This window comes from Bacillus sp. FJAT-27231 (assembly GCF_001183975.1).
In the GTDB taxonomy this organism is placed as follows: domain Bacteria; phylum Bacillota; class Bacilli; order Bacillales; family Domibacillaceae; genus Pseudobacillus; species Pseudobacillus wudalianchiensis.
Map to the genome: position 1 here is coordinate 1,624,385 of NZ_LFZU01000001.1, position 57,671 is coordinate 1,682,055.

Below are 57,671 nucleotides of genomic sequence, written 5' to 3' on the forward strand. Positions count from 1 at the left end.
CTGGTTTGCCGGTAAGGTATAACGGTTCGCACAGCCTGCATAGCAAGATTAGAGAACTGATTGAAAACAACGAAGCGATTGCCGCTTGTCCAGAGCTGCTGGGTGGCTTTGTAACACCGAGAGAACCGGCAGAAATCATCGGCGGCAACGGAGAGGATGTTCTGAACGGCCGGGCTAAGGTTATAGAAAAGTCTGGCCGGGATGTAACTGATCTTTACGTAAAAGGTGCCTATAAAACGCTTGAAAAAGCTCAAAAAATAAAGGCAGACACGGTTATTTTGAAAGAATTTAGCCCTTCCTGTGGAAGTAGAATGATCTATAATGGAGAATTTAAGAATGAAAGGGTAGCGGGTGTCGGAGTAACGGCGGCTTTGCTTCAAAGGAATGGCTTCCAAGTCATTTCAGAGGAAAATGTAGAGCAGTTTTTGCAAGAAGTAGAATAAAATAAAAAAGCACCGCCAGCGGTGGACATATGGTGGGTTACCATAAAGTATTGTCCGCGCAAGCGATGCTTTTTACATCCACTTAATTTTAGGCTCTGTTTTGTTCCTAATACGTGCAATGTTGGCACGATGACGATAGATAACGAAAAAAGCTAGAAGGCCAACGACAATAATAAGTGGAACGTTTTGTAGGATAACCGCATAAGTAAAAGCGACAATCGCCACAATAATCGATGATAGCGAAACGTACTTCGTTAAATAAAGCGAAATAAAGAAGCTAAGCAGAATAACAAGAAACATGACTGGTTGAACGCCGAGCAGGACGCCGCCTGAAGTGGCTACAGCTTTTCCGCCTCTAAAGCCCGCAAATATAGGGAACATATGGCCGATAACGGCTGCAACGCCAGCGATCAGTGGTTCAAGGTCAGAACCGAGCCAAAGCGGGAGCAGTGTCGCTGCTGTTCCTTTTAAAATATCAGCAAGTGTCACAACGACGCCGGCCTTTACACCGAGCGTGCGAAAAGAATTGGTTGCACCGAGATTGCCGCTGCCGTGTTGACGGATATCAATGCCAAAGAAACACTTGCCAACAATTAAGCCGGAAGGAATCGACCCGAGTAAATAAGCTAGTAAAATAATAATTGCAGTAATCATAGACGTACTCCTTTAATCTTGTCCTTTACAATCATATGTATGAAAATGTGACCATACTGATTCTTATTTTAACATGTGAAGAATAAGAAAAGGAGATTTTTCCGTTGCTTGAACGAAAAAATTAGCGTACGCTGAATAAATGGAAGAAGTTAACTTTAGAAAGAAATAGGTGAAAGTATGGGATTATTTTTTAGCGCAGTCCAATGGCTGTTTTTTATTCTGGCGAGCTCTCTTGTAGCCCCAATTGCCATCGCGGGTTTATTTCATCTATCGCTAGCAGATACAGCAGAGTTTGTACAGCGAACGATGTTTGTACTGGGACTTTCAGGGATTATACAAGCCTTGATTGGCCATCGGCTGCCTATTAATGAAGGGCCAGCGGGGCTTTGGTGGGGAGTTTTTGCCATCTATGCAGGCTTTGCCGGCACGATCTATTCTTCAACCGAGCAGGCATTACAAAGCTTAGAAGGTGGGATGATCGTCTCTGGGGTCATTTTCATTTTTCTCGCTGCTTTCGGCTTGCTTGAAAAGATGGCTAAATTATTCACGCCTACTGTGACATTTATTTATTTGTTACTGCTTATTCTGCAGCTGAGCGGCTCTTTTTTGAATGGCATGTTCGGCTTGCCGAATGAAACGGGAACCGTTCGTCCGCTGATTATGGCTGGAAGTGCCATGACATTAATCGCGGCTTTTTACTTTTCAGCACATCGTATTCACTGGATCCGGCAGTATTCGGTGATCATTTCATTAGGATTTGGCTGGCTGCTGTTTCTTCTTATTGGCGAGGCTCCGCTTATGTCGGCTTCAGGTAAGCAACTGTTCAGCTTGCCGGGTTTATTTGTTTTTGGCCCGCCGCTGTTTGATTCAGGTACCATCGTGACAGCCGCTTTTATTACACTTCTTTTAACAGCTAATATGATCGCTTCGGTTAGGGTCATGGAAGAAGTGATGACCCACTTAAACAGTTCTATTCAAAAAGGCAGCTATCGCAGTGCTGGTTTGGCTGCTGGCCTTAATCAAATGTTAGGGGGGAGCTTCTCGGCGATCGGTTCTGTTCCGATTTCTGGAGCAGCCGGGTTCGTAGCTCAAACTGGCAATGCCTCCATTCGCCCCTTTTTTGTAGGCTCACTGTTTGTCGTAGGGATGAGTATTTTTCCTCCAGTCATGAATATACTGGCTTCTTTGCCGGCTCCGGTCGGATATGCGGTCACATTTGTGATCTTTGCGCGTATGGCTGGCTTTGCTTTTGCCGAAATGGATAAAGAAAAAAATAAAGAACGTGTACGTCTCGTTGCCGGCATATCACTGCTAGCAGGAGTAGGAGCCATGTTTGTTCCGGCTGCAGCGTTCACTAATTTTCCAGCCGCTGCCGCTTCGATCCTTAACAATGGACTTATTCTTGGAACCATTATATCTATTTGTGTAGAGCAATTTTTACTAGCAATGACTAAACAGAAAGCGCACAATCAGTAATGGCAACAGGCCAAAAAGAGCCGGTGTATTCCACTGGCTCTTTTGTTGCGTTTTGACTTTTAGGTTATTTTTCATGTGATCTGCTTTAAAGTGGTAAACGATAATTAAAATGTATGATTAGGCAAACTTCGTGTCAAATACCTTAATAGCCGCTTCTGCCACTTGAACATCATGCGGTACTGTACTGCCGCTGACGCCTACAGCTCCTATTACTTTTCCATCGCCGAAAACGACAAGGCGTCCATTGTTCATCGTGTGTAAACCGTATAGTTCAGCAGCCGGAACAGTAGCCGCGGCTAAGTTTGTGGCAGGCATTTTTAAAGCAACAGACTCCCAAGCTTTATTCTGGGCAATGTCGATGCTCTCTAACCAAGCCTCATCCATTCAATGGGCAGCTACCATGTTTCCACCTTCGTTCACTACTGGAATGACCATGGAAACTCCAATTTTTTTCGCTTCTTCTTCAGCACCTGCAATAATTTCTTTTGCTGCGTCTAGTGTAATTTTAATCATATGAATGAACCTCCTTATTTTTGATTATCCTGTAGAAAAATACATAGTTTATGTGAAAAACTTCAAAGATCAGCAGTAAACGGATTAGAAGTTCTCCGATAGCTTCAGCGGTATATTCACAGCTCTCTTTGTGTTTTTCTATCAGAACAGCCCATGATGAAAATTTCTAACCGAAATTTATTCCAAAAGATGCTTTTTTTCTTATGGAAGAACACACTTTTTGTGAGAAAGTTACTAAAAAGAAACTTTTAAGAAAGACAGGAAGAGGAAATTGTTTGTGGATGATTTACGATTAGAAATAAAAAAGAAGATAGAGGCGGGGCAATTTAACTGTGAAAAAGAGTTAACCTTATCACTTATTAGCGGCAATTATAAAATTACAATTGTTTATTATTTAAGGATAGGATGACCAATCGGAGAGTATTTCCCGAAGTTCCTCCAAGAGTAGGGTATTCATTGACTGACATAGGACGAAGCTTAATGCCTATTGTCCCAATGATGTACGAGGGGGGAAAGCAAAATATAAAGTTTTTTGTTAAGAAATTAGGATGGCCGTAAGCCTTCTGTTTCTTTAAACTATTTGTGCTTGAGAAGGTAACAGGTAAAAGTCTTTATTCAGGAGAATTAACACCGTATCCTTGATGTCGAGAAGTGTTTGAGAGCTGCACAAAGGGAAATAAAAGGGGATAGAAGGAAATGGATAGCCTAAGGCCGAATTAATACATTTAAGGAGGAGAGTTACGAATGATTACGAATCCAACAAGAGAAGAAATGGGACAATTATTAAAAAAAGCAAAAACGATTGCCGTGGTAGGGCTAAGTGATAATCCAGAACGGACGAGTTATATGGTATCAGAAGCGATGCAGAAGGCAGGCTATAAAATTATTCCAGTAAATCCTACTGTTGATGAAGTGCTTGGGGAAAAAGCAGTTGCCTCCCTTAAAGATATTGATGGGCCCGTTGACATTGTGAACGTGTTTCGCCGCTCAGAGTTTTTGCCGGAAATCGCGAAGGAATTCGCTGAGATCGATTGCGATATTTTTTGGGCACAGCTTGGAGTAGCAAACGAAGAAGCTTATGAGTTTTTGAAGGAAAAAGGCAAAACTGTTATTATGGATAGATGCATAAAAGTGGAACACGCCCTCACAAAATAGGGAGCCATTAGCGAACAAGCGGGACTGCACCGCTTGTTTTTTGCTGTTACTTATTTGCATAAATGGCCTGTTGACCATACAATAAGGCAGAGGAAATGCAGAACGGCCCAGTACAACTGTAAGCTCCCATAGAATGAGGAGATGAAGCATTGGAATTTTTATGATATAATAAAGTGTACGAACGTTTGTTTGTTTCTCTAGGAAGTCTGAAAGGGGAATTTTTGTGACAAAAAAAGAAGTGACCTTTGACTACAATGATGATGCCATTCAGGTTCTCGAAGGACTAGAAGCAGTTAGAAAGAGACCAGGCATGTATATTGGCTCTACGGACACACGAGGGCTGCATCATTTAGTGTACGAAATCGTAGATAATTCAGTGGATGAAGCGCTTGCCGGCTATGGCAAGGAAATAAAAATTGTGATCCACAAAGACCAGTCAGTCAGCGTTCAGGATTTTGGCCGCGGAATGCCTACTGGTATGCATAAATTAGGGAAGCCGACACCGGAAGTCATTTTAACAATCTTGCACGCCGGAGGAAAATTTGGCCAGGGAGGATACAAAACGAGCGGCGGCTTGCACGGTGTTGGTGCTTCCGTTGTGAATGCTTTATCGGAGTGGCTGACTGTGACGATTCACCGCGATGGTTTTATTTATCAGCAGCGGTTTGAAAACGGAGGCGTACCGGTAACGACTCTTGAGAAGATCGGAACAACTAAAAAGACAGGGACCACCATTCATTTTAAGCCGGACCCCACTATTTTTAGTACGATTCACTACAACTTCGATACATTGAGCGAACGGTTAAGAGAATCGGCCTTTTTATTAAAAGGCATGAAAATTAGTTTGACTGATGAGCGTCAAAAATTAGAAGAAGTTTTTTATTATGAAAAAGGCATCGAGGAATTCGTTAAGTATTTAAACGGAGAAAAAGATACGTTGCATCAGGTCGTTTCTTTTTCAGGAGAGCAGAACAGCATTGAAGTAGATTTCGCTTTCCAGTTTAATGACGGTTATTCTGAAACGATCCTGTCATTCGTAAACAACGTCCGGACGAAGGACGGCGGCACGCATGAAGCAGGAGCCCGCACGGCGATGACAAGAGTATTCAATGAATATGCCCGTAAAGTGAACTTATTGAAAGAAAAAGACAAAAATCTCGAAGGTACCGATATTCGTGAAGGATTAGCGGCTGTTGTGTCTGTACGCATACCAGAAGAATTGCTGCAATTCGAAGGACAGACAAAAGGAAAGCTCGGTACAAGTGAAGCCCGATCAGCAGTAGACAGCGTCGTTTCTTCACAGCTGTCTTATTTCTTGGAAGAAAACCCGGAAACAAGCTCTCTCTTAATTAAAAAGGCGATTAAAGCAGCCCAGGCAAGAGAAGCAGCGAGAAAGGCACGCGAAGATGCCCGCAGTGGAAAGAAGCGGAAGCGGAATGAAGGCGTTCTTTCTGGAAAATTAACTCCTGCACAGTCACGAAACCCTCAAAAAAATGAACTGTATTTAGTAGAGGGGGACTCAGCTGGCGGATCAGCTAAACAAGGGCGCGACCGCCGGTTTCAAGCAGTGCTCCCTTTGCGTGGAAAAGTCATTAATACGGAAAAGGCCAAGCTGGCGGACATTTTTAAGAATGAGGAAATTAACACGATCATCCATGCGATCGGTGCAGGCGTAGGGCCGGATTTTAATGTTGAAGACACGAATTACGACAAAGTGATTATTATGACGGATGCCGACACGGATGGTGCCCATATTCAAGTCTTGCTGCTTACCTTCTTTTATCGTTATATGAAGCCTCTTATCGAAGCGGGTAAAGTGTATATTGCCTTGCCGCCACTCTACAAAGTAAGTAAAGGAAGCGGAAAAAAAGAAAAAGTAGAGTATGCGTGGACAGATGAAGAACTCGCAGAAACGATGAAACGAGTAGGAAAAGGGTGCATGCTGCAGCGCTATAAAGGTCTTGGTGAGATGAACGCCGATCAGCTGTGGGAAACAACGATGAATCCGGATACGAGAACGCTGATCCGTGTGTTAATTGATGACGCTGCTCGTGCCGAGCGCCGCGTGACAACGTTGATGGGTGACAAAGTAGAGCCGCGCCGAAAATGGATTGAATCAAATGTTGCTTTCGGGCTGGAAGATGACAGCAATATTTTAGAGAATGAGAATCTTTCAGTCGGCAAGGAGGAATAAATAGATGCAAAAAGAAGTATTTCAAGACTTACCGCTTGAAGAGGTGCTCGGAGACCGATTTGGGCGTTATAGTAAATATATTATTCAGGAACGGGCGCTTCCTGATGCCCGGGATGGGTTAAAGCCGGTACAGCGCCGGATTCTATACGCTATGCATACAGAGGGGAATACACATGAAAAGGGATTCCGAAAATCAGCTAAAACGGTCGGTAATGTAATCGGGAATTTCCACCCGCATGGTGACTCTTCTGTTTATGATGCAATGGTGCGGATGAGCCAGGAGTGGAAGCTTCGTCAGCTGCTTGTCGAAATGCATGGTAACAACGGTTCTGTTGACGGTGATCCACCGGCTGCGATGCGTTATACAGAAGCAAGACTGTCCGCTATTTCGGGAGAACTGTTAAAAGATATCGATAAACGTACGGTGGACTTTATTCCCAACTTTGATGATACGACAGAGGAACCGACTGTTTTACCAGCGCGGTTTCCTAATTTATTAGTCAATGGTTCAACAGGGATATCAGCAGGGTACGCAACGGAAATCCCTCCGCATCAGCTAGGCGAAGTCATTGATGCAGCAATCATGAGAATGGATCGTCCAGACTGCACAGTAGATGATTTAATGGAAGTGATCAAAGGACCAGACTTTCCAACAGGCGGCATTATTCAAGGGGTCGATGGCATTGAGAAAGCGTACAGAACAGGCAAAGGGAAAATTATTGTACGCGGAAAAGCTGAAATTGAAGAGATCCGGGGCGGAAAAAAGCAAATTGTTATCACTGAAATTCCTTACGACGTCAATAAAGCAACTCTCGTTAAAAAAATGGATGATTTCCGGCTCGATCGTAAAATAGAAGGAATCGCTGAAGTACGGGACGAAACAGATCGCACGGGTCTTCGCATCGTAATTGAATTGAAGAAAGATGGCGATGCCCAAGGAATCTTAAATTACTTATACAAAGCAAGTGACCTGCAAATTAGCTATAACTTCAATATGGTAGCGATCCATAATCAACGTCCAGTACTAATGGGGCTGCCAGAACTGCTTGATGCTTACATAAGCCACCAAAAAGAAGTGGTGACAAAGCGATCTGAATATGAACTAGCTAAAGCGAAAGCCCGCCAGCATATCGTAGAAGGATTAATTAAGGCCTTATCGATTCTTGATGAGGTCATCGCCACTATCCGGGCATCGAAGGATAAGCGTGATGCTAAAGCCAATTTAATGACTGCATTTGACTTTACAGAAGCACAGGCAGAGGCCATTGTGAGCCTCCAGCTATACCGGTTGACCAATACAGATATTACAGCCCTGCAAAAAGAAGCAGAAGAACTTGCAGAAGAAGTAGAACAGCTAACGGCCATCTTAGCGAGTGAGAAAAAACTGACAAGTGTCATTAAAAAAGAATTAAAAGAAGTACGAAAAAAATACAATGACACGAGACGGACGGTTATCGAAAAAGAGATTGAGGAAATTAAAGTAAATCTCGAAGTCCTCATCCCTAACGAAGAAGTAGTCGTGACAGTTACAAAAGACGGCTATATTAAACGGACGAGCCTGCGCTCTTATTCTGCATCCGGCGGAAAAGATCTTGCTATGAAAGAGACCGACCGGCTCCTCTATAAAGAAGAAGTGCATACAACGGATGTATTACTAGTATTCACAAGCAAGGGAAGCTATTTATACTTGCCTGTGCATGAACTTCCTGATATTCGCTGGAAGGACCTTGGGCAGCATTTGGCGAGCCTTGTTACGCTTGAAAAAGATGAATCCATTGTGACGGCTTTTGCGATTAAAGATTTTCAAGAGCCGCTTTATCTGCTGTTTGCTACAAAAAATGGCATGATCAAACGGACTGAATTGGCGTCTTATAAAGTGCAACGCTATTCAAGGGCTCTCACAGCGATTAAATTAAAAGATGACGATGAGGTCATTAGCGTTCATTTAACAGATGGAAACAAACAAATCTTCTTAGCGACTCATTTTGGGTATGGACTATTATTCTCTGAAGAAGAAGTCAGTCTTGTTGGTCCGCGGGCAGCAGGAGTAAAAGGAATTAATTTAAAAGACGGCGACCATTTAGTGAGTATGGAAGTGTGGGAAGCCAACGAAGAAAAAGACTTACTGCTCGTTACCCATCGCGGAGCTGTGAAGAAAATGAAATCAACGGAATTTGAACCGCTTTCACGTGCTGCACGGGGAGTCGTCATGCTGCGGGAATTAAAAGGGAACCCACATCGTGTAGCAGGCTTAGCCGTAATCGATCAAAATGAACAGTTCGTACTGCAAACCGCAAAAGGAAGCACCGAGCAGTTTGATTTTTCGGATTTAAAACGAAGCGACCGTTATTCCAATGGAACGTTCGTTTTAGACGAAAATGAGAGTGGAAAGGTCACCTCTATTTGGAAGCAGATACAATTAGAGGATTCATAAAAGAATAAATAGGCTGATATGATTAAGTTGATTAAAAGTGCTGAAGGAAGCTGGATACAAAACCCAGCTTCTTTTTGTTTGTTTTTATAAAAGAAAGGGAAAGAAAGAAGGGTACCTAGGTCGGTTGATTGCAAGTCAATCTTTTGGTAAATTGTAATAGCTGATTTTTGTCAATCACTATCAAGAAGGGATGCATTTTATGGACTTTATGGAAAGGCTCGATCAGTACATACTCTCAATCAACAATTATTTGTATTCATATGTCATGATCGCTCTATTAATCGGGCTTGGCTTGTTTTTCTCCTTTAAAACAAAGTTTGTCCAGTTTCGTTTATTTAAAGAGATGTTTCGCGTGATCTTTGAAAAATCAACAATTTCCACTGCAGGAAAGAAAGGAATTTCTTCATTCCAGGCTTTTACGGTGAGTGCTGCTTCAAGAATTGGGACAGGCAACCTGGCAGGTGTAGCGACAGCGATTGCGACAGGCGGTCCTGGTGCTGTCTTTTGGATGTGGCTCATTGCGTTTATCGGTGCTGCCTCTAGCTTCGTGGAAAGTACACTTGCGCAAATTTATAAAGTGAAAGATGAAAACGGCTTTCGCGGGGGGCCAGCTTACTATATGGAAAGAGGCTTAAATAAAAGATGGATGGGAATTATATTTGCTGTTACGATTACATTTTGTTTTGGTCTCGTCTTTAATGCCGTTCAATCTAACACCATTTCGATTGCGATGAATGAAAGCTTTCAAGTGTCAAAGCCGGTTGTGGGAATTATTTTATGTATTTTAACAGCTTTCATCATTTTTGGGGGACTTAAACGAATTGCTCATGTTACCCAAGTACTTGTACCGGTTATGGCGATTATTTATATCCTTGTAGCTTTTTTTGTATTGATCATAAATATAACAGAAATTCCAGCCATGTTTATGCTAATCATTAAAAATGCGTTTGGCATAGAAGAAGCGCTAGGAGGGACGCTCGGAGCCGCGATCATGAATGGCATCAAGCGCGGTCTATTCTCCAATGAAGCAGGGATGGGGTCAGCTCCAAACGCGGCAGCAGCCGCTTCTGTCAGCCATCCAGTGAAGCAAGGACTCATCCAGACGCTCGGTGTATTTGTCGACACGATCGTTGTTTGTTCGGCTACCGCTTTCATTATTTTGCTGTCGGGAGAATATTTACGGAAGGACGCTTCTTCGATTAACTTAACGCAATCGGCTCTTTCCGTTCATATAGGAGACTGGGCATCTATCTTTTTGGCTGTAGCTATTTTTCTGTTTGCGTTCAGTTCCGTGATCGGAAACTATTATTATGGAGAGACGAATATTGAGTTTATTAAAAACTCTCGAGGTGCTTTATTCATTTATAGACTAGCGGTTATTGGCATGGTGTACTTTGGTTCTGTTGCAAAGATTAGCCTCGTCTGGGATATGGCAGACTTGTTTATGGCGATTATGGCGCTCATTAACTTAGTTGCTATCGCTGGGCTCTATAGAATCGCTGCAGCGGCATTGAAAGATTATCAACAACAGCGAAGGGCTGGAAAAGAGCCTGTTTTTTACTCGGATTCAATAGAAGGGATCGGTCAAGTAGATTGCTGGGAACGAAAACGGCTAAATGAAGAATAAGTATAGCGCAGCTTAGGCTGCGCTATGTTTATTTCGCACGTGTAAAAGTTAATATTCTATTTCTCCTATAGGGGCAACAACCTATTTTTATTGTAAGAAATTTGATAAAATCTAAAGAACCATATTCGTTTATAGGTTTTTAATAGAGGAATATAAGGATAAATGGTGAAATTAGCCATTAAGCGAATGATAAAGCAGGTGAATGATGTTGAGCAATGCCTTCGTTGTTTTGTTATATATTAATTTAGTTCTTGTCATTATTTTATTCTCCTTGCTTGCTTTTTTACTCATTCAAAAAATAATCATTAATAGAAAAGCAGCTAAGGTAGAAAAAATAAAAGCTTATTTACGCCCCGATTTATTTGCTTATTTACTAGGTAGTGAGGAAGCGTTATATAACAGGTGGATCAACGACACGCCGTTTAGCATACAAGCGCTTGAGGAGCTATTGGAAGAAGCCGCGATGATGTTAAAAGGGGAAGAAATAGGAGCGACTATTACTTCACTCGCCGAAGAGCGCTTAACGGCTGAATATAAACGACGGCTGACAAAAAGACGGTGGAGTACACGAATGAATGTCCTTTACCGGATAGAAGGCTTTCGTATGACCTCTTTTTCACCTCACTTGTGGCTTGCCCTGGCTGAAAATTCACTTCAAACAGAAGCAGAGCGGAAAGAGGCTATTCGGGTTCTTGCTTCTTTGCAATCCCAAGCTTTGGCTAGGGATCTTGTTGATTTAGCCCCGCCGTATTCTAAAGGTTTATATAAGGATGTCTTGAGAAGATTTAATGATACATATCAATTGTTTTTCATAGAGAACTATGAAAAGTTAAACAATGTATTCAAACAAGCTATCATTGAGTGGATGGCAGAAAAACAGGATTACAGCAATATTCCGTTTATTAAAGCCCAATTAAAACAGCCGCATTTAGAGCTTAGAATTGCCGCTCTAAAAGTGCTTTATTTATTTGGATATGCTGAAGAGGAAACGGATATCTATCCATTTAGCAGCTCTGTACATTGGCAGGAACGGATGTTGTTTGCCAAGTTGGCGGGAGCAGCAAAAAAGGATCGTTTTTTGCCTCAGCTGACAAAATTAATTGCCGATGAGAACTGGTTTGTACGCAATGCTGCCGGGGAAGCGATTCAAAAATACGCAGACGGTACGCTCATTTTGCAGCACATAGTAGAAACTCATCGCGACCGCTATGCAAAGGACATGGCTGCCCAGTGGCTCGAGAGTGAAGGAGTGACAGCGTGATGAACCAATTCATTAGCATGCTTGGTACTGTTTTGTCCTGGTTGTTTATTTCCTATACAGCTTTTGTGCTTTTATTTTACTTTATTATTCTGTTTATCTCAGCGAGGCAATTGCGCAGTGAATATGGCTTTAACTCCAGCGAGGCAGAGGAAGATCTGCTTGATTCCTTTGATACAAAGCCCGTTTCTATTCTTGTGCCTGCTTATAACGAAGAAGCGGGTATTTATAATAGTGTGCGCTCTCTTCTTAGCATTTATTATCCGGAATACGAGGTTATCGTCATTAACGATGGCTCAAAGGATAGAACTGCTGAAACGATGATCGAATCATTTCAGATGGTAAAGACAAATAAAGTATTGCGTACGAGAATTCCAACAGCTGAAGTAAAAGGAATTTACCGTTCAACACTTTATAAAAATCTATACATGATTGACAAGAAAAATGGCGGGAAAGCAGATGCTTTAAATGCAGGGATAAACTTATCTCATTATCCATATGTTTGTTCACTGGATGGAGATTCCGTTTTAGAAAGAAATGCGTTTTTAAAAGTGATTAAGCCGATTTTAGATTCAAACGGTGATGTGATTGCTGTTGGGGGAAGTGTAAGAATCGCCAATGGCTGTTATATCGAAGGCGGAGAAGTGATGGAAGTGGGCCTATCCAACAAGCCATTTGTAATTATGCAGGTCATAGAATATTTACGAGCTTTTTTAATCGGCCGCATCGGCTTAAGCCGTCATAATTTGCTGCTTATTATTTCAGGGGCATTTGGTGTATTTGAGAAAGAGTCCGTTATTCACATTGGCGGCTATCGGACCAATACAGTAGGAGAGGATATGGATTTAGTCGTTCGGCTGCACCGGATGATTAAAGAGGAAGGATTGAATAAAAAGATACTATACGTACCTGACCCAGTCTGCTGGACAGAGGCTCCAGAGTCGGCTCTCTATTTACGCAGGCAGCGCCAGCGTTGGCATCGAGGGCTGTGTGAAGTCATTTGGAATAACAAGGATATGCTGTTTAACCCAAAATACGGCCTCGTCGGCATGTTATCCATGGCTTATTTCTTTTTAATTGAGCTGATGGGCGTGTTTGTTGAACTGATGGGTTATTTGCTTATTATATTCGGTTTGCTGTTTTCTTTTATTAATCCCGAAACGGCCCTGCTGATGGCCACTTTATCATTTTTATATGGCTCGATTTTATCCATGAGCGGCGTACTCTTAGAAGAATGGAGTTTAAGGAAGTACCCGGAACCGTCTGATATTGTGAAACTATTTTTCTTTGCCCTTTCTGAAACATTCTGGTATCGGCCTTTAATGATTAAATGGCGGTTAGAAGGATTCTTTCAGTTTTTAGCCGGTAAGAAGGATTGGGGAGAGATGAAGCGGATTGGCGTCGGAGCGAAGACAGAATCAAAATAACGTTTAGTAACGATCATGAAGAAAAGCAGTTGAAAGGAGTTCTATTCATTTGTTTCAGGAATTTAAAAAATTTGCCATGCGCGGCAATGTGATTGATCTAGCTGTCGGTGTTATTATTGGATCGGCGTTTGGCAAAATTGTTTCTTCTCTTGTACAAGATATAATTATGCCCGTCATCGGCTTACTGATAGGAGGCATTAATTTTTCTAAATTGGTGTTCCAATTTGGGAGCGCTCAAGTAAAGTACGGGCTTTTTATACAGTCCATTGTTCACTTTCTCATTATTTCCTTTTCATTATTTCTCTTTGTTCGTTTGTTCAACAAGTTGTATCATGAGAAGAAGGAAGAAGAGGCGGAACCTGTGCTTTCCAAGGAAGAAGAATTGCTTACAGAGATTAGAGATTTATTAAAATCAAAAAAAGTGCTTAACAATTTAGAAGATTCAGAGTATAATAGAGAAAATTAAATAAAAGTTAGCTAGGGGTGCCTTTATGGCTGAGAGGATGCAAGCATCTAACCCTTGAACCTGATTTGGTTAGTACCAACGGAGGGAAGCTGTATTTTATGTATGTATCTTTGTTTGTTGTACATAAAGAAAAGCCTGCCGTTGTGGCAGGCTTTTTTTCATTGTAAAAAGGAGGAAGTAATATGGATGAATTAATCATTGGTCAAACGAAGTTAACGAACCGTCTCTTTACGGGGACAGGAAAGTTTGCCGATCACTCGGTCATGAGGCAAGCCTTTGCCCAGTCCGGTTCAGAAGTAGTCACGGTAGCAGTCAGAAGGGTGGATCTTGAAGCGGGCCATGAAAATATTTTGGAAGACATTCCACCAAACATGATTATTATGCCTAATACATCAGGCGCGAGAAATGCCGAGGAGGCGGTCAGGATCGCTAGACTGGCGAGAGCGGCTGGAATGGGCAATTGGATTAAAATCGAAGTGATTTCTGATCAAAAGTATTTACTGCCAGACAATGAAGAAACAATTCGGGCGACTAATATCCTTGCTAACGAGGGCTTTGTCGTTCTCCCTTATATGAATCCCGATTTAATGGCAGCCAAAAAATTAGCGGATGCCGGCGCAGCCGCTATTATGCCGCTCGGTTCACCTATTGGATCAAATAGGGGCATTCGTATGAAAGAGATGATTCGAATTTTAATCGAAGAAAAAACGCTGCCTATCATTGTAGACGCAGGAATTGGCAGGCCGTCTGAAGCGGCTGAAGCAATGGAAATGGGAGCGGACGCTGTTCTTGTTAACACGGCCATTGCGACAGCGGACGACCCGGTAAGCATGGCAGAAGCTTTTAACTTGGCCGTTATGGCTGGACGAAAAGCATATTTAGCCGGACTAGGACCAGTATCACAAAGGGCAGCTGCTTCATCACCGCTGACTGGATTTTTACGTTAGTGTCTGTTTCAAGGTGAAGGCGTTTTTTCAATAGTGACTGATAGTAAGGAGGAATTTGATGAGTTTCTATGAGGTGTACGATTCAATTAAACATAAACCATATGAAACAATGTTAGAAAGCATGACGATAAAGGATGTAGACAGGGCTTTAAATAAAACAGACCTAGATGAACCCGACTTATTAGCCCTTCTTTCACCGGCTGCTGCTGAGCGCTTAGAAGAGATGGCGCAGAAGGCTCACTGGCTCACTGTTCAGAATTTTGGGAAAATAATTTCTTTGTATGCACCGCTGTACTTAACGGACTACTGTGTAAATAAATGTGCTTATTGCAGCTTTAGCTTTGATAATGATTTTCCAAGACGGAAGTTAACCGCTTTGGAAATTGATCAGGAAGCTAAAGCGTTAAAAGAAATGGGCATCCAGCACGTTATTTTGCTGACAGGTGAATCTCGTATTCACTCGTCGGTTTCTTATTTGGCAGAGAGTGCCCGTATTTTAAGGAAGCATGCTGCTTCCATCGCGATCGAGGTGCAGCCGCTTGATACGAAGGAATATCACCAGCTTTTCCAGGCCGGTGTTGATGGGCTGACTGTTTATCAAGAAGTCTACAATGAAGAAGTGTATAAAGACATTCATATAAAAGGGCCGAAAAGAAATTATCGCTATCGCCTTGATGCACCGGAGCGAGGCTGTCAGGCCGGCATGAGGTCGATTAATATCGGGGCGCTGCTCGGGATGGACAATTGGCAAAAAGAAGTGTTCTTTACGGCTTTGCATGCCCGCTATTTGCAGAAAAAGTACATCGAAACAGACATTGCTGTTTCTTTTCCGCGTATCCGTCCGAACCTCGGCGGATTTGAACCGCGAGTGAACGTAGAGGATAAAGATCTTGTTCAGGCTATGCTTGCTTTCCGCTTATTTATGCCGCGCGCAGGCATTACGCTTTCCACTCGTGAAGAAGCAGAACTTAGAGATCATCTTATTAAGCTTGGCGTAACGAAAATGTCCGCTGCTTCTTCTACAGTTGTTGGCGGCTATGCGAACAAAATAGAGGATAACAGCCAATTTGAAATTTCTGATACCCGCTCGGTAGAAGAAGTAAAGAACCGGCTTAAACAGCTCGGCTACCAGCCGGTTTCTAAAGATTGGGACATTTTGGCAGGTGAGGAGGAGAAAGATGTCTTTCCAGCTTCATGCGATCACAACCGGAAAGCTCGAACTGGTGCAGGCGTCTAACATTGCCTCTGATATACATTCTTTTGTTGATTTCATTCATATTAGAGAAAAACAGCGCAGTGCCAAGGAGTTATTCCATTGGGTTGAAATCTTTATCGCTAACGGGGTTCCTAAAGAAAAAATTATCATCAATGACCGTGTAGATGTGGCGCTTGCAGCTGGAGCCGGCGGTGTGCAATTAACAGAGAACAGTTTGCCGCTACAAAGTGTGAAGGAGTTTAGTCAACAGATGAAGGTGGGCTGTTCGATTCACGAGCCGGCAACTGCTGCAAAGATAGCGGCAGAACAGGTAGATTGGCTGCTGTTTGGACATATCTATGAAACAGCTTCTAAGCAGGGAAAAAAACCTAGAGGGCTAGGTCGACTGAAGAAAACAGTCCGCGCTTCATCTGTCCCTGTTGTGGCAATTGGCGGAGTCATGCCGAAGCATATCCAGGAAATAAAAACGGCGGGAGCGAAAGGCATCGCTGTGATGTCAGGGATTTTTGCAAGCAAAGAGCCAGGAAAAGCAGCTGCTCGTTACCGTCATGAAATAGATAAGGAGGAAAGCCGATTATATGAACATCATTATTAATGGCAAAGAGGAACAAATTGCTTTACAAGAGCCAACGCTTGAGCATTTGCTCGCTGCTTATTCACTGCAGGGCAAATCGGTAATCATTGAAGCAAATGGACAGATCGTTCCAAAAGAGAAGGTTGGCTTGACGGCTGTAAAAGAGGGAGATCGCATTGAAATCGTTCAATTCGTTGGCGGCGGTTAAGAAGGAGGAAGGATGATGGAAAGTCGTTATTCCAGACAAGAATTATTTTTAAAGGAAGCCCATCCTTATCTGGATAAACACGTATTGATTATAGGGGTTGGGGCGCTTGGTTCATCCTTGTCAGAAATGCTCGTTAGGGCGGGAGTCGGAAAGCTTACACTAATTGATCGTGATTACGTTGATTGGACGAATTTGCAACGCCAGCAGCTTTATAAGGAGCAAGATGCCAAAGAGCGTCTGCCGAAAGCAGAAGCAGCTAGAAACAGACTACAGGAAATTAATTCAGGCGTAGAGATATCTGCTATCACTGCGGATGGAGGACCAGAGGAGCTGTCAACTCTAATGGAGAATCAACGTCCAGATCTGCTGCTGGATGGAACGGATAATTTTGAAACACGATTTTTAATCAATGACTTGTCTCAAAAATATAACGTTCCATGGATCTATGGGGCATGCGTCGGCAGCCAAGGAATTAGCTGCGTCATCATTCCCGGGGAAACACCGTGTTTCACCTGCTTGCTTGATGTTCTCCCAGCTGAGGGAATGACTTGCGACACAGCAGGAATTATCGCGCCCGCTGTGCAGATGACGACTGCTTTTCAAGGAGCGGAAGCGTTAAAAATCCTGGCAGGCAGATGGGAAGATGTACGGCGGGAGCTTGTTTCGTTTGATGTATGGACAAACACTTATTCCTCTATTAAGATAGCAGTGTTAAAGAAAACAACTTGTCCATCTTGTGGAGAAGAGGCAAGATATCCGTATTTAACCGAAGACAATCGGACAAAAATAGCTGTTTTGTGTGGAAGAAACACGGTGCAGGTAAGACCGCCAAAAAACAGAACGTTTAATTTAACAGAGCTAGCTTCCATACTTGAGAAGCAAGGGGCAAAGGTAAAAACAAATGGCTTTTTGCTTTCCGCTGTCATTTTAGAAAAAAGAATTGTTCTTTTTCAAGATGGCAGAATGCTTGTACACGGCTCAAAAGATCCAGAAGGGGCTAAAAAGCTTTATCAGCAATTGCTAGGTTAATAACGAAGGAGAAGACTGTCGGCGAGTAGAGGCTGGCAGTCTTTTTCTTATTGTACAAAATGGCCGCTTACTGTTCTATTTCTCCAGCCGCAGCGATATAAAAGAAGGGAGATAGTCTGTTCAGAAAGGGAGAGACATCTTTTTACATAGCGTACAGAGAAAGGGGAAGAGGTTGAATGAAAAGCTGTTTACAGTGTGGAAGGACGAGCAGACAAGAGAGAGAAAAATGTCCTTTCTGCAGCATAAGAACAGCGGCTGGGCAAACGACAGCTACACTCAGAGCGAACAGGCGGAAACAGAGGTACTGGATGGTGTTTTTGCTTATTTTATTGTTGGGTGGAGTCATAACGATGGCTTTTTTGTTCCCTACATCACCGAAAGAGCTTTTTTTATTATCTGAATACGAAAATTACAAACAAATGAAAGCTGAATTTACTGAACAATACGGAAAAGCAGTAGAGTTCTCTAACAAGGTGACAGAGCAGCCCTCAATTTCCCATATCACACTGCAAGCCGGAATGAAAATGAACCCTCTGTCCTCTCATTCCCAAGCAGCGATGTTAAGAGAACGATTCAACAACGCGAAAATGGCCATAAAAGCACAACGAGATCCACAGAACAACGCAGGGCATTATAATGTTGCTCTCAATCTTGAAAATGAAGACATCCTCGACATAGATTTCAACCATACAAGTACACAAACGGGGATCAGAGTACCCTCCCTTTATTCTAAGTTTCTCTATCTGAACTTGGGAGAATACGGTGATTTTATGAGGAAAATCGAGCCATCTTATGCCGGACCTGAAAAACTAGAATTTTCAAACATAAATTGGAAAGACCTTAAGCTAACCGAAAGAGAAATAACTTACTTGCAAGAACGATATATCCTTTTTCTAATAGAACAGCTAAAGGAGGAGAATTTTGCTCTTGAAAAAGGGATAGAGTATTCGGTTAAAGGGAAAAAGCTGAAGCTTAAAAAAGTGACCTTTTCATTGACAGCAGAAGAGACAAAAAGCTTCGTGACTCTCTTCATAGATCGGTTAATTCAAGATAAAAAACTTCATTCCATGCTGGCGGCCCGGATAGGAGAGGCGGCAAAAGCAGGAGCTGTTATAGAGGCAAATGGAGAAGTGGCTAATCAAAAGAAGATAGAAGCCGATATGGCGAATAATTTAAAACAAGCAAAGAAAAAGTTACAGGAAACAACATTCCCAGAAGGCTTTTCTTCTATTTTGCTTATAGATAAAAAACAGAGGATAGTTGAGCGGACATTGAAATGGACAGTTGCTTCATCGGCTTCTGGTCAAGTCGCTTGGTCTATTCAGACGAAGGATGTTCCTTTTGGAAAAGAACAGCGTTTAAAAGAGTGGACAGTAAAGGCCGTGCCGAAAGAGCATAGAAGACAAATAACCACTGTTCAATGGACAAAACATATTAAAGGGAAAGCGAAAGGACGAACGGAACAGGTACACCTTTCTTTAAAATCGAACGGTAAAACGATCAATTTCAAAATGAAATCAACATTTAATAGAAATTCAGGAGAAAAGCAAAGGATTAACCGTTTTTTTGCCATTGCGGCTCAAGGGATAGGGGCTCGTGAAAGGCTCTCTAACATTAGCGGAAGCGTCAAACAAGTTCAGGACATCAATATGGATAAGGAGTATTTAAACGACAAGCTGGATGTAACTGTTAACTATGATAATGAAGCAGACAGCGGCACGTTTTCTTTTTTAATAGAGTCAAAGTTAAAGCTAGTAGACAAAGTTAAAACCGCTTCGTTCTCAAATGATCCTAAAAAGAGTGTGGACGTGAACAGAATAACAGAGGTCCAAATGGCACAAATCCAGCAGGAAGTCGTCTTGAACATCATGAATTTTATAAATAGATTAGGATTGCTTAGAGGGGCTCCTCTCATAGATGACCCTCATGCGGAAGACTTGTATAAGGAGGATCTGGAATCTGAAGAAGTGTTTCGCAGCGAGACATTGGAACATGAAAAGGGAGTTTTCTAGCTAGTCGTGCTCCTTATTAAATCCATCAATCATGAATATGTGAAATGGTCATGAAAATAACCTGTTCCATGTGTCTGAACAGGCTATTTTCTATATTATCAACTGCAGTATCCTTGTTTCAAAGAATAAGAGAATATATGTAACTACTCTTGCATATTATAACATGTCCTGCATCTATGATTCTTTTAATCTTTGCATGGAAAGCCGCAGTTCTCCTATACCAAAGGAGCTGCCACTCGTTATCAAAGAAAATGGAGGGGTTACAATGCAAAAACTACTTTCCGTACTGCCGCGCGTTCAGGAGTTTTTAAAAGGAACGAAAAAGCTGTTCATAAATGGGGAATGGGTTAGCCCAGTGTCAGGAAAAACATTTAAAACTTTTAATCCGGCTACAGGAGATGTGCTAGCTGTTGTGGGAGAGGCACAGAAAGAAGATATTGATAAGGCTGTAAAAGCAGCGAGAAAAGCGTTTGATGAAGGTCCATGGTCCAAAATGAGTGCAGCTGATCGCAGCCGCCTGATTTATCTGCTGGCAGATAAGATGGAGGAACATAAGAAGGAGCTTGCGCAGCTTGATACACTCGACAGCGGAAAGCCAATTCGTGAATCGTCAGCGGCGGATGTCCCGCTCGCCATTGAGCATTTTCGCTATTTTGCCGGCTGGTGTACGAAGATTCTTGGTCAAACGATCCCGGTGAGCGGCAACTATTTAAATTACACGCGCCACGAGCCCGTAGGGGTTGTGGGCCAAATTATTCCATGGAACTTCCCGTTATTAATGGCGACATGGAAGCTTGGAGCCGCTCTCGCTACAGGTTGTACAGTTGTATTGAAACCGGCAGAGCAAACACCGCTCTCCGCTTTATACTTAGCAGGGCTTGCTCAAGAAGTCGGATTTCCGCCGGGTGTTATTAATGTGGTAACAGGGTTTGGAGAAACAGCAGGCTCTCCGCTTGTTAACCATGAGCAAGTGGATAAAATTGCTTTTACCGGATCGACAGAAGTTGGAAAGTTAATCATGCGGCAAGCTTCTGACACGTTGAAAAGAGTGACGCTTGAATTAGGCGGGAAGTCGCCCAATATTATCTTGCCAGATGCCGACTTAAGTAAAGCGGTGTCGGGTGCTTTATCTGGCATTATGTTTAATCAGGGGCAAGTTTGCTGTGCAGGTTCCCGTTTATATGTGCCGAAAAAACAATATGATAATTTCTTAGCCGATATGGTCGGCCATGCCAAAAAAATCAAACAGGGACAAGGAATTGATCCAGCTACCGAAATGGGGCCGCTCGTCTCTGATGAGCAGCAAAAAAGAGTAATGACTTATATCCGGAAAGGGAAAGAAGAAGGGGCCGAAATTTTAACGGGCGGAACGGTGCCTTTTAAACAAGGATATTTCGTTCAGCCGACGATCTTTGCAGATGTGAATGACTCTATGACCATCGCGCGGGAAGAAATATTTGGGCCTGTCGTTTCCGCATTGCCTTATGAAGACATCGACGACTTAATTGAACGGGCCAACAAGACAAACTACGGATTGGCTGCGGGTGTCTGGACGGAAAACTTAAAGAATGCTCATTATATAGCGAGCCGTCTAAAAGCGGGAACAGTATGGGTGAACTGTTATAACGTATTAGATGCAGCGAGTCCGTTTGGTGGATATAAACAATCAGGCCTTGGCCGGGAAATGGGATCTTATGCCCTTGATGCATATACAGAAGTGAAAAGCGTATGGGTCGATTTAAAAATGTAACCCTTATGTAAAGCAGAAAATAAACGAAGAAGCATTTGACTGATTTCGGTCAAATGCTTCTTTTCTCGCTTATTTTAAAAATAATGATGAAACTCTTTCTCCGCGATAACCGTCGCTGATTTTCTTCGAAATAACAGCCAAACGAATATACTTAAAGTAAAGGCTACTCCTTCAAGTGAAAGAATATACCAAGGGTAAGGCCCGAGAAAGTCAAGCAGGCTGGCCGTTGAAGGCTTATGGTGCAAGTAGAGATAATTTCCCTCTGTGAGTTGATTGATGAATGAAATAACAGGCACAAGCAGATTAAGAAAAATCATCGTCTTGATAACCGATGTAAAGGTAGGTCTGTAGCCTTTTACCCACGTAAAGTAAAGTGGGGTGCAAACGATTAGAATATGTGTACAAAAGAAATGAAAAAATCGAAAATGCGGAAAGCCAAAAAACAAATAAGGAGTAATTAAGGCTTGAGACGCTCCAAGTAAGCCGATAAATAACAAAATCTCATAAAATATATTTTTCCTCGTTATCAAGAGAAGAATAGTAAAGAAAGTGGCAAAGCTGCACAGTTCAAGCGGAAGAGACCGGTCGACTGTCCATGTGCCGGTTTGAAGCATCCAAATATGGTAAGTCGCCTCGATTCCAATTAAGAAGAATGCGACCGCTAATTCAACGGTCCGCATGTTTCTGCTACGCAGCTTTTCTTTAAATAGAAAAATAGAAAAAATGATCAAAACCAATATGATTAACGCTGTAATATGACTGGCAGAAAACATATGGAAATGAACGTGTTTGTAACTGCCGCTGAACCAATCCATCTATTCGTCCCCCTTATTTGAATATCTTACCATATAGGAATCCATTAAATAACCATCCTATGAAAAAGGCAGTTTATTGATTTATACGTACGTGAAAAATATAAAATAATGCATAGTTGTACATGAAAGTAAAAAGAAATCGGTATAATTATAGTAGGAAAGAAATTACAGGGGGTTCATTATGGTAAAATATATCGTTTTTGACTTTGACGGCACGCTGGCAAATTCGCTTGAGTTATTTATTGCCGGATACAACGACCTCGCTGCTAAGGAAGGCTACCGTGAGGTGAAGAAAGAGGACATAGATTCTTTAAGTAAGATGACGATTCCAGAGAGGTGCCGCCATCTGAATTTTCCGATGAGAAACATTCCTTTAGCAGCAACGAAACTGTACCGATATTTAAGGAAATCAGAGAGGGGGCTTCCGCTTTACTCAGGAGTTAAAGAAATGCTTGATCAACTTCATCAACAAGGATTAAAGGTTGCCATTATTTCGTCTAATGCGACGGACATTATTAGCCGTTCACTTCAAGACCATCAAATTAGTTACGTAGATGATATCCTATGCTCTAAACATATTTTCAGTAAAGATAAATTGATGAAGAAGCTGATGGCAAAATATAAGGTACAGCCATCAGAGGTGTTATACGTGGGGGATGAAGAAAGGGATATTTTGGCCAGTAAAAAAGCGGGGATAAAAGTTGTTTGGGTTGATTGGGGATACGATGATGAGGCGATTGCTTTGAAAGCAAGCCCAGATTTCATTGCTCGGCAGCCTTCTGATATCCTGACAGCTGTAGCGGAGATACAATAATATTCAAATCATTAAGAGAAAGCTGTCGCCTGGCCGTAAAATGAGCAGGACGACAGTTTTTTTGAAGAAGCCTTGGATTTATTCACTTGCTGCCTTTTGCTATACTTGAGCTGTTTAGAGCGGAGTGACCGGTCAATATCTTAAAGTAAGCAGTAAATCACGAATAGAAGGGTCTTTCATAATGGTGTCTCTGTACTTATAAGTAATTTCTGTCAAAGCGACATCGTGATAGAAAAATTCAGTGAAGAACTTTACTAATGGTTTCGACATCGTATGGATCGCCTGCCATTTATTTTCCTCAATGCCCGCAAACAGCATTTCCCGGCCGTCTACTATTAAGATTCGGCTTTTTTCCAAATGGTTGTGATTCTTATCCGGAATCAACGTCGTGACTGAAGAGATGGTTGTAGAAATTTCACCAATTACATGAATTTTCACTTCCACTCCATTACGATATTTATCTTCTAGAAGAGGAAGGTAATCAGGAAAGTCGTCTGACCATCCGGAAATAATAATGGAATGAGCCGCTTTTTGAATGATACTTTTCAATAAAGCTTGAATAGAGCGATTTTCTTTCAGTGTCCAGACACGGTCATCTGTAGTTGTCTGCTTCATTTTGGCTTTACGCAATTGATCAATATGCGAATCAAAGTCTGCTTTTAGCTTCGCGATGGCAGACTCAACCGGAAGAGCGGTGTACAGCCGTTTTTTTTCAATTGTTGATTCAAGAATCATTCCCTTTTCTCCCATTCGATAGAGCACTTCATATACTTTTGCACGGGGAACGCCGGATAGTTTAACGATGCTTGTTGCATCTAATGGTTCTCCGGTCGAGACAAGAGATTCATATACTTTGCTCTCGTACTGAGTAAATCCAAATTGTTGAAGCATGGTTTGACCCCTCACTCATCTTTTTTAAACACATCATAACATAACCACAAAATATCACAGGGGTGAAAAAAATTTTTCTTGTCTTTCTCCTCTATAGAAGTTACTCTTTTAGTAGTAACTTCTATAGGAAGGGTGCTCGTATGGATAAAAGAGTGTATTTATTAACCATCGTATCCTTTGTTGTTGGAATGGTGGAATTAATTATTGGCGGGCTGCTCGACTTAGTGGCTCAAGACTTAAATGTAAGTCTCGGACGCGCCGGTTTTTTAATTACGATCTTTTCGCTCGTATTTGCCGTTTCGGCGCCTGTTTTGTTAACTTTAACTGCAAACGTTGAACGAAAAAAGTTAACTTTACTTGCTTTGGTCACTTTCTTAATCGGCAATATTGTGGCTGCTGTCAGCCCATCTTACAATGTATTATTGTTTGCTCGGATACTCTCGGCTGTGAGCGGCTCACTGCTTGTTGTACTTTGTGTAACAATGGCATCAAATGTTGTTTCGCAGGCGTACCGGGCCCGGGCGATTGGAATTGTATTCATGGGAATTAGCGCATCACTTGTGCTGGGGGTGCCAATCGGATTGGTGCTTGGAAATGCTTTTGGCTGGAGAGCTCCCTTTATTCTTATCTGTCTGTTAACTGTGCTTTCCATAACTGGCGTGTATTTTTTTATGGGAAAGCTGGAGGCAAGACCCTCTATCCCATTTAAAGATCAGCTGCGGACGCTAAAAGAAGGGAAGATTCTTCTCGCTCAGTTGATTTCTTTCCTGTTTCTTGCCGGTCATTTGACACTGTATGGATACTTGACTCCTTTTTTAAAGAGCACGTTGCATTTAGGTGGAACGTGGGTGAGTGCTGTCTATTTCATTTTTGGTGTAGCAGCTGTATTAGGCGGGGGACTTGGCGGAGTGCTGGCCGACCGCTTCGGCACTAAACAGACAATTCTCGCTGTTCTTGTTTTGTTTGCTGTTACTCTTTTTTCTATTCCGTACACAACATTTGCTTTGCCGCTCTTTTTGATTGTCATGATTATATGGAGTATGCTGAGCTGGGCGATTACACCCGCGATGCAAAGCTACTTAATAGAGATTTCTCCAGCAACAGCTGATATTCAGCAAAGCTTGAACAATTCGGCCCTTCACTTCGGCATTGCCTTCGGCTCATTTGTTGGCGGACTTGTGATTGAACATGCGTCTGTTGAACAGAATGCTAGTGTTGGCGGGATATTTATTTTAATCGCTCTTATAACAGCTATCTTTTCTGTAGCAAAAGAAAATAAAAGAGCAGGGAACAATGAAGAAATGAAAAGGGTAAAGCAATTGTGAAAAAGCTGTTTCGCTATGTTAAGAGGTTCTATTATTTGTTACGAGGCATATTTGCCAAACGAAAAACCGTGCAGGGAGTTGTAGCTTCCTGCACGGTTTCTTTCTGTTGAACTGTCTTGATGGGGAAATAGGCTGCTTTTAATTAATACTTTCTATAGCTCACCTTATCGATAACCGTTGTGGACGATGCCGGTCCTTCTATCTCAAGCCATGAAGGATACCAGCTGTTAATCATCAGCTGCATCGGCTGAGAGCTGAAATTGCCTTTCCAGGACTGGATTAGTTCTCCATCAATCAGAAAGCGTGTTTCTTCAGGCAGGACGTCCATTCGGTAATCGTGAAATTCCTGCGTTGGATCAAATGGAAGAGGGTATTCCTGCTGTTTCGCCACTTTTCCATTTTGGTAAATCGTAAAAAGCACTTTGCTCTTTCGTTCGTTAAAAATCTCGATATCCACCTCATGGTATAAATCAGGCGGGGCGTAGAGAAAAAATCCTGTAATTGAACCGGGGGAATGGGCCGTTTTAATGCTGGCTTCAAATTGCCCATATTGAAAAAGCTCCTTCGTTCGGATCTCTCCACCGGCTGCTGGTTGGCTGTCTAGTTCAATTTTTATCGTGCCGGAACCCGGTTGAACTTGTTGAGCTAACAAGTAGCCGCGCCCCAATTTAAACTGCTCTCGCACCTCCCATTTTTTATTATCCAGAGTATGAAAGGTGTCGACGGTTGACGGTGTAAAATCTACTGTTTCTTTTTCTGAAAACAAGTTTTTCTCCTTTAGTAATAGGAGAACCAATGAAAAAGCCGCTATGAACAACAACAAGCTTGAAAGAAGTAACTTCTTTTTCATTTACCTCTCTCCATTATTTGTATTTAGCAAATTCTTTTTGGATGATCTCGTACGACCTCTTTAATCGCTCTTCATATTGAGGCTGCTGCCACGTTTTCCAGCTGTAAGAGAAGAAGTCGTCTGTATTCAGGCGGCTTTGCTTGGAGCCGGCCACAGCTGCAAGCGAGATGTCTTGAATTTTTTGGGAAGCTTCCGGGCCGCCTTTCCAGTAGTCACCAGCAATTTCTTTCGTACTTGGATCTTTTACATTAAGAAGCATCCATGGTATACGAATTTCTACTATCCCGGTTTTCATATTTATTTCGTAATCAGCTAAAGAGTCATAGTTTTGAGCGTCGGGATTGCCATTTCCTTTTTCCAGCTTGCCTGTTTCGAAAGATTCAAAAGGATATACCTCTTTCGTGACAGGGTTCGTTAGGGTTTTATTTAAAGCCATCTCGATTTTATGAAACTGGCCGTTATTTTTTCGAGAAGCATAAGGCTTTTTAGGAATAAGCTTTAATTTTTCTCCGTACATAAAATAGTGGCTGTCATAGTAGCTGTCAACAAGCATTCGGGAATCGTTCTTTCCATTCAGGCGCAAAAGAAAATCGATGCCCCGTTCGGAGGCAATGCCGCCGTTATAGGAAATGCTTTTGTTTCCCTGCTCCGGAATCGTATCAATTAAAAGGGTTGTATCCATGCCGGCATCCTTTGCCTGTTTATAGTCCAGGCGGATATATAGGTATCTTTCGTCATGAGTGACAAACATTTTCTTGATGACTTTGTTTGTCTTCAGCTTTGCTGGTTTAATTTTTTCTTTTTTCCAGTCGTCTGTTTTTCCATCGACCCGGATTTTTAAGCGATCAAAGCTCAGAATTCCGAATTGCTGCTCGTTCGTTTGGGCATTTGACCAATACGGGCGCCGGTTAGGGTCATCAAAGTCCATCGTATTCCAAGTCCGTTTGAACCATTCATCTTGCCAGTTGAAGACAAGCCCGCCAGTGTAGCCCTCTTTCAGAATATCCTCAAAGCGTTCGGCGACGACTTTGCCTTGTTTCTCTTCGCTGTTATGACCTTGATTCCAGCCGTATGGGTTGGAATGGGTAATACCCCGCGAGGCAGGAAGGCCAAATTCAGCAATTAGAACAGGCATTGTGTGAGCTTTCTTTAAGTCATGCAAATAGCCTGCATAGCTGTTTGCTTTGCCGCGATGATCTTTATATTTCAAGTAGTTTTTATCAATGTTCAGAAAATCCGGATAGTAAGGGTACACATGATAAGCAGCGAAATAGCCTGCTTTCAATTGTTCTGTCGGATGGATGACATTCGGGTTAATTCCAACCAGATCTTCTTTTTTAAGCGGTTCATACGGATGATCTAGTAAGTCGGTTGTGACCCAGTTTGTAAAGCTGATTGGATGCTGCGTACCATAGTTTTGAGATTCTTGCTGAATCGTGTAATCCATCATGGAGGCGAGCCAGTATTCGAACGGCTGAGCCTGTTTGGTCCTCATATAGGTGCCGGAGAAATCGCCTTTTCCTTGATGTTTTTTATTTGTGCTGTCCACCATATCAGGGTACCACTCGATTCCCACAATCCAGCCGATTAAATAAGGGGATACATCCGCCTTGTACGAACCGCTGGCATGTCCTGGCTTTTCGGGAACCGCAGCATTGCCATGTACGACGTCTACGATGGTTTTAATGTCAGACTTAAATTGTTTCACAATGCCGCTATCAAATGCATCCAGCTTCTCTTCAAGCGGCTCTTCATCAATCCAGATGCCGTGGAATAAATAAATAGGTGTTTCAGCTTGTTCATTGTACCGTTTTAATGCCCGGTAGAACCCAGGTGGATGGAGAGTATAGACACGGATCGCATTGGCATTCATTTTGCCGATTTGCTGAATCCACCGATAATATTCGTCTTCCGTAATAGCAGCTTCTCCAGGCCATGCACCCGGTTTTCCCATTCCCATGTTGACTCCCTTAATGGTCATCGGTACCCATTTGCCGTTTTTCAAGATTTGAAAACGATCGCCTTCCAGCTTTGCGTTGATGGATATACCGTCTACTTTCTCTTGTTCAACCTTGGCGGTTTCTTGCTTTTTCGGAGAGTGACTTGCTGCTTCATCAAGAATAGTTTCCATCAGAGGGGCATACGTGTTCCAGTAAAAAGCTTCGCTGTCGGCTGAATTTTCTTTTGTAAATAAGCTCTTCATTTTAATAAGGCCTGCCGTTTTATAGAAAGAAGGCAGATGGTTCGTATCATTATAGTCTCCTGCAAAGTAAAAAGCGGGGGAGCCATTTTTTTCTGTCTTCGTGATGGCCGCAAACTTTTCAGGAATTCCATGCCTGTGGAGCCATTTTTCACCTTCGTTCGTTAGGCTCCATTCATAGTTAGCGATCACTTCTTTTTCATTCCGTGGAGTAATGACGTCAAACCAATAGTTATAGCGCGGGCTTTCTTTCAGGTTGAATTCCTTTTTTCCTGAAGTGGTAAACTTTAGAGTCAGCTGATTGGATTTCAGATGACGTTCTTCTAATACAACTACTTGTCCATCCTCATGGATAAATACAAAGCCGGGACCTGATTTGTTCCATGGCTGTTTTTCTTGAGCTTCATAGGCACGAATAGCTGTATCAGGTATTTCTTTGTTTTTCGCGGGGTCTAGCTCCTCAAAGCTGCGTCCAATCCACCCAGTCCAGTTAATATTCAAAAAGCTAAGAAGACCTTCACGCACATTTTTAGGGGTGGGAGAAGCAAAGCTATTATATTCTGAAACCCAGACAGGCAGATGGTCATAATACAGCTCTTGCAGCTTTGTCCATTCTTGGTTGCTTAATCCTCCATAAGAGCCTTTGGAATGGGGAGTATCAATTCCATATGTGTCGGCTGTATAAATAAGTTGTGGTGAGTTAGATATTTTAGAAATAGAGCGATTTGTATATTTTTTTCCGTCAACCGGAACGATTCCTGCATAATCCATTTCTTTTCTGTAAGGTTCACCGGAAGAATGGTTATATTTTTTGTAGTTTAGCAGCCATGTCAATCCTTGATGTTCTCGGAAGGTATGATCAGGCACCGTTTTATCGAAGATTAATAGATTCATTTTTTTCGCTGGCTTTGCGTACCAGACGAGTATGGGAGATGCGATTATAATAAGCAGGATGACAAGCCAAAGCCACTTTCTCATCTTATTTAGCTCCTTTACCAAATTAATAGCTTCTGCTCATTATATCTCTCTTTTACCAATAAAATAAACAATCGTTTACGGGACAAAATTAGAAAAGGAAGAGAAGAAGCAGGATAGAGAATAACGATAAAGAAATCAATATTCGCCTTTCAAAGGTTGACTCGTCATAAAAATCATATTATGATTTTATCAACCGATAGGTTTTTGCTTTAATGAAAGGGATTTTGAATATGAGTCATCAGTTAGAACATGACAGGAAAACACGTCAGAAAATTGTCAAGGTAGCCCGTGATCTTTTTATGGAATTAGGTTACAGAGCTGTTTCTACCCGGAGAATTGCTGATGTCTGCGGCATTACTCAGCCAACTCTTTATCATCATTTTAAAAACAAAAAAGAACTTTACATGGAAGTATTAAAGTCTGAGCTGCTTGATATGCAAACAGCCCTTGACCGAATTATTAAACGGTTCGAAAATCCTCTTGAAGAGTGCTTATTTCAAGTTACATACTATATACTGATTAATAAGCCTGCTGGAATAGGACAGATGTTTCATGACATTGAAAAAGAGTTAGATAAAGAGCAGCAGGAGGAAATCAAAAAAAGGTGGATTGAAGCTTACCAGGCACCTATAGCTTCTATTTTTGAAAAAGGAATAAGAGAAGGAAAGCTTAGAGATCCTGCTGAGTTTGGCTCAGATCCTGTTCTTTCTTCTTATTTACTTTTGAATTTGATTTCATCTAGGAACACAGATCATCCTGTGCCGGAACCTGTAGCAAAAGCACAAGCAAGACTTTATACGAATGTCCTTCTATATGGGTTAGCCTCTCCGGATGAAGAAACAAAAAAATAGTAGACTTTAACAAATGATTCTGTTGAAGTTTCTTTTTTTGATAAAAAACCTATCAGTTGATAGGGAGGGTGGTTAAGTATTTTACTTTAGATAAATAAGAAGACATGAAACAGAGGAGGAAAGAAGATGGGATTTCTAACGAAATTCAGCTTAAAAAATGCGGTTGCTGTATTCATTGTTTCATTTTTATTAATACTGGGGGGCGTTTATTCTTTTTCTAAACTAAAGGTAGATCAATTTCCGGATATCGAGTTTCCGCAAATTTCTATAGAAGCCGTCTACCCAGGGGCCTCACCGGATGACGTTGATCAGCAGGTTGTGTCAAAGCTTGAGAATCAGCTTAATTCTATCGAAGGCGTCACGAAGATGACTAGCTCTGCTTATGATAGCATCGGTATCATCACATTAGAGTTTCCGTTTGATACAGATCTTGATAAGGTAGAACAGCAAGTTAATTCTGCAGTAGACGAGGCAGGATTGCCTGATGATGCTGACATTAAGTTAAATCGCCTATCGTTTGGATCTTTTCCAATTTATAATATTTCAATTTTTAGTAAGAATGGGGAAAGCATTGAAAAGTTAATGAAGGAGGAGGTCATTCCTGAGCTCAAGAAAATAAAAGGCATCAATAATGTGTCTGTAGCTGGCCTAACGAATAATCTAGTGCAAATAACAGTCGATCAGGAAAAAGCAGAACGAGCGGGTCTTTCTCTTAACAGTATAAAAGAGCAAATCAACGAGAAGTATTTATCCTTCCCGGCAGGTGAGCTAACAGAGAATAAGGAGCAAATTCCAATCCGGGTAGAAGAAAACCTTAAGTCCCTTTCCAAGCTGGAAAATTTACAGTTAAAGCCTGCATTTGGAGTGCAGCAGCCGGGGACTCAAGGTGCCCCAGCACCACAAGCAGACGTGATCCGCTTAAAAGATGTGGCATCCATTAAAAAAGTAACCGATCAAAACGAAATGGCCCGTTACAATGAAAAAGAATCCTTATCCATGGCTATTACGAAAAAGCAAGAGGCTAATACGGTTGAAGTGGCAGACAAAGTCATGGATATTCTAAAGAAATATGATGACGAAATCGCTTATGAAATCGGCATCGATTCTGCAAAGGACATTGAAAAATCCGTTAGCACGTTAGTGAAAGAAGGATTACTTGGGGCCCTATTTGCCTCGATTGCTGTTTTGGTGTTCCTTCGCAATGCAAGAGCGACGATTATTGCCATTGTGTCCATTCCGTTGTCGCTGCTCATTGCAGCTATCTTTCTGAACCAGCTTGATATTTCGTTAAATATTATGACACTTGGAGGAATGGCGGTCGCCGTCGGGCGTGTCGTAGATGACAGCATTGTCGTCATTGAAAACATCTTCAGACGGGTTCGAAAATCGAATGAAGGCATGTCCGACAAAATTATTTTAGAATCAACAAAAGAAATTTTAAAGGCGATCACCTCATCCACCTTAACAACGGTTGTTGTTTTTCTTCCGATCGGCTTCGTAGGGGGAATAACAGGAAAATTCTTTTTACCCTTTGCTTTAACGATTATTTTCTCTTTATTAGCTTCACTGCTTGTTTCGATTACGATTGTGCCTATTTTAGCGAAGTTCTCATTTAAGAAGGTGCCTGCTGAGGAGAAAGAGGGCGTTCTTCAAAGGGTCTATGGCCGCTTAATTGAAACATCATTAAATCACAAGTTTATGATTTTACTCGCATCTGTCTTATTACTTGGTGGCTCCTTTGCTGTTGTCCCTTCATTAGGATTTACCTTTATCCCGAATGAACAGTCAAAAACATTAACGACTTCTATTGAGCTGCCATCTTCGGCTTCTCTCGAAAAAACAAATAACATTTCATTGCTTGTGGAAGATATGCTCAGCAAACAAACAGAAATAGCAAACGTAACAGCTTCTGTAGGAGCCAGAGATTTTACAACAGGACTCAGACTCGAAAACAAAGCAAGCTATTTTCTTAATTTAAAAGATAACACTGACGTTGAAAAAACAATTAAATCGCTGGAGAAGAAAATAGAAGACATTTCCGATAAGGAGCAGGCAGATGTAAAAATAAGTGTTCGGGAATTAGAAACAGGAGGTCCTCCTTCAAATAACAATGTGGATGTTGACTTGTTTTCTAATGATTTAAATAAACTGCAAAAAGCTGCGAAGCAAGTAGAAGACTATATGCAAAAAAACAATGATTTAAAGTATATTACGAATAATTTCAGCGAAAAGCAAAAACAGTTCTTAGTCGAAATCAATCCTGATAAAGCGAGCGAGTATGGATTATCAGGTTTCCAGATTCTTGGGACAGTAAGTGAGCAAACGAAGCCGGTGAATGTTGGAACTTTAACATTAGACGGTAAAGAGCAGGAGATTCAGCTATCTTTTGATAAAAAGCTGCAATCAAAGGAGCAGCTGGAGGACGTTATTCTCTTTTCTCAAAAAGGCCCTGTTAAACTTTCAGAAGTAGCCGCCATTAAGCAAGTTGATGCCTTTACATCCATTCAGAAGCTGGATGGCAAGGTGTATGCGCGTGTTTCTGGACAGGTAAAAGGAAATGATGTGCAGGCTGTATCATCAGAAGTAAAAGCAGGAGTAGAAGAGCTTGATTTACCTAAGGGTGTATCTCTAACAAGCGGTGGGGGAAATGATGAAACCATTGAAATCTTCCAATCATTAGGAGTGGCTATTATTGTAGCTATTGGACTGGTGTATTTGACGATGTTAATCACGTTCGGAAAAGCACGAATTCCCTTTATTATCTTGTCTTCACTCATTTTTGTACCGATCGGTTCACTTGTTTCACTTTATGTGGTGAAAGAACCATTATCCGTTAGTGTTATGATTGGTTTCTTAATGTTGATCGGAATTGTGACAACAAATGCCATCGTGCTCGTTGATCGGGTTGGTCAAAATAGAACGAGAGGATTAACCATAAGAAAGTCTTTAGTAGAAGCAGGAAAGACAAGATTACGGCCGATTTTAATGACAGCATTTGCCACCATTGCAGCCCTCATCCCGCTTGCGATGACTACTTCATCAGGAACGCTGATTTCAAAAGGGTTAGCGATAACAGTCATTGGAGGGTTAACGTCATCCACGTTATTAACCTTAATTATTGTTCCTGTTGTGTATGAATTATTTTTCTTTAAAACTTCTAAGAAAGAAAGAGAAATAGCGGGCAAGCAGTAAAACTTTACTTTCTGTTCTTGATTTGAATTACAGTATAAAAAGGATTGCAGTAGATTAACTACTGCAATCCTTTTTTGATCTTTAGGCTTTTACTGAACTATTTGGTACAGGAGAATACTCTAAAGTCCAAAATCCCTTCGTACTTTGCTGTCATATATACGTGCTTCTCAGATACACTATAGAGCTGGGGCTCGATATATTCTGAGTATTGGAATTCAGGAGGAGAAATGTTTTGAAAGATAGAAGGGTTGACTGGGTGGATTTTTCTATTTTTAAAGCCGGTTCTCTCAAATAAAGTGATCCAATCTGCTTCTGTCAGAAGGGACTCAAATCCATAAAATTGCATGATTTCTTCGGCATGAGGTGATCCTAATCGTTTATTAAGCGTGAGTTCATTTGCAAGAAATCGGCCGTTATTCTTTAGCAAGCGATAAATTTCTTTAAGAGATTTAGGCTTATTGACAAAAGCAAGAACAGATTCAGAAATGATAAAATCAAATGTACCGTCTGGTAACGGGAAATCTTCGATTGAACCTTGAACAATTTCCACTGGCAAGTTAGATTCTTTCATTCTATTTTTAGCTTTTTCGATCATAATCGGGTTAATATCCACCCCCATTACTTTAGCTCCATATTGACGGGCCAGATAGGCAGCCGTTTGACCCGTACCGCATCCTACGTCTAAAACATAAGATGTTTTATCTATTTTTTCCGCCTTAATAATTTCTTTTGTTAAGTTAATACCGCCGGGATGCGCGCCGCCAATACCAAATTTAGATAAAAAGTCTAAGTATATTGACTTTTTAATGAGAACCACCTTCTTTATTTATTCATATGTATCGTATGAAAATAAAATAAGAAGGTTACTTTTATGCTCATATCCATTTTGAGTACCCATCCTTAAATTTGCTCAAGAAACGGAATAACGTGTAATATTTGTTCCCATTTGATGGTACTGTCATAAGCTATAGTAGCTTATGAAAAAGGTGGTGCGTTCAATGAGTGCAAGAGGATGTGGATATGGAGCAGGCTTTGCCTTGCTTGTTGTGCTGTTTATCCTATTAATCATCATAGGAGCTTCTTATCTTGGCTGTGGAGGCTATGGTGCCGGATACGGTGCAGGGTTCTATTGATAAGTGTAAGGTAGCTTACGAAAGTAAGGGAACAGACGCCTAGTCTGTTCCTTTATTTTTTTATGTCGGTTTGATCCAGTTTTGATTTATTTTGTGCAATCCAATGCAAAGGCTATTTGTTTTATTTTAATGATATCGGTATTCCCAATAAAATTTTACTACAAAGCTGCGCAAGCCGTTTAAGGTAGTAAAACGAACTCATTTAACTTAATGCACAGCGGAGGGGTGAAAATTATTTTACACTAGTTAAATAATTTTCACCCTATTTTGTTGTTTAGTATGTCTATTGCTGTATTTTTAATTATTCATTAAATATTCACAATTGGCACAATAATTGCAAAACAGAAAAGATAGAAATCTATGCGAGAAGGGAGAATGGGGGTTTTGAGAAATGAAATCGTTTTCGCAACGGGGAGATTTTTAGATGAACCCTGGGTAGAAAGTTGTTGATGCAATAGGCTCTATATACTGCTTATCCTTGAATTAAACGATCTGCGATGAACCGTTCTGTTGAAGCATTAAGTATAGTGATACGTTTGTTCATTGCGTGAGTTATTTAAGCCGGTTAGTTACTAGGTGGAAAAGTCATTCCTTCTATGATCACCATGCCGAATGGCCTTTTGTATTAAACACAAAAAGAAAGTTGTGATGAAAAAAATTTAAAGAAAAGGGATGAACACTATGGAAAATAAAACCTATAACTTACAACGTGGGCTGAAAAGCCGGCATCTCACAATGATTTCCATCGGTGGAACGATTGGAACAGGATTGTTCCTTGCTTCTGGAAATGTAGTGTCGAAGGCTGGTGCTCTCGGCGGTCCTATAGCATATTTAGCTATTGGAATTTTAGTATATGTTTTAATGAAGGGTCTTGGCGAAATGTCAACTTTTATGCCAATTCCCGGTGGTTATACGACTTATTCGGGGTTGTTTGTTCATCCAGTTCTCGGCTTTATGGTAGGTTGGAACTTGTGTATTAACGGATTCCTCGGACTTGGGGCTGAGATCGTTGGGGGCGGGATGATTTTAAACCAATTCTTTCCTGGCATTCCTCCCGTTGCATTCTGTATTGGGCTTTCCTTATTAATTCTAATGTTGAATATGATCGACGTAAAATCATACGGAGAAGCTGAATTCTGGTTTGCTGGTATCAAGGTTGTCGCTATTATTATTTTCTTAATTGTCGGTGTCCTTATGGTTTTTGGATTGATTGGAAATCAAGGATTTATCGGGTTGTCAAACTGGAACGGCGATTCGATGTTCCCGCATGGATTTGCGGCTGTTATATTAATGATGACCGGGGTCATTTGGTCTTATCTTGGAGTTGAAACAGTGGTCGTTGCAGCGGGGGAAGCGGAAAAACCGCAGCATAATGTGCCTCGGGCCATTAACACTATTTTCCTCCGGATATTAATTTTTTATGTGGGTTCTGTGACTGTAATGGGATTGGTCGTTCCTTATGAGAATGTCAGCGTTTTAAGTAACGGCTACGCAGGTCTGTTTGAAATGGCTGGTATTCCAGGGGCAGCTACTATTATGAATATTGTCATTCTAACCTCTTTGGCTTCGGCGGCAAATTCAATCGTATATGCACTGAGCAGAACGCTAGTGGCATTGTCAAAAGAGGGAAAAGCACCAAAAGCATTGTCCAGAGTAAATAAGCGCGGTATTCCGGTAAATGCGGTTATTCTTACTTTGTTTCTCGGCCAAGTCTCTTTGATCACCAGCTTTGTTTCGCCGGATAAAGTGTTCGTTTGGCTGATTTCGATTGCAGGTTTCAATACATTGCTTGGCTGGTTCGGAAGCTTCCTTGCACACTATAGATTTAGAAAATGGCTAGTGGCGAACGGCGGATCTGTAGATAAGTTGAAATTTAAAATGGGCACTTATCCAATTCCAACTATTATTTGTTTGGCTGCTTTAATTGCTATTGCTATTTATACAGCTTACAGCGCCGACACTAGATTTTCATTTTATATCGGAGCGCCTATGTTAGTGCTATACTTTATCATTGGCACTTACTTGAGTAAGAAAGGAAAACTGCAGGAACCAGATTACAAGCCGTATTTAGAAGCGCACATTGATGAAACGGAAATAAAATAAAGAATCATGAATGTTTAAAAGGACCTCTGCTAAATCCCTGGTGATCGACTTAGAGAGCCAGGGGTTTGTATGGAAGAGAAAATGAGAAGGAGTCAGAATAACAATGGAAAAGAGAAATCTGGGATTAGTAAAACAACTGCGTCACGAATTGCACCAGCACCCTGAACTTTCGAATCAAGAGGTCTGGACAAAGCAGCATTTAATCAATTTTCTGAAAGAGCATACGAACTTAGAAATTGTCGATAATGGTTTGTGGTTCTATGCCATTTATCGCGCAGGCAAAGGCAAAAAGAATATTGCATTTCGTGCGGATTTTGATGCTCTTCCTATGGAGGAAAGAATCGATATCCCGCATGCTTCCCAGTTCCCTGGTGTTTCCCACAAATGCGGGCATGATGGCCACTCTGCTACACTTGCTGGATTTGCCTTGGAAATCGACCAAAAGGGAGCTGATAAAAATGTCTTTTTCCTTTTTCAGCACGCAGAAGAGACGGGAGATGGCGCTGCCCAGTGTGCCTCTTTCATTGAAGAAAATAACATTGAAGAGATCTTTGCTTATCACAATATGAGTGGCATGCCTCTTAAATCTGTCAATATTATGGATGGTACCGTTCAGTGTGCTTCCAAGGGGATGACGATCCATATGGAGGGTTCCCCGGCTCATGCGAGTCAACCGGAAGACGGGGTTAACCCGGCTTTTGCGATTGCAAAAGTCATTGACGCTATCCCGGAGTTTATTTCTCCGGAGAATAATAAAGGTATCGTGCTGTGCACAGTCGTTCAGGTAGATATCGGTGAAAGAGCTTTTGGAATATCGGCAAGCAAAGGGGACTTATTGTTGACGATCCGTGCTCTATATGAAGAGGAAATGAATAAGCTTCAGAAGCATCTTGAAGAGTTTGCCCAAGCCCAAGCAGGAAAGTACGGCTTAAAAGTAAGCTTCTCTTATAACGATGCCTTTCCGGAAACGACGAATTACAAAGAAAGCTCAGATAAAATCCGTCAGGTCGGTAAGACAAAAGGACTGCATGTTATCGAAATGAAGAAGGCTTTGCGTCCTTCCGAAGACTTTGGCCATTATTTGAAGCTGTCAAAAGGGGCAATGTGCTACATCGGAAACGGTGAAAATTATCCGCAAGTGCATACATATGAGTATGACTTCCGAGACGACATTATCGAAACGGCAGTAGAAGTGTTTAAAGGTCTCGTTGATTTATAAAAAACACTCAAAAAATTATAGGAGATATCTTTATATTTCTATAAATGGTCATGAAAAAGAGCCCCGCAAAGGGCTCTTTTTCACATGGATAAAGGACGTTGTAAATATTTTCTTCTTAAACGACGCTATTTTTGACGGATGAACTATCATTGCCATCAGGATCAAATATAGCAGCGGTTGGAATGCCAACTGGAGACAGATCGCCATTTTGTTCCCCAAAAGCTTGGTTTCGCTTATAGCTCACAAATTGGTCGATAAACTGAACAGAACCCATATTGGCCACGGCTCCATTATCCATCGTATTAATTTTAAATCCAAGAACATTAATGACCATCGGAGTGATAAAAGCCATATAAACACCTCCTTCTGTTGAAATAAAATCAGTCTTTACAAAAGATGCCACTAGAAGAAGCTTGATTTGGCTGATGGGCTGTCAATAGCATCCATATCCCACACGGCAGATTGAGATAGCACTGTAGGAGACAGGTCCCCGTTCTGTTCTCCAATTCCTTGGTTCCGCTTGTAAGAAACAAACAGGTCTATATGTTGACTTGAGCCAAGATTGAGAACTGTTCCGTGATCAATGGCGTTAACTTTTATTCCTAACACATTGATGACAACAGGCGCAAACATTTTATGGTATCACTCCTAACGGGTTAGGCAAATTAGCGGTTTCAAAAGAAGCATTGGAATCCACTTGATCCCGGTCATCAACGCCGCTTCTCGTACCAAGAAAATTACTGCCGTCTCCCATGTTTTGTCCTAAGCCCATGTTTTTCTTGTCTGAATTATGCCATTCCGCCAATAAATTTTGGCCAACATTGATAGCTGAGGCGTTCTCAAATGAATTCACTTTAATAATATTGATATTGATATTGATATAAGGAACCGGGCCAGTCATGTTAAACCTCCTAAGCATTTTAAATGGACTGGTGATTTGATTTTTCCCTGCATGAATCTACTGTATCATGATCTATTGTCCATGTTTTTGAAAACATTCTCAGGGTTCCATCTGCCATCTGTTGTCCGAACCCCTGGTTTTTCTTAGCGCAGACATTTCTATTTCTTTTAACAGTAGAACTAAAAGATATGGAACTTAGATGATCGCTATTATTCACTTTAACATGATTGATATTTACCTTGGCCGGTAAAAAGAACATAGCTTCTTCTCCTTTCTTTTCGTTCTCTAAGTATTTAAAGGTATGCACTTCAAACGAAGATTATGTTATCTGCCTGCTTCCATGGCATATACATGGTAATAGGGTTGTTCGTTATGATGAACTAAAGACAAGATATACAAAAAACTCCATATAAATGATTATGATACGTCACAAGGGGGATCCCTCATGGACATGGATAAAATATTGCAATGGATGGATATAGCGAAAAAGTATCAAACTACAAATTTTTGGGACGAAATATTTGAGAATTCCTCCTTTAATGAATTTATGAAAAACCATTCAGGGGTTGCACAGGACGGTGAATCTCCTCTTAAAACGGAGCAAGGGAAAAAGTTTCCGCCAACAGATATTTACATGACAGATGAAGCGATTCTATTAGTATCAAATTTGGCCGGGTATCCGAAAGAAAACATCCAAGTGTCTGTATCAGGCATAAAGCTATTAATTAGAGGAAGCGATAGTCAGATAAATAAAGGAGAATTGGTACAGCAAGAGATGTATCAAGGAGATTTTCAACGAATCATTCAGCTTCCAGAGCCTGCCTATCCTAATCAGATTCGCGCGAGGTTTCATAATGGCCTTCTTTTTATCTCGTATAATCGACAATTTAGAAGCGAGGAACAAGTCCCAATTGAGTAACACAGCCTGTTTAGCGTTTACGGCTTTTCATTAGTCCCTTTCCTAAGGAATAAATAAATAAGTGTGGGGATCTGCTATGGCTATGAAAAGAATTTTTAATCAAAAAGGTCAGAAAAAGAAAGACGATAAGAGTGAGCTTGAAAAACAAATTTTACGAATAAATGCGCTTGAAGTTCATGTAAAACAGTTATTAAAGTTTGAAAATCAAGCTCGAACCTCCATGTTTGGGATAAATAGAGAAGAAACAGTGCGGGGAGCGAATGAACACGATCAAAAACTGATAGAGCTGAATGAGAGAACCAATAAGTCTGAACAAACCATTCGGCAAATTATACAATTTATAAATCATAATCAAACTGCCTCCGTGGAAGAAGGGAGAGTGAGAGAGGAGCGGCTGCTTAGCTTAGTAGAGGAGCGGCTGACTGCTCATATTAATAAGGAAGAAAGAATGCAGGAAACGATTCAGAAGTGTGAATCGTATGATCAAAAACTTGAGGAGTTGGATGAGCGGCTTAATCAATTCGAACGAACCGTTCGGGAAGTCATCCTATTTATTCATAACCGTTATGACAAGGCTGCATCTGTGGAGGAAAGATGGCTTGATGTAGAGGAGAAGTTTGAGAAGAAATTAGCTGCTCATACAGCGAAAGAAGACATGCTTCAAAAGAAAATAAGCTCATTAGAAAGTCAAATCTCCAAATTAATGGAGCAGGAACAGCATTTATCTAACGACCACTTAAGATATGAGGAAAGGGATCAATCAGATAAAGAAGAGCTAATAGTAAGCGATTCATCGCCTGATAGCAGAAGTGAGCAGAGGAGAGAAGCAGAAGAGATGGATTCCATTTCCTTACCTCTTCAAATGAGAATTCTTGCTCTGGAAAAAAATTATTTATTGGTGAATGAAGTACAGGCTGGGCTGCTCAAACGAGTGGACGAGCTAATAGAAAAATGGAGTGGGGCAACGAAGGAAGAAGCAGAAAATTCACCTATACAACAAGAACCTGTTTTTAAAACTTTGTATATAGACAAGCTTTATTTAGACAAGTACGAACAAAACAACAACTTTGAACAGCTTGGAATCAAGAGCTTGAGTGGTGCTTTGAATATAGGTGCGACTTATGGAAAAGAGGCCGTGCCAAAAGAGATAACGGAACAAGTAAAAGAGGATATGGAAAAAATGAAAGTCGCAAAGGAAGAAATGGAAAAGCCGCAAACGAGCACAGAAGAACAGCCAGCTCCGCCAAATGATGGATTTTCCTCAGAATGGAGTTCTAAAGTGTTTGAGGAAGAGGCCCCTTATACGGATATTGTGATTGAGGATGACCCTTCGCTTGGAAAAGATCCTTCTTAGAGTTGAAATGACGTATTGAAGAGAGGAGAGAACATGGGTCCATGCATCGGACGAGTCTGTTAGTTGAATAGAGGAAGCTGTAAAATCGAAGAAGCGTTATATCTGTTCAATACGTCTCATTTTTTCTGTTAAACTTAGAAAGAGAAATAAGTGGCTGTCTCACAGGCAATATACAATAACTGTGAGACAGAATCATTACGCTTGAGTAAATAAAAGGCTTTATTTTATGGGAGATACTGGCTTAATTAATTGTGGCAACGAAGAAACATATGTACAATATTTAGATAAGGCTTTTTAAGATCCTTTCCCTAATGTCAGGTGCGTTAAAAAGCCGAAATGAAATGTTTATCATGCATAACTAGATAAGGTGCATTTTTGCAAAGCATACATAAAGGCGGGATACACTTGAAAAAGTATCAGCAAATCTTCCTCAAAAAAATGGATACAACTTTTCAAATTTGGAAAAGCCAGCCGTTTGTCACGGAAAAAGAACTGTACCGATTTCTTCATTCGTTAAAAGGGACAGCTGGTTCTATTGGTCTTGAGGAATTAGCGGATATAGCAGCTGTTAAACTAAAGCAGCTAGATGAAGATAGAGAAAAGCAATGGAGTGCCGATGAATGGAAATTTTTTATGGCGGAATTAATAGGAAATCACAATGTGATAGAACAAGAGGAGCTTATTGAAACAGAAAGCGAAAAAAAGCCCGGCAGTGAAATCGTCCTTTTGATAGAAAGTGATATTGAGAGATTGACAGTTTTAAGGAAAGAAATGGAGAAAAAAGGCTGGGGCGTGCTGGCTGCGATGACTGCTGATAAAGGGCTATCCATCTTTTTAGCGAAGCACCCTGATCTTTTAGTCATCGATCTTGACCTTCCAAAAAACAGCGGAATGGAGCTGCTCGAAAGAATTAAAGAGACTGCCGGGAATCGTCTTACTCCGATTATCGCTATAAGTAGAGCGAAGGAGAAAGAAATGCGCATGAAAGCGTATGAAGCGGGAGTACTTGATTATATTGAAATGCCAACAGATCTAGATGAAATTCTTATGAGGATCCAAAATAAAATGAATTATCGAGATTTAATGAGGGAAGTTGTATTAATAGATGAACTGACAGGGGCATTTAATCGTAAGTTCTTTAATGTTGAAGTGAAGAGACAGCTGCAATTATTAAAGGAATCAAGTGTATCTTTCTCTTTGGCCATAATGGATTTGGATCACTTTAAAAAGATCAACGATACGTATGGCCATACTGCAGGTGATGAGGTACTAAAAGAATTTAGCTTCATCGTTAGAAATCGCATTCATCAAGATGATTTTTTTATTCGCTTTGGCGGAGAGGAATTTGTCTTACTTATGCCGGAATGCTCAGGAGAACAGGCAAAGAACATTATTCAATCGATTATCAATGAATTTAAGCAGCAAGAATTTGTATTTGAAGATCAAACTGTTTCTTGCAGCTTTTCTGCAGGGGTAGTGGAAGCAAATTATTCTGAAGAACGCCCAGGAGAGCTTTTGAAAAAAGCAGATCTGGCTCTTTATTCCTCTAAGATCAATGGCCGCGGTAAAGTTACTTATTATCAGGACATGAATCCTTCTGCGGAGAAAGAAAAATGGCTGCGTATCGGCATTATTGATGATGACGCGGTGATGCGCCAAATTTTAGAAGACCAGCTGCGCCGGATGTCGTTTGGAAACTACCGGACAGAGGTCCGTTCGTTTAGAGAAGGAGAAGCTTTTTTCAAGGACGATTGGTACAAGCAGGGCGGCAAGTATATTATTTTACTCGATGGTGTTATGCCGCGCATGGATGGAATAGAAGTGTTACAGCGATTGCGAAATGAATTTCGCGAAGAGGATTTTGTTATCATTATGCTAACAGGAAGAAAAAGCGAGAAAGATGTTGTAAAGGGACTTGAGTTAGGGGCAGACGACTATTTAACGAAACCTTTTAGCATTAAGGAATTAGAGGCTCGAGTGCGCCGGCTGGCTATGAGGATAGACCATTAATCTATTTTGACTGGTGAACGGGGGAGCGTATGATTACAGGATTTCGTAAAAGTATTCGGAAGCAATTTTTATTTATTATGCTTGCTATGCTTTTTCTTTTAATGATGGGAGCGGCTGCTGCTTATTTGATTGGGGAGCAGTTAACGGAAGATTACAAAGAAAAAAGAAAAGCAATGAATGAGAAAGTGCAAGCAGTCCGTTTTGTTGAGAGCAGCTTTAAAAACACTGTATTCTCCATGAGAGGCTATATTGCTTTTGAAAATGAGAGAGAGCTACAGCAAGCTTATGATAGTGCAAGGGATCTGCAACGAGCTATTCGTGAGTTTGAACCGCTTGCTTCTTCTTCCAGGGAGAAAAAATTATTTGCTGAGTTGGCGGACTTTCGCCGTCTATATATGAACCGTGTTGTTCCTAAGGCCACCGCATTTGTAAAAGACGGAGATCATGAGAGTATCCATCAATTGTGGGCTTCAGGGGTAACGGATAGCGTTAACTTCCTTATTAAAGAAATTGAATCTGAGAGAGCTGGTTTAAATGAATCAATCGATTTACAGTACCAGCAGTTTTTAGAACAAACAAAGAAACTTAATATTTTTACAGCCATTTACGTTGTTTTTGTATTAGTCGTAACGAGCGGAGCAGTTTGGGTGCTCTTCAGAAGAATAGGACGCCCGCTTCAAGAATTAACGACTGCCGCTGAGAAGCTGGCTGCCGGTCATGAAGTACAGATTCGTCAGTTAAAGAGGAGAGATGAGCTCGGTGTGCTGTCCACTGCTTTTGTCCACATGGCTAAGACTATACAGGAAAGAGAGCATGAACTAACAGCCCATAATGAGGAGCTTGTTATGCAGCAGGAGGAGCTGGAAAGAATGCTGGCAGAGACAGAAAGGATGAAAAACCAGCTATTAGAATTAGACCGGCTGAAATCTGAGCTTGTGAGCACGGTCAGTCATGAGCTGCGTACTCCTCTTGCTAGCATTCTCGGCTTCACCGAGTTAATGGTGAAGCGTTCATTAGGGGAAGAAAAACAAAAAAAATACTTAACTACTATTCACCAGGAAGCGATCCGCCTGACGAATTTAGTGAATGATTTTTTAGATTTACAGCGAATGGAATCAGGTGCTTTCATCTGCTCGTTTGAGAAGACAGATCCCAAGCTTTTAATCGAGCGGGTGATAGAAGCCGTTAGCCATACGGCTCATCACCATCACTTTCAGCTAGTCGATGAGCGCTCGCAAAAGTGGCTGAATGGTGATGAGGAAAGACTTATTCAGGTATTTACAAATTTAATCAGCAATGCCGTTAAGTTTTCTCCTAAGGGCGGTATGATCGCCGTTCACCTGGAGAATGATGCCCATAATATGATAATAAACGTCAAAGATGAGGGGCTTGGCATACCGGCTGCTGAAATCCCATATTTGTTCAAAAAGTTCCATCGTATCGATAACTCTGACCGCCGCAAGATTGGCGGTACGGGTCTGGGGCTTGCTATATGTAAAGAAATTATAGAGGCTCACGGAGGAGAGATTATGGTTTCCTCGGAGTACGGAAAAGAGAGCGTTTTTTCTATTGTCCTTCCACTTCCTGCAGAGGGGCAAGAGGCAGAGCACGAGACAGAAGCGAATTGAAATGGACGGGGAGAAATTAGATGAATATACTGATCGCCGATGATGAAGAAGTACTGCGAATGTTAATCGTTGATACACTAGAAGAAGAGGGGCATGTTCTTACAGAAGCTGTAGACGGGAAAGATGCAATTGAGCAGTTTCAGGAAGGGAAGTTTGACCTCTTGCTCGTGGATTATATGATGCCAAGAATGACAGGAATAGAAGTAATTCGCCAAGTAAGAGAGACGAGCAAGGTTAAAATTGTCATGCTCACAGCCAAAACACAGGAAAAAGATGTAGAAGAAGCAAAAGAAGCGGGAGCAGATTTTGTTTTTCCAAAACCATTTAGTCCATTTAAGCTAATTGAACTGATTGAAGAATTAGATGGAGAGCAGAAATAGGGGGAGACTGTATGTTAGAAGAAATTTACAAGCAGTTAGAAGAAAGTTTTGAAGAGACAGTCAACATCAGAAGATACTTGCATCAAAATCCGGAATTATCGTTTGAAGAAGAGGAGACGCCGAAGCTTATTGCTCGCCATTTAAGAGAATTGGGGATAGAAGTAAGAGAGGGAGTTGGCGGCCGTGGGGTAGTGGGCACTATTCGTGGTGGTCAGCCGGGAAAAACAGTGGCATTACGCGCCGATTTCGATGCGCTGCCTATTCAGGATTTAAAAGAAGTGCCATATCGTTCAACGGTTCCTGGAAAAATGCATGCATGTGGACATGACGCTCATACGGCCACTTTGCTGTCGGTCGCTAAAGTATTGCAGGAAAAGCGGGATTTACTGCGAGGAAATGTCGTGCTCATCCATCAATTTGCAGAGGAGCTTGTGCCGGGTGGGGCAAAGGAAATGATTAAAGATGGCTGTTTGGATGGGGTAGATGCGATATTTGGTACGCATTTATGGTCTACTATTCCAGTCGGCCGGGCTGCTTTCCAGCCACAGGCGATTATGGCAGCTGCTGATCACTTTGAAGTGGAGATCATTGGCCGAGGCGGGCATGGCGGGTTGCCGCATGAAACAGTTGACCCCATTGTCCTCGGCATGAACTGGGTGCAGCTTATTCAACAGATTATTAGCCGCAATGTCAATCCGTTAGATTCAGCTGTTATTTCTGTTGGTGCCTTTCATGGCGGAGATGCTTTTAACATTATTCCAGAGAAAGTGGAGATTAAGGGGACAGTGAGGACTTTCCGTACGGAGGTTCAGGAAATGATCGAGCGGAAAATGGAGTCCATTTTGCACTCATTATGTGAAGCAGCAGGGGCTTCTTATCAATATCAATATATAAAGGGGTACCCGCCTGTTATAAACCATGCTGCTGAAACGGCCTTTGTTCGTTCATGCGCCGAAGACATTCTCGGTACTGATCATTGCTATATAACAGAGCCGTTAATGGTGGGGGAAGACTTTTCTTATTATTTACAGCACGTTCCTGGCACGTTCTTTCTAACAGGTGCTGGCAATCCCGAGAAGAATGCGGTGTATCCTCACCATCACCCGATGTTTGATATTGATGAGCGAGCAATGCTTCATGCTGGGAAAATTCTTGCTTCTGCTGCATGGAGGTTCTTAAACGACGGAAGTTGAACATCTTTTCAAGTAGACGTATTTTCTGTATAGTAGTTACGGGAAAAATTTTAAAGAAAAAGGAAGAGTTCGATGATTATCAAAACGGAAGAAGAACTGGAGTCATTCAAAAAGATTGGAAAAATTGTTGCAGAAATTCGCGATGAAATGCGCCGTGCAACAAAGCCAGGCATTACAACAAAAGAGTTAGACGAGCTGGGTGGCAAACTTTTCGAGGAGAAAGGCGCTGTATCCGGACCGAAAAGTGAATATGATTTTCCAGGTTATACATGCATCAGTGTAAATGACGAAGTGGCTCATGGTATTCCAGGCAGCCGTGTTATTAAAGAAGGGGACTTAGTCAATATCGATGTCTCGGGTTCATATGATGGCTACTTTGCGGATACAGGTATTTCATTTGTTGTCGGAGAAGGCGATCCTATGCTTTTCAAGCTATGCGAAACGGCGGAAAAAGCGTTTGAGCGTGGTTTGGTGAAAGCAAAAGCGGGAGCAAAACAAAACCAAATCGGAAAAGCAGTCATGAACGAAGCAAAGCGCCATGGTTTTACAGTTATTAAAAATTTAACTGGTCACGGCATTGGACGCGCTCTTCATGAAGCACCTGACCACATCTTAAATTATTTTGATCCATGGGATAATGATCTATTAAAAGAAGGAATGATTATTGCATTCGAGCCTTTTATTTCTGCAAAAGCAGACATGATCGTAGAAGGCGGCGACGGCTGGACATTTAAAACACCAGATGGCAGCCTTGTTGCTCAAATCGAACATACCATTGTGATTACGAAAGATGAGCCCATTATCTTAACAAAATAACATAAGGAGCCAAATGCGAAGAGCATTTGGCTCTTTTCGACCAAAACAAATCGAAATGATTACTATTTACAAAGCGTAATGATTACGATATAATGCTTTTGGATATATATTTTGCGTTTTTGAGGAGGAATTATTTTGCCCCGCTTTTTAAATGTTTTATTTGCCTTTACAGCTATTTTTCTTCTTTCTGCTTGTGGACAAGAAAAAGCAAATAAACAGGATCATCAAACAGAAAAAGATGGATTAAAAGTATATACAACGATCTATCCGCTAACCTTTTTTACAGAAGAAATCGGTAAAGAATATGTGGATGTAAAAAGTGTTCTGCCTGCCGGAGTAGATGAACATACATATGAACCGACAGCTAAGACAATCGTTGATATTGCTGACGGTGATTTATTTATGTACAACGGATTAGGGCTTGAACCGTTCGGCGAAAAGGTAAAAAAATCCTTGAAGGATGAACATACACAGGTTGTCGAAGTAGGAAAACATATTGACTTGCATCGATATAAAGAAACAGGAGAAGAGGCTGATCATGACTCCCACGATGAAGAGCATGAAGGGCACTCGCATGGGGGCGTAGATCCACATATATGGATTGATCCCGTGTTAGCTATGGATATGGCGGAAGTGGTCAAGGAGAAATTATCAAAGCTTGACCCTGATCATCAGGAAGAATTTGAAAAAAATTATGAAGAGTTGAAGGGAAAATTAATGAAATTAGACGGGGACTTCCGTAAAATGGCTAACCAAGCAGCTGATAAAGAGTTCCTTGTATCACATGCTGCTTTTGGCTATTGGGAAAAAGAATACGGACTTAAGCAAATTAGCGTTGCTGGCTTGTCACCTACAAACGAACCTTCACAAAAGCAATTAAAAAATATGATCGACATAGCAAAGAAACATCAAATTGAATATGTTATTTTCGAACAAAATGTTACGCCAAAAGTGGCGAAGGTAGTACAGAAAGAGTTAAAAGCGAAAACTCTTCATATCCATAATCTTTCGGTACTGACTGAGAAAGATGAGGCAAAAGGAGAAAATTATTTTACCCTCATGGAGCGAAACATTCAAACGTTGAAGAAAGCAGTTAAAAAATGAAAATAAAAAGGCGGTTTTACAGTTGAAGCTGTAAAACCGCCTTTTTATTTACTAGGAAAAGTAAGGATACGCAAAATCGGGTATTTTTCTATTGAGATGGAGTGAAGAAGGTCAATAATTTTTCCGCTTATCCATTGACAGGCTAATGCGTAAAAAATGGTTTTCACATCTACGATGAAGCCGGCTAGAAGAAGAATTGTTGAATTAATATAGAAAAGCGTTCTTCCCGGTTTGACTCCTCTCCACTTAGAAATAATTAAAGCAAGAATGTCCATTCCACCAGATGAAGCGCCAAGCCGAAATAGAATGCCGAGGCCGATTCCGAATATACTGGCTCCTATGGCTAAGTCAAAAGCTGGATAGCTAAGGGGCTCCGTTATAAATGGAGAAAAAACATGAATCGTAACAGCCGTCACGGTTACACAAAACATTGTCCCGGCGGCATTGCTTTTTCCTAACTGCTTAAAAGCTATTACAATCATAACCGCATTTAACATCCATAACGTTGCTGAGTAAGGCGTTTGGAATAAAAAGTTTAAAATAATGCTAAGTCCTGCTGCTCCGCCAGAGGAAATTTGATGCGGGAATAAAAAAAACGTCATGGCGATCCCTTGCACAAAAGCTCCAAACGCTAGAGCAGCGATTCGTAATGCTATGCTCACAACCGATCCTCTTCTCTATCTTTGTCTATATTTACCTTAACATATTTATCAATTGGAAGTAAGTCTCATTTAAAAGGATCTAGGAGGAGGTGAGTAAAAACCTTCTCTTTTTTTGGCATACTTTTCCTCAATGAAGGAAAGATATAAAAAAGCATCATATTGAAGGAGGAATAGAATTGAATGAAATGAATCATGAACCGTTATGGAGAGCGGATACGAAATTGCCCTCTTTTTCTCCGCTAAAGGAGCAAGTATTTGCAGACGTCGTTATCGTGGGCGGCGGCATTACAGGTGTAGTTACGGCGTATATGCTCACAAAAGAAGGAAAGAAAGTTATCATTTTAGAAGCAGACGAACTGTTAAACGGAACGACTGGCCACACTACGGCGAAAGTAACAGCTCAGCATAATTTAATTTACGATCAGTTAATTCAATCCGTAGGAGAAGATGGGGCAAGACTGTACTACGAGGCAAATGCTGAAGCAGCCCACTGGATCAAAAAAACAATAGAGCAGGAAGGGATTGAGTGTGACTGGAAGGAAGAAACAGCCTATGTCTATACAAATGATGATGCAAAAGAACAAAATCTTCAGAAAGAAGCAGAGAGCTATCAAAAACTAGGAATAGACGGGTCGCTTGTTGATTCGATGCCTTGGAAAACTCCTTTCAAACAAGCACTTCAAATGAATGGCCAGGCTCGATTTCATCCATTAAAATTTTTAAAGCCACTTGTTGAATTCATTGTGATGAATGGTGGAGCGATCTATGAGCATTCGCCGGCTGAAGATATAGAGAAGGGAGAAAAGCCAGCTGTTGTATTAAAATCGGGCGTGAAAGCCGTAGGAAGCAGTATCGTGATTGCTACTCATTTTCCTTTTTATGATAACGGTTTTTACTTTGCCAAATTGTATCCGACACGTTCTTATATTATTGCTATTAAGCCAAAGAAAGAATTCCCAGGAGGTATGTATATTACAGCCGAGCAGCCAACTCGTTCTGTAAGAAGCACAATCTATAATGGCGAAGAAGTACTTTTGATCAGCGGAGATGGCCATAAGACAGGGAAGGGACAGCCAACCGTTAACCATTATGAAAACTTAAAAGAGTTTGCAGAAAAAGAGTTTGGTATAGAAAAGTTATTATTTTTTTGGTCCACTCAAGATCTCGTTCCCATGGATAAGATTCCTTACATCGGAAAGGCTGATGAAAATGAAAATATTTATTCAGCGACCGGCTTTAAAAAATGGGGAATGACAACGAGCGTAGTGGCAGCAACACTTATGTCAGATTTAATTGTGAATAAACAAAACCGTTATAAAGATTTGTTCTCACCTAACCGTTTTAAAGCAGACCCTGGCGTTAAGCATTTCGTCAAGCAGCAAAGTAATGTGGCTGCAACATTTGTAAAAGGCAAGCTGGATTATTTCTTCAAAGATGGGGAAAAGCTGCCGGTTAATCAAGGAGTAGTCATTAATTGGGAAGGAACACGGGCTGGAGCATTTAAAGAAGAAAGTGGTATCATCCATCTTGTAGACACAACCTGTACCCATATGGGCTGCGAATGTGAATGGAACGATGCGGAACGTACTTGGGATTGTCCATGTCATGGTTCTCGTTATTCCATTTCTGGAGAAGTGGTGGAAGGACCGGCAAAGAAACCATTGAAAAATCTTGGAGAACTTGGCGATCAAACATGGCAAGAATAATTGGATAGATGACAATAATTTTGAAATCAAAGACACAAAAAGCTGACTCAGTAAGTGGTTGACATACTGCAGTCAGCTTTTTCTTGCTTCTTTTTTCACTTTATTCATCCTTTTTTGACAGGCAACGATCACATTCCATCATATAAGATTCCGCTTGCTCCTGCATATGCTCCCCGCATTCTGGGCACATTTTTGGCGGTAAAGTTCTAAAAAACTCTAAAGGGCTCATCATCATATTAATTCCTCCTTTTATAACACAGGTTTTTTTATTCATTTCTGTTGTAATACAGTATATGCACTTTCTCTTTTAATGTAAACGGTAAAATTAAATATTCTGAAAATTAGTTAGATTGTCCTAAAAACTAAAAAAATAGAGTGTTGTTTAAATACACCTTCTACATTTTCTTGATTTTTACTGGCAGAGATGATATAGTATGACTAGTTGTTTAAGTTCGTTTCAAAAGAGAGCAAGTTTGAATAAAATTGTTTTCGTCTTGAAATAGTAATAAACAGCAAGAAATGAATGAGCAAGTGAGCTCGAGGAGGATATTTACATGTTACAAGGTAAAGTTAAATGGTTTAATGCAGAAAAAGGTTTCGGATTCATCGAAGTTGAAGGACAAGACGATGTATTCGTACATTTCTCAGCTATTCAAGGCGACGGCTACAAAACTTTAGAAGAAGGCCAAAGTGTTTCTTTCGAAGTTGTTGAAGGACCACGCGGACCACAAGCTGCTAACGTAGAAAAACAATAATTAAAAACATATAACCAAAGGTAGTGTGCGAGCACACTACCTTTTTTATTTCTTTAGAGGAAGCTAACTATTGTAAAGAGCCATTCCTAATTGTAAATGATTAATTGAATAAAAACTTGAAAGTGTATTGACTTTATTGTTACCTTTGTGTTAAAATTTAAATCCACTGTCAGATAAGACGGTAGTGAAAAAGAAAGTTTAAAAAACAGTTGACTTTCATAGTGGGAAAATGATATTATAATAAAGTTGCTGTTAGAAGCAACGGAATTGATCTTTGAAAACTGAACAAAATACATGCCAGTAAGTTAATTCTTATTTTTAATTATGAGCAAGTCAAACAATCTTTTTGGAGAGTTTGATCCTGGCTCAGGACGAACGCTGGCGGCGTGCCTAATACATGCAAGTCGAGCGGACTTGACGGAGCTTGCTCTGTTCAAGTTAGCGGCGGACGGGTGAGTAACACGTGGGTAACCTGCCTGTAAGACTGGGATAACTCCGGGAAACCGGGGCTAATACCGGATATTCTTTCTTCTCCGCATGGAGAAGGATGGAAAGGCGGCTTCGGCTGTCACTTACAGATGGACCCGCGGCGCATTAGCTAGTTGGTGGGGTAATGGCCCACCAAGGCGACGATGCGTAGCCGACCTGAGAGGGTGATCGGCCACACTGGGACTGAGACACGGCCCAGACTCCTACGGGAGGCAGCAGTAGGGAATCTTCCGCAATGGACGAAAGTCTGACGGAGCAACGCCGCGTGAGTGAAGAAGGTTTTCGGATCGTAAAGCTCTGTTGTTAGGGAAGAACAAGTACGGGAGTAACTGTCCGTACCTTGACGGTACCTAACCAGAAAGCCACGGCTAACTACGTGCCAGCAGCCGCGGTAATACGTAGGTGGCAAGCGTTGTCCGGAATTATTGGGCGTAAAGCGCGCGCAGGCGGCTTCTTAAGTCTGATGTGAAAGCCCACGGCTCAACCGTGGAGGGTCATTGGAAACTGGGAGGCTTGAGTGCAGAAGAGGAGAGCGGAATTCCACGTGTAGCGGTGAAATGCGTAGAGATGTGGAGGAACACCAGTGGCGAAGGCGGCTCTCTGGTCTGTAACTGACGCTGAGGCGCGAAAGCGTGGGGAGCGAACAGGATTAGATACCCTGGTAGTCCACGCCGTAAACGATGAGTGCTAAGTGTTGGAGGGTTTCCGCCCTTCAGTGCTGCAGCTAACGCATTAAGCACTCCGCCTGGGGAGTACGGTCGCAAGACTGAAACTCAAAGGAATTGACGGGGGCCCGCACAAGCGGTGGAGCATGTGGTTTAATTCGAAGCAACGCGAAGAACCTTACCAGGTCTTGACATCCCGCTGACCGGTCTGGAGACAGATCTTTCCCTTCGGGGACAGCGGTGACAGGTGGTGCATGGTTGTCGTCAGCTCGTGTCGTGAGATGTTGGGTTAAGTCCCGCAACGAGCGCAACCCTTGATCTTAGTTGCCAGCATTCAGTTGGGCACTCTAAGGTGACTGCCGGTGACAAACCGGAGGAAGGTGGGGATGACGTCAAATCATCATGCCCCTTATGACCTGGGCTACACACGTGCTACAATGGATGGTACAAAGGGCTGCAAGACCGCAAGGTTTAGCCAATCCCATAAAACCATTCTCAGTTCGGATTGCAGGCTGCAACTCGCCTGCATGAAGCCGGAATCGCTAGTAATCGCGGATCAGCATGCCGCGGTGAATACGTTCCCGGGCCTTGTACACACCGCCCGTCACACCACGAGAGTTTGCAACACCCGAAGTCGGTGGGGTAACCCTTACGGGAGCCAGCCGCCTAAGGTGGGGCAGATGATTGGGGTGAAGTCGTAACAAGGTAGCCGTATCGGAAGGTGCGGCTGGATCACCTCCTTTCTAAGGAAATTGTGAAATGTGACAGGTTCGTCTCCACAGAGTAGCAACAGAGAACATCGTTCTCACAAACGAATTAACGGCACTGTTTTTTGTTCAGTTTTGAAGGATGAATTCCTTCTATATAGGTAAGCAAACTTGTTCTTTGAAAACTGGATAATATCGTATAAAAGTAACCAAGCAATAACCGAGTAATCGCCATTTTAGGTATTTTTCAAAGAAAGAAGAGAAGCAAGCAGTTCTAGGAAGCAACTGAGTGACTGACCGAGCGTATTTGCATACGCGAGGGAAGGAATGAAGGAAGCTGACGACGAAATGCGCCGCTTATATTTTTTCTTAGGTTAAGTTAGAAAGGGCGCACGGTGGATGCCTTGGCACTAGGAGCCGAAGAAGGACGGGACTAACTCCGATATGCTCCGGGGAGCTGTAAGTAAGCATGGATCCGGAGATTTCCGAATGGGGAAACCCACTGTTCGTAATGGAACAGTATCCCTGCCTGAATACATAGGGCAGGAGAAGGCATACCCGGGGAACTGAAACATCTAAGTACCTGGAGGAAGAGAAAGCAAACGCGATTCCCTGAGTAGCGGCGAGCGAAACGGGAACAGCCCAAACCAGAAGGCTTGCCTTCTGGGGTTGTAGGACACTCTATACGGAGTTACAAAAGAACGGTGTAGGCGAAGAGGTCTGGAAAGGCCCATCAGAGAAGGTAACAATCCTGTAGCCGAAACATCGTTCTCTCCAGAGTGGATCCTGAGTACGGCGGAACACGTGAAATTCCGTCGGAATCCGGGAGGACCATCTCCCAAGGCTAAATACTCCCTAGTGACCGATAGTGAACCAGTACCGTGAGGGAAAGGTGAAAAGCACCCCGGAAGGGGAGTGAAAGAGAACCTGAAACCGTGTGCCTACAAGTAGTCAGAGCCCGTTAATGGGTGATGGCGTGCCTTTTGTAGAATGAACCGGCGAGTTGCGATTTCATGCGAGGTTAAGCCGTAAAGGCGGAGCCGCAGCGAAAGCGAGTCTGAATAGGGCGTATGAGTATGAGGTCGCAGACCCGAAACCAGGTGATCTACCCATGTCCAGGGTGAAGGTAAGGTAACACTTACTGGAGGCCCGAACCCACGCACGTTGAAAAGTGCGGGGATGAGGTGTGGGTAGCGGTGAAATTCCAATCGAACCTGGAGATAGCTGGTTCTCTCCGAAATAGCTTTAGGGCTAGCCTCAAGGGAAGAGTCTTGGAGGTAGAGCACTGTTTGGACTAGGGGCCCCCCTCGGGTTACCGAATTCAGACAAACTCCGAATGCCAAAGACTTATCCTTGGGAGTCAGACTGCGAGTGATAAGATCCGTAGTCAAGAGGGAAACAGCCCAGACCACCAGCTAAGGTCCCCAAGTATACGTTAAGTGGAAAAGGATGTGGAGTTGCTTAGACAACCAGGATGTTGGCTTAGAAGCAGCCACCATTTAAAGAGTGCGTAATAGCTCACTGGTCGAGTGACTCTGCGCCGAAAATGTACCGGGGCTAAACGTATCACCGAAGCTGTGGATGGACACCATGTGGTGTCCGTGGTAGGAGAGCGTTCTAAGGGCTGTGAAGCAGGACCGGAAGGACCTGTGGAGCGCTTAGAAGTGAGAATGCCGGTATGAGTAGCGAAAGAAGGGTGAGAATCCCTTCCACCGAATGCCTAAGGTTTCCTGAGGAAGGCTCGTCCTCTCAGGGTTAGTCGGGACCTAAGCCGAGGCCGATAGGCGTAGGCGATGGACAACAGGTTGATATTCCTGTACCACCTCTTCACCATTTGAGCAATGGGGGGACGCAGGAGGATAGGGCAAGCGCACAGTTGGTTGTGCGTCCAAGCAGTTAGGCCGGTGACGAGGCAAATCCCGTCACCATCAAGGCGGAGCTGTGACGGCGAGGGAAATTTAGTACCGAAGTTCCTGATTCCACACTGCCAAGAAAAGCCTCTAGCGAGGTGAAAGGTGCCCGTACCGCAAACCGACACAGGTAGGCGAGGAGAGAATCCTAAGGTGAGCGAGTGAACTCTCGTTAAGGAACTCGGCAAAATGACCCCGTAACTTCGGGAGAAGGGGTGCTCTTTGGGGTGCATAGCCCTGAGGAGCCGCAGTGAATAGGCCCAGGCGACTGTTTAGCAAAAACACAGGTCTCTGCGAAGCCGTAAGGCGAAGTATAGGGGCTGACGCCTGCCCGGTGCTGGAAGGTTAAGAGGAGGGGTTAGCTCACGCGAAGCTCTGAATTGAAGCCCCAGTAAACGGCGGCCGTAACTATAACGGTCCTAAGGTAGCGAAATTCCTTGTCGGGTAAGTTCCGACCCGCACGAAAGGCGTAACGATCTGGGCACTGTCTCAACGAGAGACTCGGTGAAATTATAGTACCTGTGAAGATGCAGGTTACCCGCGACAGGACGGAAAGACCCCGTGGAGCTTTACTGCAGCCTGATATTGAATTTCGGCACAGCTTGTACAGGATAGGTAGGAGCCTTTGAAACCGGAGCGCCAGCTTCGGTGGAGGCGTCGGTGGGATACTACCCTGGCTGTGTTGAACTTCTAACCCGCACCCGTGATCCGGGTGGGAGACAGTGTCAGGCGGGCAGTTTGACTGGGGCGGTCGCCTCCTAAAAAGTAACGGAGGCGCCCAAAGGTTCCCTCAGAATGGTTGGAAATCATTCGCAGAGTGTAAAGGCACAAGGGAGCTTGACTGCGAGACCTACAAGTCGAGCAGGGACGAAAGTCGGGCTTAGTGATCCGGTGGTTCCGCATGGAAGGGCCATCGCTCAACGGATAAAAGCTACCCCGGGGATAACAGGCTTATCTCCCCCAAGAGTCCACATCGACGGGGAGGTTTGGCACCTCGATGTCGGCTCATCGCATCCTGGGGCTGTAGTCGGTCCCAAGGGTTGGGCTGTTCGCCCATTAAAGCGGTACGCGAGCTGGGTTCAGAACGTCGTGAGACAGTTCGGTCCCTATCCGTCGCGGGCGCAGGAAATTTGAGAGGAGCTGTCCTTAGTACGAGAGGACCGGGATGGACGCACCGCTGGTGTACCAGTTGTCTTGCCAAAGGCATCGCTGGGTAGCTATGTGCGGACGGGATAAGTGCTGAAAGCATCTAAGCATGAAGCCCCCCTCAAGATGAGATTTCCCATAGCGCAAGCTAGTAAGATCCCTGAAAGATGATCAGGTAGATAGGTTCGAGGTGGAAGCGTGGCGACACGTGGAGCTGACGAATACTAATCGATCGAGGACTTAACCACGAAAAGCGGAAGGCGCTGTTCAGCTGTGACAGACACTGGAGAGTCAGCTGAGGAGGTTGTTCTGTAACCTCCACAGAAGACTCGAAGTGATCCGAACAGCTAGCGCCTGGAGCTGGACAAACGAAAAGCAGAAGCAGCCGTTTAGACTCGGCAGACATAAGACGGACCGTCGAAGTGGCGTTCTTTGCCACACAGACGTGACGACTTATGACCGAGAGTCTGGCTGCTGGAGCTGGACAACGCCGCACGGCGTAAAAGCAATAAACCATGACACGGTATTGCCGGTTACTGAAACATATTATCCAGTTTTGAAAGAACAAACTCTTTCAGCTTTATACAGTCTGGTGGCGATAGCGAAGAGGTCACACCCGTTCCCATCCCGAACACGGAAGTTAAGCTCTTCAGCGCCGATGGTAGTTGGGGGATTCCCCCTGTGAGAGTAGGACGTTGCCAGGCAAATAAAAAAGAACAGCGCATTTGTGCTGTTCTTTTTTTATTTGTTCAATGGATATATTTTTATAGCCTAGAGAGAGTTATAAGATATAACTCTCTCTAGGCCTAAAGACCAACTTTATAATTTAAGCGAACAGTGTGCCAATGAAGCAATATACAATGATCACAACAAATAAGATGGTTAAGTGGTTGAGCGAGAAAATAAACATAGTGGTTGCCCACTTCTCAGGCGACATTTTTTTATAGCCAATGACACTGAGAATAAACCACGCAGAACTCAAGAGAAATGCTAATAAAGCTATACCTATATGCAAACCGGCAAAAAGAAAGCTGCCGGCCATTAAAGCTGCTAAATAGATATTCGTTTGTGCATAAGTCCGCTTAAATCCTTTCACAACAGGAAGCATAGGAACATTCGCTGCCTTATAGTCATTATGCTTACGGATGGCAATGGCATAAAAGTGTGGCATTTGCCAAAGGACCATAATGATAAAAAGCCCGAGCAGTTCAAGATGCATGAGATCAGAAGTAATAGCAGCCCAGCCTATAAGCGGGGGCATGGCGCCAGAGAGACTTCCAATTTCCGTGTTGTAAACGGTACGGCGTTTTGACCACATCGTATAAGGGACAACGTATAGAAATAATCCCAAAAAGCCAAAGAAAGCTGCGAGTGGTGAGGCTATAGCAAGGAACAATAGTCCAAACAAAGACATGACACTCCCGAGGAGAAGTGCAAGTTTTGGTTGGATGGCTCCTGTTACTGTTGGCCGCTTTTTGGTCCGGTCCATAACCGAATCGATATCTCGATCGTATAAATTGTTAAATGTTCCTGCAGCACCAATAACAAGTGCTGAGCCGGCGATAGTTAATA

47 protein-coding genes, 3 rRNA genes, 2 pseudogenes and 1 riboswitch (2 of these 53 running past the window's edge) are annotated in these 57,671 nt (G+C 42.2%); of the genes and pseudogenes, 38 read left to right on the top strand and 14 right to left on the bottom strand.

Going from position 1 to position 57,671, the window contains the following annotated elements:
- Nucleotides 1–443: the 3' portion of a DUF523 domain-containing protein gene (locus AC623_RS07665; protein WP_049661908.1), read on the top strand. The gene continues 25 nt to the left of window position 1, outside the view; only the last 443 of its 468 coding nucleotides appear in the window; the start codon falls outside the window, past its left edge; its stop codon occupies nucleotides 441–443.
- Here AC623_RS07665 and AC623_RS22255 read toward each other — a convergent pair.
- Together AC623_RS22255 and plsY are read right to left on the bottom strand one after the other, a co-directional pair.
- Nucleotides 402–494, bottom strand: coding sequence for a hypothetical protein (locus AC623_RS22255; RefSeq protein WP_156187113.1), 93 nt, complete (start codon nucleotides 492–494; stop codon nucleotides 402–404). The two genes, AC623_RS07665 and AC623_RS22255, sit on opposite strands and share 42 nt — an antisense overlap.
- Before the next feature lie 21 nt (nucleotides 495–515).
- Nucleotides 516–1,097, bottom strand: a complete 582-nt coding sequence (plsY, locus tag AC623_RS07670) for a glycerol-3-phosphate 1-O-acyltransferase PlsY (RefSeq protein ID WP_049661909.1) — start codon at nucleotides 1,095–1,097, stop codon at nucleotides 516–518.
- A 177-nt stretch (nucleotides 1,098–1,274) separates the two neighbouring features.
- Between plsY and AC623_RS07675 the strand changes: the two genes are divergently transcribed.
- On the top strand, nucleotides 1,275–2,573 hold the full coding sequence (locus AC623_RS07675) for a purine/pyrimidine permease (RefSeq protein ID WP_049661910.1): 1,299 nt from the start codon (nucleotides 1,275–1,277) through the stop codon (nucleotides 2,571–2,573).
- 117 nt (nucleotides 2,574–2,690) lie between these two features.
- Here the strand turns inward: AC623_RS07675 and AC623_RS07680 are convergent.
- Nucleotides 2,691–3,086, bottom strand: a pseudogene (locus AC623_RS07680) (GlcG/HbpS family heme-binding protein).
- Nucleotides 3,087–3,363: 277 nt separating this feature from the next.
- On the opposite strand from AC623_RS07680, the pseudogene AC623_RS07685 reads away from it, so the two are divergent.
- From AC623_RS07685 to AC623_RS07760, 16 genes and pseudogenes are all read left to right on the top strand, one after another.
- A pseudogene (locus AC623_RS07685) lies at nucleotides 3,364–3,644 on the top strand (winged helix-turn-helix transcriptional regulator).
- Nucleotides 3,645–3,830: 186 nt separating this feature from the next.
- Nucleotides 3,831–4,241: a CoA-binding protein gene (locus AC623_RS07690; RefSeq protein WP_049661911.1), complete on the top strand. Its 411-nt coding sequence runs from the start codon at nucleotides 3,831–3,833 to the stop codon at nucleotides 4,239–4,241.
- Between the two features lie 238 nt (nucleotides 4,242–4,479).
- Nucleotides 4,480–6,435, top strand: coding sequence for a DNA topoisomerase IV subunit B (gene parE, locus AC623_RS07695; protein WP_231603599.1), 1,956 nt, complete (start codon nucleotides 4,480–4,482; stop codon nucleotides 6,433–6,435).
- A 4-nt stretch (nucleotides 6,436–6,439) separates the two neighbouring features.
- Complete coding sequence (parC, locus tag AC623_RS07700) at nucleotides 6,440–8,869, top strand: DNA topoisomerase IV subunit A (RefSeq protein WP_049661913.1); 2,430 nt, start codon at nucleotides 6,440–6,442, stop codon at nucleotides 8,867–8,869.
- Nucleotides 8,870–9,077: 208 nt separating this feature from the next.
- Complete coding sequence (locus AC623_RS07705; RefSeq protein ID WP_156187114.1) at nucleotides 9,078–10,496, top strand: alanine/glycine:cation symporter family protein; 1,419 nt, start codon at nucleotides 9,078–9,080, stop codon at nucleotides 10,494–10,496.
- Between the two features lie 205 nt (nucleotides 10,497–10,701).
- A complete protein-coding gene (locus AC623_RS07710) occupies nucleotides 10,702–11,757 on the top strand; it encodes a HEAT repeat domain-containing protein (protein ID WP_049661915.1) in 1,056 nt (351 codons plus the stop codon).
- 17 nt (nucleotides 11,758–11,774) lie between these two features.
- Entirely contained in the window at nucleotides 11,775–13,181 is a 1,407-nt protein-coding gene (locus AC623_RS07715; RefSeq protein WP_049666378.1) for a glycosyltransferase family 2 protein, read from the top strand.
- A 49-nt stretch (nucleotides 13,182–13,230) separates the two neighbouring features.
- Nucleotides 13,231–13,647 (top strand): large conductance mechanosensitive channel protein MscL, encoded by a 417-nt coding sequence (mscL, locus tag AC623_RS07720; protein ID WP_049661916.1) that lies wholly within the window; start codon nucleotides 13,231–13,233, stop codon nucleotides 13,645–13,647.
- 3 nt (nucleotides 13,648–13,650) lie between these two features.
- A riboswitch (TPP riboswitch) is annotated at nucleotides 13,651–13,751 on the top strand.
- A 78-nt stretch (nucleotides 13,752–13,829) separates the two neighbouring features.
- Entirely contained in the window at nucleotides 13,830–14,594 is a 765-nt protein-coding gene (locus AC623_RS07725; protein ID WP_049661917.1) for a thiazole synthase, read from the top strand.
- Between the two features lie 58 nt (nucleotides 14,595–14,652).
- A complete protein-coding gene (gene thiH / locus AC623_RS07730; RefSeq protein WP_082174357.1) occupies nucleotides 14,653–15,831 on the top strand; it encodes a 2-iminoacetate synthase ThiH in 1,179 nt (392 codons plus the stop codon).
- Complete coding sequence (locus AC623_RS07735; RefSeq protein WP_049661918.1) at nucleotides 15,773–16,405, top strand: thiamine phosphate synthase; 633 nt, start codon at nucleotides 15,773–15,775, stop codon at nucleotides 16,403–16,405. The genes thiH and AC623_RS07735 overlap by 59 nt, the downstream gene beginning before the upstream one ends.
- Nucleotides 16,389–16,592, top strand: coding sequence for a sulfur carrier protein ThiS (gene thiS / locus AC623_RS07740; protein WP_049661919.1), 204 nt, complete (start codon nucleotides 16,389–16,391; stop codon nucleotides 16,590–16,592). Before AC623_RS07735 ends, thiS begins: the two co-directional genes overlap by 17 nt.
- A gap of 15 nt (nucleotides 16,593–16,607) precedes the next feature.
- Nucleotides 16,608–17,621, top strand: coding sequence for a ThiF family adenylyltransferase (locus AC623_RS07745; protein ID WP_049661920.1), 1,014 nt, complete (start codon nucleotides 16,608–16,610; stop codon nucleotides 17,619–17,621).
- 172 nt (nucleotides 17,622–17,793) lie between these two features.
- Nucleotides 17,794–18,021, top strand: coding sequence for a hypothetical protein (locus AC623_RS07750; RefSeq protein WP_049661921.1), 228 nt, complete (start codon nucleotides 17,794–17,796; stop codon nucleotides 18,019–18,021).
- The gene (locus AC623_RS07755) at nucleotides 17,972–19,633 is read left to right on the top strand and encodes a DUF6583 family protein (RefSeq protein ID WP_049661922.1); all 1,662 of its coding nucleotides are present in this window, start codon (nucleotides 17,972–17,974) and stop codon (nucleotides 19,631–19,633) included. Before AC623_RS07750 ends, AC623_RS07755 begins: the two co-directional genes overlap by 50 nt.
- A gap of 265 nt (nucleotides 19,634–19,898) precedes the next feature.
- Nucleotides 19,899–21,383: an aldehyde dehydrogenase family protein gene (locus AC623_RS07760; protein ID WP_049661923.1), complete on the top strand. Its 1,485-nt coding sequence runs from the start codon at nucleotides 19,899–19,901 to the stop codon at nucleotides 21,381–21,383.
- Nucleotides 21,384–21,457: 74 nt separating this feature from the next.
- On the opposite strand, the gene AC623_RS07765 is transcribed toward AC623_RS07760, so the two are convergent.
- A complete protein-coding gene (locus AC623_RS07765; RefSeq protein ID WP_049661924.1) occupies nucleotides 21,458–22,198 on the bottom strand; it encodes a YwaF family protein in 741 nt (246 codons plus the stop codon).
- Nucleotides 22,199–22,379: 181 nt separating this feature from the next.
- On the opposite strand from AC623_RS07765, the gene AC623_RS07770 reads away from it, so the two are divergent.
- Nucleotides 22,380–23,012 carry an HAD-IA family hydrolase gene (locus tag AC623_RS07770; protein ID WP_049661925.1) on the top strand — a complete coding sequence of 211 codons (633 nt, stop codon included), beginning with the start codon at nucleotides 22,380–22,382 and terminating at the stop codon, nucleotides 23,010–23,012.
- Nucleotides 23,013–23,144: 132 nt separating this feature from the next.
- Here AC623_RS07770 and AC623_RS07775 read toward each other — a convergent pair whose 3' ends face one another.
- Nucleotides 23,145–23,903: a TrmB family transcriptional regulator gene (locus tag AC623_RS07775; RefSeq protein ID WP_049661926.1), complete on the bottom strand. Its 759-nt coding sequence runs from the start codon at nucleotides 23,901–23,903 to the stop codon at nucleotides 23,145–23,147.
- Nucleotides 23,904–24,043: 140 nt separating this feature from the next.
- Between AC623_RS07775 and AC623_RS07780 the strand changes: the two genes are divergently transcribed.
- The gene (locus tag AC623_RS07780) at nucleotides 24,044–25,228 is read left to right on the top strand and encodes an MFS transporter (RefSeq protein ID WP_049661927.1); all 1,185 of its coding nucleotides are present in this window, start codon (nucleotides 24,044–24,046) and stop codon (nucleotides 25,226–25,228) included.
- 142 nt (nucleotides 25,229–25,370) lie between these two features.
- Here AC623_RS07780 and AC623_RS07785 read toward each other — a convergent pair whose 3' ends face one another.
- The gene (locus AC623_RS07785) at nucleotides 25,371–26,078 is read right to left on the bottom strand and encodes a glycoside hydrolase family 16 protein (protein WP_049661928.1); all 708 of its coding nucleotides are present in this window, start codon (nucleotides 26,076–26,078) and stop codon (nucleotides 25,371–25,373) included.
- Nucleotides 26,079–26,091: 13 nt separating this feature from the next.
- Nucleotides 26,092–29,256, bottom strand: a complete 3,165-nt coding sequence (locus AC623_RS07790; RefSeq protein WP_049661929.1) for a hypothetical protein — start codon at nucleotides 29,254–29,256, stop codon at nucleotides 26,092–26,094.
- Between the two features lie 230 nt (nucleotides 29,257–29,486).
- On the opposite strand from AC623_RS07790, the gene AC623_RS07795 reads away from it, so the two are divergent.
- Both AC623_RS07795 and AC623_RS07800 read left to right on the top strand, forming a co-directional pair.
- Nucleotides 29,487–30,107: a TetR/AcrR family transcriptional regulator gene (locus tag AC623_RS07795; protein WP_049661930.1), complete on the top strand. Its 621-nt coding sequence runs from the start codon at nucleotides 29,487–29,489 to the stop codon at nucleotides 30,105–30,107.
- 126 nt (nucleotides 30,108–30,233) lie between these two features.
- On the top strand, nucleotides 30,234–33,299 hold the full coding sequence (locus tag AC623_RS07800) for an efflux RND transporter permease subunit (RefSeq protein ID WP_049661931.1): 3,066 nt from the start codon (nucleotides 30,234–30,236) through the stop codon (nucleotides 33,297–33,299).
- Between the two features lie 97 nt (nucleotides 33,300–33,396).
- Here AC623_RS07800 and AC623_RS07805 read toward each other — a convergent pair whose 3' ends face one another.
- A complete protein-coding gene (locus AC623_RS07805; RefSeq protein ID WP_231603409.1) occupies nucleotides 33,397–34,116 on the bottom strand; it encodes a class I SAM-dependent methyltransferase in 720 nt (239 codons plus the stop codon).
- Nucleotides 34,117–34,297: 181 nt separating this feature from the next.
- Here AC623_RS07805 and AC623_RS20970 point away from each other — a divergent pair, with 181 nt between their 5' ends.
- From AC623_RS20970 to AC623_RS07815, 3 genes are all read left to right on the top strand, one after another.
- On the top strand, nucleotides 34,298–34,432 hold the full coding sequence (locus tag AC623_RS20970) for a YjcZ family sporulation protein (protein WP_077247227.1): 135 nt from the start codon (nucleotides 34,298–34,300) through the stop codon (nucleotides 34,430–34,432).
- Nucleotides 34,433–35,113: 681 nt separating this feature from the next.
- Nucleotides 35,114–36,535 carry an amino acid permease gene (locus AC623_RS07810; protein WP_049661932.1) on the top strand — a complete coding sequence of 474 codons (1,422 nt, stop codon included), beginning with the start codon at nucleotides 35,114–35,116 and terminating at the stop codon, nucleotides 36,533–36,535.
- A gap of 103 nt (nucleotides 36,536–36,638) precedes the next feature.
- Nucleotides 36,639–37,754, top strand: coding sequence for a M20 metallopeptidase family protein (locus AC623_RS07815; protein ID WP_049661933.1), 1,116 nt, complete (start codon nucleotides 36,639–36,641; stop codon nucleotides 37,752–37,754).
- Nucleotides 37,755–37,869: 115 nt separating this feature from the next.
- On the opposite strand, the gene AC623_RS07820 is transcribed toward AC623_RS07815, so the two are convergent.
- Genes AC623_RS07820 through AC623_RS07830 form a run of 3 tightly spaced genes read right to left on the bottom strand, consistent with a single transcriptional unit; the run spans nucleotide 37,870 to nucleotide 38,655 of the window.
- On the bottom strand, nucleotides 37,870–38,106 hold the full coding sequence (locus tag AC623_RS07820; protein WP_049661934.1) for a hypothetical protein: 237 nt from the start codon (nucleotides 38,104–38,106) through the stop codon (nucleotides 37,870–37,872).
- 50 nt (nucleotides 38,107–38,156) lie between these two features.
- Nucleotides 38,157–38,387, bottom strand: a complete 231-nt coding sequence (locus tag AC623_RS07825; RefSeq protein WP_049661935.1) for a hypothetical protein — start codon at nucleotides 38,385–38,387, stop codon at nucleotides 38,157–38,159.
- Nucleotide 38,388: 1 nt separating this feature from the next.
- On the bottom strand, nucleotides 38,389–38,655 hold the full coding sequence (locus AC623_RS07830) for a hypothetical protein (protein ID WP_049661936.1): 267 nt from the start codon (nucleotides 38,653–38,655) through the stop codon (nucleotides 38,389–38,391).
- A 445-nt stretch (nucleotides 38,656–39,100) separates the two neighbouring features.
- Here AC623_RS07830 and AC623_RS07840 point away from each other — a divergent pair, with 445 nt between their 5' ends.
- The 8 genes from AC623_RS07840 to AC623_RS07875 all read left to right on the top strand — a co-directional run bounded on the left by AC623_RS07840 (nucleotide 39,101) and on the right by AC623_RS07875 (nucleotide 48,059).
- The gene (locus AC623_RS07840) at nucleotides 39,101–39,574 is read left to right on the top strand and encodes an Hsp20/alpha crystallin family protein (protein ID WP_049661938.1); all 474 of its coding nucleotides are present in this window, start codon (nucleotides 39,101–39,103) and stop codon (nucleotides 39,572–39,574) included.
- A gap of 76 nt (nucleotides 39,575–39,650) precedes the next feature.
- Nucleotides 39,651–40,928 (top strand): hypothetical protein, encoded by a 1,278-nt coding sequence (locus AC623_RS07845; protein ID WP_049661939.1) that lies wholly within the window; start codon nucleotides 39,651–39,653, stop codon nucleotides 40,926–40,928.
- A 405-nt stretch (nucleotides 40,929–41,333) separates the two neighbouring features.
- Entirely contained in the window at nucleotides 41,334–42,938 is a 1,605-nt protein-coding gene (locus AC623_RS07850) for a diguanylate cyclase (RefSeq protein WP_049661940.1), read from the top strand.
- 29 nt (nucleotides 42,939–42,967) lie between these two features.
- Entirely contained in the window at nucleotides 42,968–44,566 is a 1,599-nt protein-coding gene (locus tag AC623_RS07855) for a sensor histidine kinase (protein WP_049661941.1), read from the top strand.
- 20 nt (nucleotides 44,567–44,586) lie between these two features.
- Complete coding sequence (locus tag AC623_RS07860) at nucleotides 44,587–44,946, top strand: response regulator (RefSeq protein ID WP_049661942.1); 360 nt, start codon at nucleotides 44,587–44,589, stop codon at nucleotides 44,944–44,946.
- Nucleotides 44,947–44,957: 11 nt separating this feature from the next.
- Nucleotides 44,958–46,139, top strand: a complete 1,182-nt coding sequence (locus AC623_RS07865) for an amidohydrolase (protein ID WP_049661943.1) — start codon at nucleotides 44,958–44,960, stop codon at nucleotides 46,137–46,139.
- 72 nt (nucleotides 46,140–46,211) lie between these two features.
- The gene (map, locus tag AC623_RS07870; RefSeq protein ID WP_049661944.1) at nucleotides 46,212–46,955 is read left to right on the top strand and encodes a type I methionyl aminopeptidase; all 744 of its coding nucleotides are present in this window, start codon (nucleotides 46,212–46,214) and stop codon (nucleotides 46,953–46,955) included.
- A 135-nt stretch (nucleotides 46,956–47,090) separates the two neighbouring features.
- Entirely contained in the window at nucleotides 47,091–48,059 is a 969-nt protein-coding gene (locus tag AC623_RS07875) for a metal ABC transporter solute-binding protein, Zn/Mn family (RefSeq protein WP_053104091.1), read from the top strand.
- A 44-nt stretch (nucleotides 48,060–48,103) separates the two neighbouring features.
- Here AC623_RS07875 and AC623_RS07880 read toward each other — a convergent pair whose 3' ends face one another.
- The gene (locus AC623_RS07880) at nucleotides 48,104–48,721 is read right to left on the bottom strand and encodes a YitT family protein (RefSeq protein ID WP_231603411.1); all 618 of its coding nucleotides are present in this window, start codon (nucleotides 48,719–48,721) and stop codon (nucleotides 48,104–48,106) included.
- Between the two features lie 185 nt (nucleotides 48,722–48,906).
- On the opposite strand from AC623_RS07880, the gene AC623_RS07885 reads away from it, so the two are divergent.
- Entirely contained in the window at nucleotides 48,907–50,427 is a 1,521-nt protein-coding gene (locus AC623_RS07885) for an FAD-dependent oxidoreductase (protein WP_049666392.1), read from the top strand.
- A gap of 100 nt (nucleotides 50,428–50,527) precedes the next feature.
- Here the strand turns inward: AC623_RS07885 and yhfH are convergent, their stop codons facing one another.
- Entirely contained in the window at nucleotides 50,528–50,662 is a 135-nt protein-coding gene (gene yhfH / locus AC623_RS20975) for a protein YhfH (protein ID WP_077247226.1), read from the bottom strand.
- Between the two features lie 319 nt (nucleotides 50,663–50,981).
- On the opposite strand from yhfH, the gene cspD reads away from it, so the two are divergent.
- From cspD to rrf, 4 genes are all read left to right on the top strand, one after another.
- Nucleotides 50,982–51,182 (top strand): cold-shock protein CspD, encoded by a 201-nt coding sequence (cspD, locus tag AC623_RS07890; RefSeq protein ID WP_049661945.1) that lies wholly within the window; start codon nucleotides 50,982–50,984, stop codon nucleotides 51,180–51,182.
- 343 nt (nucleotides 51,183–51,525) lie between these two features.
- Nucleotides 51,526–53,079: ribosomal RNA gene (locus AC623_RS07895) — 16S ribosomal RNA — on the top strand.
- A 336-nt stretch (nucleotides 53,080–53,415) separates the two neighbouring features.
- A 23S ribosomal RNA gene (locus tag AC623_RS07900) occupies nucleotides 53,416–56,347 on the top strand.
- A 340-nt stretch (nucleotides 56,348–56,687) separates the two neighbouring features.
- A 5S ribosomal RNA gene (rrf, locus tag AC623_RS07905) occupies nucleotides 56,688–56,803 on the top strand.
- Together the 16S, 23S and 5S rRNA genes form the textbook arrangement of a ribosomal RNA operon.
- A gap of 122 nt (nucleotides 56,804–56,925) precedes the next feature.
- Here rrf and cyoE read toward each other — a convergent pair.
- Nucleotides 56,926–57,671, bottom strand: the 3' portion of a protein-coding gene (cyoE, locus tag AC623_RS07910; protein WP_049661946.1) for a heme o synthase. It continues 196 nt past the right edge of the window; 746 of the gene's 942 nt are visible here — the last part of the coding sequence; the start codon falls outside the window, past its right edge — the gene reads right to left on this strand; its stop codon occupies nucleotides 56,926–56,928.

Excerpts from the sequence above, each read along its gene's own strand:
- plsY (WP_049661909.1), bottom strand. The coding sequence starts at position 1,097 with ATGATTACTGCAATTATTATTTTACTAGCTTATTTACTCGGGTCGATT.
- AC623_RS07675 (WP_049661910.1), top strand. The coding sequence starts at position 1,275 with ATGGGATTATTTTTTAGCGCAGTCCAATGGCTGTTTTTTATTCTGGCG.
- AC623_RS07690 (WP_049661911.1), top strand. The coding sequence starts at position 3,831 with ATGATTACGAATCCAACAAGAGAAGAAATGGGACAATTATTAAAAAAA.
- parC (WP_049661913.1), top strand. The coding sequence starts at position 6,440 with ATGCAAAAAGAAGTATTTCAAGACTTACCGCTTGAAGAGGTGCTCGGA.
- AC623_RS07705 (WP_156187114.1), top strand. The coding sequence starts at position 9,078 with ATGGAAAGGCTCGATCAGTACATACTCTCAATCAACAATTATTTGTAT.
- AC623_RS07710 (WP_049661915.1), top strand. The coding sequence starts at position 10,702 with ATGTTGAGCAATGCCTTCGTTGTTTTGTTATATATTAATTTAGTTCTT.
- AC623_RS07715 (WP_049666378.1), top strand. The coding sequence starts at position 11,775 with ATGCTTGGTACTGTTTTGTCCTGGTTGTTTATTTCCTATACAGCTTTT.
- AC623_RS07725 (WP_049661917.1), top strand. The coding sequence starts at position 13,830 with ATGGATGAATTAATCATTGGTCAAACGAAGTTAACGAACCGTCTCTTT.
- thiH (WP_082174357.1), top strand. The coding sequence starts at position 14,653 with ATGAGTTTCTATGAGGTGTACGATTCAATTAAACATAAACCATATGAA.
- AC623_RS07735 (WP_049661918.1), top strand. The coding sequence starts at position 15,773 with ATGTCTTTCCAGCTTCATGCGATCACAACCGGAAAGCTCGAACTGGTG.
- thiS (WP_049661919.1), top strand. The coding sequence starts at position 16,389 with ATGAACATCATTATTAATGGCAAAGAGGAACAAATTGCTTTACAAGAG.
- AC623_RS07745 (WP_049661920.1), top strand. The coding sequence starts at position 16,608 with ATGGAAAGTCGTTATTCCAGACAAGAATTATTTTTAAAGGAAGCCCAT.
- AC623_RS07755 (WP_049661922.1), top strand. The coding sequence starts at position 17,972 with ATGGCTTTTTTGTTCCCTACATCACCGAAAGAGCTTTTTTTATTATCT.
- AC623_RS07760 (WP_049661923.1), top strand. The coding sequence starts at position 19,899 with ATGCAAAAACTACTTTCCGTACTGCCGCGCGTTCAGGAGTTTTTAAAA.
- AC623_RS07765 (WP_049661924.1), bottom strand. The coding sequence starts at position 22,198 with ATGGATTGGTTCAGCGGCAGTTACAAACACGTTCATTTCCATATGTTT.
- AC623_RS07770 (WP_049661925.1), top strand. The coding sequence starts at position 22,380 with ATGGTAAAATATATCGTTTTTGACTTTGACGGCACGCTGGCAAATTCG.
- AC623_RS07775 (WP_049661926.1), bottom strand. The coding sequence starts at position 23,903 with ATGCTTCAACAATTTGGATTTACTCAGTACGAGAGCAAAGTATATGAA.
- AC623_RS07780 (WP_049661927.1), top strand. The coding sequence starts at position 24,044 with ATGGATAAAAGAGTGTATTTATTAACCATCGTATCCTTTGTTGTTGGA.
- AC623_RS07785 (WP_049661928.1), bottom strand. The coding sequence starts at position 26,078 with ATGAAAAAGAAGTTACTTCTTTCAAGCTTGTTGTTGTTCATAGCGGCT.
- AC623_RS07790 (WP_049661929.1), bottom strand. The coding sequence starts at position 29,256 with ATGAGAAAGTGGCTTTGGCTTGTCATCCTGCTTATTATAATCGCATCT.
- AC623_RS07795 (WP_049661930.1), top strand. The coding sequence starts at position 29,487 with ATGAGTCATCAGTTAGAACATGACAGGAAAACACGTCAGAAAATTGTC.
- AC623_RS07800 (WP_049661931.1), top strand. The coding sequence starts at position 30,234 with ATGGGATTTCTAACGAAATTCAGCTTAAAAAATGCGGTTGCTGTATTC.
- AC623_RS20970 (WP_077247227.1), top strand. The coding sequence starts at position 34,298 with ATGAGTGCAAGAGGATGTGGATATGGAGCAGGCTTTGCCTTGCTTGTT.
- AC623_RS07810 (WP_049661932.1), top strand. The coding sequence starts at position 35,114 with ATGGAAAATAAAACCTATAACTTACAACGTGGGCTGAAAAGCCGGCAT.
- AC623_RS07815 (WP_049661933.1), top strand. The coding sequence starts at position 36,639 with ATGGAAAAGAGAAATCTGGGATTAGTAAAACAACTGCGTCACGAATTG.
- AC623_RS07820 (WP_049661934.1), bottom strand. The coding sequence starts at position 38,106 with ATGGCTTTTATCACTCCGATGGTCATTAATGTTCTTGGATTTAAAATT.
- AC623_RS07825 (WP_049661935.1), bottom strand. The coding sequence starts at position 38,387 with ATGTTTGCGCCTGTTGTCATCAATGTGTTAGGAATAAAAGTTAACGCC.
- AC623_RS07830 (WP_049661936.1), bottom strand. The coding sequence starts at position 38,655 with ATGACTGGCCCGGTTCCTTATATCAATATCAATATCAATATTATTAAA.
- AC623_RS07840 (WP_049661938.1), top strand. The coding sequence starts at position 39,101 with ATGGACATGGATAAAATATTGCAATGGATGGATATAGCGAAAAAGTAT.
- AC623_RS07845 (WP_049661939.1), top strand. The coding sequence starts at position 39,651 with ATGGCTATGAAAAGAATTTTTAATCAAAAAGGTCAGAAAAAGAAAGAC.
- AC623_RS07855 (WP_049661941.1), top strand. The coding sequence starts at position 42,968 with ATGATTACAGGATTTCGTAAAAGTATTCGGAAGCAATTTTTATTTATT.
- AC623_RS07860 (WP_049661942.1), top strand. The coding sequence starts at position 44,587 with ATGAATATACTGATCGCCGATGATGAAGAAGTACTGCGAATGTTAATC.
- AC623_RS07865 (WP_049661943.1), top strand. The coding sequence starts at position 44,958 with ATGTTAGAAGAAATTTACAAGCAGTTAGAAGAAAGTTTTGAAGAGACA.
- map (WP_049661944.1), top strand. The coding sequence starts at position 46,212 with ATGATTATCAAAACGGAAGAAGAACTGGAGTCATTCAAAAAGATTGGA.
- AC623_RS07885 (WP_049666392.1), top strand. The coding sequence starts at position 48,907 with ATGAATCATGAACCGTTATGGAGAGCGGATACGAAATTGCCCTCTTTT.
- yhfH (WP_077247226.1), bottom strand. The coding sequence starts at position 50,662 with ATGATGATGAGCCCTTTAGAGTTTTTTAGAACTTTACCGCCAAAAATG.
- cspD (WP_049661945.1), top strand. The coding sequence starts at position 50,982 with ATGTTACAAGGTAAAGTTAAATGGTTTAATGCAGAAAAAGGTTTCGGA.